This window comes from Streptomyces sp. NPDC029836 (assembly GCF_055574495.1).
This window is the reverse complement of the sequence record NZ_JBVHZI010000006.1, coordinates 395,343-452,715: the sequence shown is the minus strand read 5'-3', so window position 1 is coordinate 452,715 and position 57,373 is coordinate 395,343. Positions and strand designations below refer to the sequence as shown.

Below are 57,373 nucleotides of genomic sequence, written 5' to 3'. Positions count from 1 at the left end.
GACCACCGATCCGGAGCTGGCCCAGACCTGGTACGAAACCCTGCCGGCCAGCGGCATCGAGGGCCTGGTCGTCAAACGGCTGGACCAGGCGTACCCCGCCGGCCGACGCGCCTGGCGCAAGCTCCGGCACACCGACGTACGGGACGCGGCGGCCGTCGGCTACACCGGCACCCCGGCCCGCCCGGTGGCCCTGGTACTGGTCCTGCCGGGGGAGGAGGACGGGGCGCCGCTGGTGTCGAGCCCGCTGGCGGCCGGACCGCGTACGGAACTGGCGGCCGCGATCGCCGCCCGCGCCCGGACCGCGCCGGCCGGGGGCACGGTCACCGCCATCGGGCTCGGCGAGGTGCCGTACCGCCCGCTCGACCCGCCGCTGGCCGCCGAGGTCCGCCACAGCTCGGCCCGCCACCCGCCCCCCGAGGTGCTCCGGCTCCGGACGGACCTCTGACCCGCGCGGGAGGCGCGGGTCAGAGGGCGGGGCGTCGGGGGTCGGGACGGACGGGGAGGACGGGGCGGGGTCGGGACGTCGGGCGCGGGACGTCGGACTTGCGACGTCAGGCGTGTGACGTCAGGCGTGCGACATCGGGCGTGCGGACGTCAGGCGTGTGCGCCGCGTCCGGAGTCCGGCGGGGCGCCGGGCTGGACGTGCGGGTGGGGACCCTCGACGTGCCCGTACCCGGACTCCCGCTCGGCGCGGGCCTCGTCCTGGTGGCTGTGGGTGGTGGAGCCGAAGTTGCCGTAGCCCTGCATTTCGTGCGGTCGCAGGCCGCCTTCCGGGATCTCCACGGACTCCCGTTCCTCACGGACCTCGTAGACCGCCCCGCCCTCGGGCAGGTGCGGCTGGCTCTCGGCGCTGGGGGGTGCCGGTTCCTGGTTCCGGACCCGCTTGCCCAGGATGAAACCGCCGAGCAGGAAGCCGACCACGATGATCCCGACGAGCAGGAACCATGCGATGTCGCTCAGCGCCGTGTTCAGCGCGAGGGTGTTCAGGCTCGTGTTCATACATCCTATTTTCCCCGCATTTGTTCCGAATTCACGCGGGTGGTGCGAGCAATCCGCGAACGTCTCCGCCGACCCGACGCCCCGCAACACCCCCGACGGCGTACGGACCGCCCCGCCGGACCCCCTGCCCCGCCCGCGCGGGCAGCATGGGCCGTACGGGTGACGCGTCCCCCGCCGCCCACAGCCCAGGCCCCCGCGGCGGGCAGGCTCCGCCCCTCAGGCCAACCAACTCCGCCGAGCGGAGCAGCCCCGTCCCGCCCGCCCGCAGCCCCCGCCCCGCACGCCCGCGGCAGGCGCCCGGCACCCCCACCGCCACCCGCCGGCAGGCCCCGGCGGCCGGTCAGCGCAGCGGGCCGTCGGAGTCCCGCAGCCCCCGCGCGCCGCGCCCACCCAGCACGCCGAGGATCTCGGCACAGATGGCCAGGGCCGTCTCGGCCGGGGTCTTGGCGCCGAGGTCCAGACCGATCGGGCCGTGCACCAGCGCCAGCCCCTCCTCACCGACCCCCGCCGCGATCAGCCCCTCCCGCCGCCGGGCGGTCGTCCGCCGCGAGCCGAGGGCGCCCACGTACGGGATCCCGAGCGTCAGGGCCGTCTTCAGGGTCGGCACGTCGAAGTCCGGCTCGTGACTGAGCAGCACCAGACAGGCGGCGTCCCGGTGGTCGCCGAGCACCTTCGCCGCCTCGGCGGCGGTGTGCACGGTCACCGACTCCCAGCCCAGCAGCGCCGCCTGCTTCCCGATGACCTCGGCGAGCTCCCCGCCCCCGCCGATCACCACGTGCGGCGCGGACGGGTACGCCTCGACGAGCACCAGCCCCGACCCCCCGTACAGCGCGTCACGCCCCGGCCGCCGGGTCCCCAGCAGCTCCCCGGCCCGCCGCTCGGCATCGTCGGCCGGCGTCCCGCCCACCCGTACGACCCGGCTCACCGCGTTCTCCGCGCTCTCGTCCAGCCGCGTCACGAGGGCCACGCCGGCGCCCGTCCCGAGCAGCTCCCACCACTCGGCCGGGATCTCCGTCAGCGGCTGGAGCAGCACCTCGGCCTGCCCGCCGCACGTCAACCGGGCCTCCACGGCCTCGCCCGCGCCCACCGACACCTCGCACACCCGGGCGCTGCGCCCCGGCGCCATCGCCCCCGCCTCGGCGACGAGTTCGGCGTCGAACACCCCGCGGTACAGCGCCCCGACGCACTCCCCGCGCGCGTCCACGAGCACCGCCCCGGACGGATCCCGAGGCCCGAACCCCTGCTCGGTCACCGGCCGCGCCAGGAACCCGGCCCGCCCCTCGGACACCCACTGCCGCGCCGTCTCCGCCAGCTCACGCATGCTCGTCGCCCCATCCTCTACGCGCTCCGTACCCGCAAAGTGCCAGGTCAACGACACAAGGCGGCCTCGCCGACCACCCTACGCACGCCCCCACCCGCACCCCACCCCCCGAATCCCACAGACCCCACCCCACCCCCTCGTACGGACCACCGGAACCCCGCCCCCGGCCCGTACCGCTTGAACGGTGGCGACGAAACACGCACACGCGCAGGGCACTTCGGGAACACGGCGGCCACGCCCGCACGTCTCCTACGGAACGGGCCGCCGCCGGTCCCGGGTTGTCCGGCCCGCGAGCAGGGCATCTTGTGGGGGCGCGGTCCGACTGTTCCCATGGACGGGGCGGCGCGACGGGTCAGGGGGCGGTGTGGGGCGACTGAAGGTGTCTCGGTGGCGCAGGTCCGGTCACGACCGGCTGTACGTGAACCTGCCGGACGGCGCCGCCGTCGCCTGGGCCGACTGCCGGACGGGCCGGGTGACGGTCCTCGCCGAGGAACACCGCGAGGAGGCACTCGCCCTGCTCGGACGGCACCTGGCGGAGCTCCCGGAGCCGCCCGCACCGCAGCCCGCGGCCGATCCCCGCCGCCCCGAGCCCGCCCCGCCGCCCCTGGCCCCGCCGGCCCGCACCCCGCCGGCCCCCGCCCCGCAGCCCCCCGCCCGACCCGCGCCCGCCTCCCGCGGCGGTCGCACCGGTACCCGGAGCCTGCCGCCGCTGAGGGCGCCCGACGACCTCGCGCTCAACCGGCCGGGCTCCGGCATACAGGAGATGCTCCGCTCGAAGGGCCCGAGCCGTTTCCGACGCACCCTGGACCGGCTCCTGCGGCGCGAGACCGAATGGGACCCCTGGTTCAAGGGACTGGCCGGCGAGCGCATCGCCGGGGCCGAACTCGACCGCCTCAGGTCCCAGGGCTGGAAGGTCCTGCACTCGATCCCCCTCACCCGGGGCGGGGACATCGACCACCTGCTCGTCGGACCGGGAGGGGTCTTCACCGTCAACACCAAGAACTTCGGCGGAAAGTCGATCTGGGTGGGCGACGACGTGGTCAAGGTCGACCACGGGCCGGCGCACCCCTACCCGGCCCGGAGCCGGGCCGAGGCGGCGCTCGCCCGTGGCGTCCTGGAGCGGCACTGCCCGTTCCCCGTGGAGGTGGAGCCGGTCCTCGTCTTCGTGGGGGCGCGGGAGATCCCGAGGGCGGCCGGCCGGTCCCGGGTCCGGGTGTACCGGGAAAGGGAGGTCGCCGCCCTCGGTCCCCTCACCGGACGGCTCGCCCCTGAACAGGTCGACCTCGTGTACGCGGTCGCCCGCCACCGAAGGGCCTGGCTCGCCGCCTGACCCGGGGCCCCGCCACCCCCGGCGTACGGACCCGGCGGGGCGGACGGCCGGGCCTGCCGGCCCCGCCCCCGAGGTGCGCGGGCGCGCGAGGCGTGCGCAGCATGGGCGTACGCGCACCGCCGGCCGATGGCGGGGAGCCGCTGCGCACCGAGAAAGCAGGCGAGCCATGGGCCCGGCCGTTCCCCAGGACCCTGAGGGACTGAAGCAGCTCATCGCCGGCGAGGTGGCATCCCTACGGACCGCGGCGGCCCGGCGCGCCGGAGTACGCCGCGAGCCCCCCGCCCCGGACCCCCGGGCGCCGACCGCCGACCGGGAGTGCCCGTGCGGCGGCAGCGACGCACGCGGCCACGGCTGCGGCGACGCGGCGCAGGGGCACGACCCCTGGGCCTGCGTCTGCGCCACCCTGCCCGCGATCCCGGTGTCGGCCGCCCTGCTCGCGCCCGTCACCGACGACCGCGGCCGCACCGTCGACTTCCGCGTCCGCGCGGGCAACCACGTCCGTTCCTCCGCCTGGCTCGACGCCCCCGACCGGCTCGTCGGCGAACGCCTCGGCGACGTACGACCAGGCGCCGAGGGCGCGGGCCTGCTCGACGCCCTGCGCGAGGTCCTGCGTACGGGTCGCGCCCTCAAGGCCCACCCCGTCGACTACACCGAATGGCGCCCCGACGGGCTCCACCGCACGAAGCTGCTCTACGACGCCGCCTCCTGCTGCGGCCAGGTCCTCGCCACGTGGCGCCCCGCGCACCAGCCCACCGAAGTGCTGTCCCTGGAGGCGCAGCACATCGCCGGCATGGGCTGGGCCTACTTCGACCTGCTGTCCGGCGCCGCGACCTGGTCCGACGGCCTCGCGGCGATCTTCCGTACCGAACCCGGCCGCCCGATGACGCTCACCGACCTGTGCGACACCGTGCCGCCCGGTGACGTCCCCGCGTTCGGACGACTGCTGCGGGCCCTGTTCGACGGCGAGGAGCCACCGGGCCAGGACATCCGCTTCAACGTGCGCGGCGACATCCGTACGCTGCACGTCCTCGGCCGGCCGGTGATCGACGAGGACTCCGTGCCCTGGGCGTTCCACCTCATCGCACGCGACCTCACCACGCAGGTCCGCTCCCGCACCCGGCTCGCGCAGACCCGCCGCGAAGGCGAACGGCTCCGCCAGCAGGTCGCCGCCGAACGCCGCGTGGCCTCCGCCTTGCGGGAGGCGCTCCTGCCGACCCACTCGACGGAGCTCGCCGGCCTGGGGTACGCGGTGGCCGCGGCCTACCTGCCCGCGGAACCGCACGCCGCGATCGGCGGCGACTGGTACAAGTGCCGGGCCCTGCCGGACGGCCGGATCCTGCTCGCCGTCGGCGACGCCTGCGGCCACGGCCTGGGAGCCGTCGCCCGGATGGCGCAGCAGCGCCACGCCCTCGCCGGCCTCGCCCACGCGCCGGGCACGGACGCCGCGGACCTGACCACCTGGCTCAACGAACTGCTCTGCGCCGACCCGTCGGCGCAGACGGCGACCGCCGTCATCGGACACATCGACGCCGAGCGCCGCCTCACCTGGGCCTGCGCCGGCCACCCCCCGCCCCTCCTGCTCCGTGGCACCGAAGCCACCGTGCTGGACACCTCGCACCGCGGCCCGCTCCTGGGCATGCTGCCGGGGGGCCGCTACGAGACCGCCGACCTGCCGCTGACCACGGGCGACCTCGTCCTCCTCTACACGGACGGCCTCGTCGAGCGCCGGGGCGAGGACATCACGGACAGCATCGCGCAACTCCGCCACCGCCTGTCCACCTGCGCGGGCCTCGGCGCCCGCGCCACCCTGGACTCCCTGATGACCTGGTACGAGGAAGACCAACTGGCGGACGACACCTGCCTGCTAGCGGTGGAGGTCCTGCCCCCCACCTGACCCCGTACCAGCGGCCCCAGCAAGCGAGTTGACCCCCACAAACACGAAGACCCCGTCTCAGCGTGACCGCTGATGGCGGGGTCTTGGGCACTTCCTGCGAAGTGCCTGCGCACACGGCTCCGGAGGCCGGACCACGCCGAGGTGTTTGCCCAGGTCAGATGTGTACCTGATGAGTTGCAGGTCTGTCGTCCCGCGTATATCCCACGACTCGGAAATATCTGAATATCGCTGAATGTGCATGGTGTGGGCCGCAGTGGGTTGAGGCGCCGGCGCACGGATCCTTCCCCTCCGCCTCGGCGGGGCTGCCGGTGAGAGCGCCAGAAGCGAGCTAGGGTCTAAGTAAGATTCAATCTACGTAATATCGAACCTACGTTTGCTGAATGCCAGGAATGGGCGCTGATGGAGTTCAAGGGCAGGTCTGCCGACCTGGATCAGCTGGCTCGGCAGCTGGGCCTGGTGGTCAGCGGTACGGGCGCCACGCGTGGTCAGGCCGTGACCGTGACGGGCCGGCGCCGGGTGGGCAAGTCTCGTCTGGTCCAGGAGTTCTGCGACCGTTCCGGGCTTCCGTACGTGGTCTTCCAGGCGACCGGGGGACGCAACGCGGTGGCCGAGCGGGCGGACTTCGCCTCGACGCTGGCGCATTCCCCTCTTCCCGGGGCCGAGCTGGTGGCCGGGCTGCAGGCCTCCGACTGGAACCAGGCGCTGCGTTCCCTGGCGGTCGCGATTCCGGACGATGTCCCGAGCATTGCGGTGCTCGACGAGGTGCCGTGGCTGGTGGAGCAGGACGGGGAGTTCGAGGGGGCGCTGCAGACGGTCTGGGACCGGCACCTGTCCGCCAAGCCCGTCCTGCTGATCCTGGTCGGCAGTGACATGTCGGTGATGGAGGCGCTGCAGTCCTATGGCCGCCCGTTCTTCGGCCGGGCGTCCAAGATGACCGTACGGCCGCTGCATCTGGCCGATGTGCAGGCGATGACCGGTCTGGACGCGGCGGAAGCGGTGGACGCGCTGCTGATCACCGGAGGGTTCCCGGAAATCGTTCAGTCCTGGCGGCCGGGGATGGGCCGCCGAGACTTTCTGCGCGAGACCGTGTCCAACCCGCTTGCCCCGCTGTTGGTGGCGGGCGAGCTGTCGCTGCTGGGGGAGTTTCCCGAGGCGTCCCACTCGCGCGCGATCCTGGAAGCGGTCGGCAGTGGCGAGCGGACCTTCTCCACCATTGCCGCGCAAGCCGGTGGTGCCGGCGCACTGCCCTCGGGCACGTTGTCTCCGCTGCTGAACACGCTGCTTGCCAAGCGAGTCCTGGCCGCTGACCTGCCGCTCTCGATCAAGGCGGACAGCAAGAACAAGCGCTATCGCATCGCTGATCCGTACCTGCGGTTCTGGCTTGCTTTCCTGCAACGCGGGATCCCGCTCATCGAGCGCGGTCGTGGTGATCTGGCGCTGGAGCGCATCGAGCGGTCGTGGACGACATGGCGGGGCCGGGCCGTGGAGCCGGTCGTCCGCGAGTCGCTGCTGCGGCTGCTGCCCGACGAGATGTGGCCGCAGACGGAGGCGGTCGGGGGCTGGTGGAACCGGCAGAACAACCCGGAGATCGACCTGATCGGAGCCGACCGCGAACCCGTGGCAGGGCAGGTCCATTTCATCGGCTCGGTGAAGTGGCTGGAGTCGCAGCCGTTCGGCCGACGTGAGTACGACGCCCTGGTACGAGACGTGCTCGCTGTGCCCGGCGCCGAGCGGGACACGGCGCTGGTGGCAGTGTCCCGCTGTGGCGTTGAGGACGATCTGCCCCTTGCGGCGCATTGGGGTCCGGAGGACCTTGTTCGCGCCTGGCAGTAGTCAGGGAAACCGCGAGGTGGTGACGGCGGCCGGTTCACCCCCGCGGGGTGACCGGACGGCGCTAGCCTGGCCGGGTGAATGCGCGTACCGCCCTCGCGAAATGGCTGGGCACCCTGGATCCCGAGCGGCTGACCGCATTGCTGGAGGAGCGGGATCTGCCGCTCGCCGCCGGGTACCGACGGATCACCACCGTCCGCGAGCTCGCCGAACACTTGCTCACCGACGAGTCGGTGGGCCAGGGCCTGCTGGCGGGCACCGCCGGAGAACTGGAATTGCTCGCTTCCATCGCCGCCCTTGCTCTGGAGCGGCACGGCCCCGCAGCCGGTGGGGAGGACGAGGATGGGCCCCGATACCCCTGGCAACAGCGGAAGCCCGTGCCCCCGGTGGAACCCGCGGACCGATTGGTGCCCGAGCGGGACGTACTGTCCTGGTTCGAGCCGGGGGAGAAGCGGCAGCGGGCGGAACACACACTCACCCAACTGCGGGAGCGCGCGTTGTTGCTCCCCGCGCCCAAGGGCCGACTGGCGCTCCCACCACTGCTGCACGTCCGCGCCGCCGGGTTCGACGGTTACGGGCGTACAGCCGACCGGCTGCTGACCACCGCTTACAACGCCCCCGAGGTCAAGCGGATCGCCGCAAACCTCCTCGGCGAGGGCGCAGCACGTACCCGCGACCAGGCCCAGGAGCTGATCACCGCCCTGCTCGCCGACCCCGCCCGGGTGCGGGCACTGGTGGCGGATGCCCCTGCCCGGGCGCTGGAGCTGCTGGACCACCTGGTACCCGGCCCGCCGCTGCTGCGTACCCACTGCTTCGCCGGCCGGTACGGGGAGCAGCACGCGGGACCGGACTCCAAGTACGTCTTCCGGGAGGGCGGCAGCGGTGACGAGGGCACCGACTGGCTGGCCGCGCGCGGACTACTGGTTCCCGTCGGTCTCGACCTGGTGGAGCTTCCCTACGAGGTCGCCCGTGCGCTCCGCGATGGGGGCGCGGCACCCAGCCCCCGACTGGAACCAGAGCCGTTCACCGCCACCGCGCCGCTGCCGTCCGGCTGGGAGGGCGAGGGTGGCACGGCCGCCGCGGCGGCCGCCTGGCGGGCCGAACTGGTACTGCGGGCGCTGGCCGCCGAGCCGGTCGCGATTCGCAAGGCGGGCGGGATCGCCGTACGGGACACCCGGCGGCTGGCCAAGGCGGCCGGGGCCGATGAGGCCGGCACCCGGCTGTGGCTGGACCTCGCGGTGAACGCCGGACTGGCCGCGCCCCGGGACGACGAACCGGCCCCCGCTTTCCGCGGCCGCCGGAACCCGAAGGCCCCCAAACCCTGCGCCCGGCTGTTGCCGAGCGACCGCTACGATGCCTGGGCCGCCGCTCCGCCCGCGGGCAAACTGCTGCCGCTCCTGGCAGCCTGGGCCGTGGTCCCCGCAGTTCTCAGCCACTGGCCGGACCCCGACGAGACCCCGGTCGCGCTCATCAGCCCGCAGGACGAGGACGCCGTGACCCTCCGCGCGGGGGTCCTACGAGCGCTCGCCCTCCTCCCCGACGGACACGGGCTGACCGCGAACGCGCGCGGATACACCGAACTGCTCGCCCTGGCCGCATGGTTCCAGCCCGCCCTGCGCACTCACCTGGCCGCAGACGCCACGGGGGAGCTGACCGGCCTGGACGGAGTCCTCGACCGCATGGCGGCCACCCTGACAGAGGCGGCCCTGCTCGGCGTGGTCGCCCACGGCGCGCTCACCCCCGTCGGCCGGTCCCTGTGCCGCCTGCTGGAGGCGGGCGCCGCACACCACTACCCGGCAGTGCCTGGCGCGGGCGCCGACCCGTCCGCCCGCGGCTCGGAGGGCTTGGACGAGGGTCTTTCCCTCCGTCCCGCCCTGGCGAAGGCGGTGACCACCCTCCGCGAGGAGCTGTACGCAGCGCTGCCCGAGCCCAGCGACAAAGCCCGGTTCCAGAGCGACCTGACCGCCACCGTCACCGGGGCGCCCGCACCCGCCCTCGCCGACCTGCTCTCCACCGTCGGGGACATCGAGTCCGAGGGCCACGCGGTGGTCTGGCGCATCACGGCAACCTCCGTCCGCCGGGCCCTGGACGCCGGCTGGAGCGCGGACGAACTCCTCGACCGCCTCACGGCGGCAAGCGAGCGCGACATCCCCCTCCCCCAACCACTGGCCTACACGATCAAGGACACCGCCCGCACCCACGGACAACTCAAGGTGGTCCGCGCGGCCTGCTGCATTCGCTCCGACGACATCGCCCTGATCGCCGAGGTGGACCAGGCCCGCGGCCTGGCCAAACTCCGACTCCGCCGGATCGCCCCCACGGTCCTGATCTCCACAGCCCCGCCGGAGGAGACGCTGTCAGCCCTCCGCACGGCCGGCTACGCCCCCACCCAGGAAGCCGAAACGGGCACCACACTCCTCGACCGCGCCCCTACCGACCGCGCCCCGACCCTCATGCCGACCCTGGACCACGCTCACGCTGCCTACGGTGAACCGGGTCGCGGCGCCCCCGCGAGCGCCCGCCTACTGGCCGCCACCCTTACTGCGGCCGGCTAGGAGGCGCGCGTCAGACGTCGCCTTCGGTGCCCACGTCTGGCGCACAAGGCACCGGGGCGACAAGGGTGGGGACGGGTGCGATCAGTGCTGACCATGGCCGTTCAGGGGGCTCGCCGCGTCCGTTGTCCCAGCTGGGGCAGCCGGTACTCAGGAGGCTGGGGGCGTGTCGCGTACCCGGCCCATTGCTCTCCGGGTTGTGGAGACCTGGGCGCCCAGGTGCGCGGTGCGGGCAGAGCGAGCGCTGCCCGCACGTGCTTACCCATCGCGGGAGTGGGGTCCAGTTCCAAAGCGTTCAGAAGGAGCGGCATGGCTGATGAATGGAATTGCGGTGACGAAGTTCGGTACGTCACCTGGCAGAAGCCGTCAGCTTCGAATACGACACTCCGACAGTTGTCCGGCCCCTCCCGATCCGACAGCCACACCAGCCGGTCTCCAGCGACCAGGCGCTCTCGACCCATGAGTAGGCGGTTGTGGGCGGTTCCCTCGCGGTCGAGGAACGGTAGGGCATCATGATCGCCGGCCCGCAGCCGGTGGACGGCGGGCAGCGACCCCCACGTGCCAATACCGGTCACGACTTGCTGGCAATGGTGGATCGCTCTCTTGGCAACATCCGGGGAGACGCGGAAGAACTCCCGGTTGGCGGAGACCCTGTGACCCGCCAGGAGGCGGTGCACTGCGCGCTCGACCTCGGGGGCCTGGGCGGTCGTGACCCTGAAGAGCACCTGGAATGGGTAGGGAACCGACGTGTCCGAGAGGGCTCTCGCCCGGTCTTGCCTGCTCCAGTGACATGTAGGAGGGAGTCCCGATGCCGACGCCGGTCTTGGTGAGGGCTCCGTTGCTGTCCCGGTCGGTCAGGACTGGCGCGCGGCGGGGGACGGGGCGGATGTCAGAGCGCTTGCCGACGAGATCGGGTCCTCGTTGGTTCGGGCGATCAAGGAAGCCGCCGCTGATGACTTCGGCCGGGTGAGGAATGAGCGCGCTCTGGCCCTCAGCTGGTACGCCTTCTCGCTCGAATATCTGGAGGCGCGGTGGGTACAGGTCGCGGCGAAGACCCGGAGCGAGACCAACGATGCTCTGTGCTCGATCACCGAGGCCATGTTCCGAAGGACGCGAGGCCGGCCGGATGACGAGTTGGTGCGGCGGGCAGTCGCGGCTGCCGCGACGCAGCGGCGCAAGCGGATGACGTTCGTGAACGCGGTGGGGTACGCGATCGAGCTAGGTCAGCTCCGTGCCGATCCGCTGGCCAACATCAGCTGGCGCATCACCGAAACCGTTCAGCAGGTCGATCCCCCGGGTGGTCGTCAATCCCGTGCAGGCCCGGAACCCGCTCTGTGCGGTCTCCTACGTCGGTGGTTACAGGCGGGCGCGGGGGCGGAGGCTGGTCGGCCTCTTCGCCGGGATGTACTACGGGGGGCTGCGGCCGGCCGAAGCTGTGGCGGTTACGTTGCCGGACTGCGAACTGTCGACAGAGGGGTGGGGCAGCGTGGTCCTTCAGGCCACCCGCCCCTCCGTCGGCAAGAGGTGGACCGACAGCGGACAGAATCACGACCTGCGCGGCTTGAAGAGCCGACCGCCGGGAGGCACGCGTACGGTGCCACTCCCGCACGAACTCGTCAGCCTGTGGCGGGAGAGCGTCGACACCCTCGGCACCGCGGACGACGGTCGGCTGTTCTTGAACGAGGAGGGCGGCATCGTGGGATCCCCCACCTACGACCGTGCCTGGCACGAGGCCCGCGAACTCGCGCTTTCGCCGGGCCTGGTGGCATCCACCTTCGCCGCCCGCCCCTACGACCTGCGGCACTCGGCCCTGTCCACCCGGCTGAACGCCGGCGTCGATCTCACCGAAGTCGCCGAACGGGTTGGGAACAGCGTAGAGGTCCTCATAACCCGGTATGCGAAGTGCCTTTAGGGGCGCCAGGCCCTCGCGAACAAACGCATCGACGCGCTTCTGGACGAGTACAACTGAAGGTCCGTCATGATTCTCACGGAGAATCAAGCGGTCCGCGTAGGCCTTTTGCGTCCCACGCATCTCCCGCGCGAGCCGGTTTCACGAGGTCGGGCACGCCCGATCCCGTCGACGTGTCGAGGTGAAAGCGCAGGTCGGGGACGCGTGAGGGGCAAGGTGCTGAAAGGTGCAACGGTCACACAGGCCGTGTGTCTTTTGGCATGAACAAGAAAGCCTCTGACTTGCATTTCTGCAGGTCAGAGGCTTCTTTAGCACTCCTTGCGAAGTGCCCCCGGCAGGATTCGAACCTGCGCACACGGCTCCGGAGGCCGTTGCTCTATCCCCTGAGCTACGGGGGCGTGTCGTTCGCTTTGCGGCGACGGGTTGAACACTACCAGCATCCCCGGGGTGATCAGGAACGGTTTCGGGTGGGAGGGGGAGGTCCGTTGTCCGGAGGGGGTGGAAGTGGCGAAAACCCGGACGCGGGGGCTTAGGGCAACCTACTCTCGAGTTGTGCCAGGCGCCTCGGGCCGGGTGCTTGTTGTCGACGACAACAAGGTCATCCGGCAGCTGATCAAGGTCAATCTCGAGCTGGAGGGCTTCGAGGTCGTGACCGCGAACGATGGTGTCGAGTGCCTGGACATCGTCCACCGGGTGAACCCCGACGCGATCACCCTCGATGTGGTCATGCCCCGCCTGGACGGGTTCGGCGCCGCCGCGCAGTTGCGGGCCGATCCGCGGACACGGCATCTGCCCGTCGCCATCGTGAGCGCCTGCACGCAGTACGAGGTCGAGGCCGGGATCGCCGCCGGGGTCGACGCGTTCGTCGCCAAGCCCTTCGAGCCCGCCGAGCTGGTCCGCGTCGTACGGCGGCTCGTCGAGCGCCGGGACCGGCGCGAGCGGAAGGAGACTCCGGCCGGGAGAGGGCGGGGCTGAGACCCCTGCTCGGCTCATCGTCCACTCGTCCTCCACTCGTCCTCCGCCCCGCCGTCCCGTCGCCGTTCCCGGCCCCCTGTTCACATGCCGAAACCCGATGCATGCCCCTCGGGCTTCTCCCCTAGGCTGGGTGTCGTGATCCCCGCCGACCTCTCTCATGCCGTCGTACGCGCCGTGCGCCGTGCCGTCGAGGACGGGGAGCTGGGCGGGACCGTGCCCGCGCGGGTCGTCGTCGAGCGGACCCGGCCCGGGGGTGTGGGGGACTACGCCTCGCCCGTCGCCTTCCAGGTCGCCAAGGGCGCCGGCGCCGCTCCGGCCCACGTCGCACGCGTCCTCGCCGGCCGGCTCGCCGCCGAGCCCGGCATCGAGAACGTCGAGGTCACCGGCGCCGGGTTCCTCAACTTCACCCTCGCCACCCGCTCCGCCGCCGCCCTCGTACGGGACGTCAGGGCGCGCGGCACCCGGTACGGGTACGCCCCCGACGGCGAGCTGCGCGCCCGCGTCGTCGGCGACGCCGTCGCCCGGATCCGCCGGAGCCAGGCGGCCGCCCCCGACGGCGCCCCGAGCACGGCGGGGAACCGGACCGCCCCCGTCGCCCGCCGCGACGGCGACGTCGTCGCCGGGTACGGGACGGACGCCGCCGCCTGGGCCATGCTCGGCGTCCCGGCGCGCGAGACCCCCTCGTTCACCGCCGGACTCCTCGTACAGGACGAGTCCAGCGAGCTCTTCCGCGTCCGGTACGCCCACGCCCGCGCCCGCGCGCTCCACCGCAACGCCGCCGACCTCGGATACCGGTCCGAGCCGGGCGACGTCGACGCGCCCGCCCTGCTGGCCGCCCTCGCCGAATACCCCCTCGTCCTCGAAGCCGCCGCGCACCACCGGGCGCCCGAGCGACTCGTGCGGCACCTCGTCACCGTCGCCGACGCGCTGCTCGACTTCCAGTACGACGTCCTGCCCCGGGGAGACGAGAAACCCTCGGCCGCCCACCGTGCCCGGCTGGCACTCGCCGAAGCCGCCGGGACGGTGCTGGCCGGTGGCCTCGCCCTGCTCGGCCTGGACGCCCCCGACTTCCTGTGACCCGCGAAGAGAGATTCCGATGAGCCGTTCCGCGCACCCCGCCGGGCCCCGCCACGCCGACGTCCTGCCCGAAGGGCACTACGCGCCGCCGCCCGCCGACCTGAACAAGCTGGACGAGAAGGTCTGGGCCCGCACCGTCACCCGCGACGACCACGGCGTCGCCCGCGTCGGCGGCATCGAAGTGACCCGGCTCGCCGAGGAGTTCGGCACCCCCGCCTACTTCCTCGACGAGGAGGACTTCCGTGCCCGCTGCCGCGCCTGGGCGAACGCCTTCGGCAAGGACGCCGACGTCTTCTACGCGGGCAAGGCGTTCCTGTCCAAGGCCGTCGTGAAGTGGCTGCGCGAAGAGGGCCTGAACCTGGACGTCTGCTCCGGCGGCGAACTGTCCACGGCGCTGGCCGGCGGGATGCCCGCCGAGCGGATCGCCTACCACGGCAACAACAAGTCCGAGGCGGAGATCCGCCGGGCCGTCGAGGTCGGGGTCGGGCGCATCGTCCTCGACTCCTTCCAGGAGATCGCCCGCGTCGCGCACGTCGCCCGTGAGCTGGGCGTACGCCAGCCCGTGCAGATCCGCGTCACCGTCGGCGTCGAGGCGCACACCCACGAGTTCATCGCGACCGCCCACGAGGACCAGAAGTTCGGCATCGCCGTCGCCGACGGCAGCGCCGCCGAGGCCGTCCGCCGGGCGCTGGGCCACGACAGCCTCGACCTGCTCGGCGTGCACTCCCACATCGGCTCGCAGATCTTCGACATGGCCGGCTTCGAGGTCTCCGCCAAGCGGGTGATCCGGTTGCTGGCCGCCGTACGCGACGAGCACGGCGTCGAGCTCCCCGAGATCGACCTCGGTGGCGGCCTGGGCATCGCCTACACCTCCGCCGACGACCCGTGCGAGCCGCAGGAGATCGCCAAGGCGCTCACCGAGATCGTCGCCCGCGAATGCGAGAGCGCGGGCCTGCGGGCGCCGCGGATCTCCGTCGAGCCGGGCCGGGCCATCGTCGGCCCCACCGCTTTCACCCTTTACGAGGTCGGCACCATCAAGCCCCTCGAAGGGCTGCGGACGTACGTCAGCGTCGACGGTGGCATGTCCGACAACATCCGCACCGCGCTCTACGACGCCGAATACTCGGTCAATCTCGTCTCCCGCGTATCGGACGCCGAGCCCATGCTCGTCCGTGTCGTCGGCAAGCACTGCGAGAGCGGTGACATCGTGGTCAAGGACGCGTTCCTGCCGGCCGACCTGGCGCCGGGCGACCTGCTCGCCGTGCCGGCCACCGGTGCCTACTGCAGGTCCATGGCCAGCAACTACAACCACGCGCTCCGCCCGCCGGTCGTCGCCGTGCGCGACGGGCAGGCGCGGGTGATCGTCCGCCGCGAGACGGAGGAAGATCTCCTGCGTCTCGACCTCGGATGACCCTCATGTTTCTGGGGGAAGCCCTCAGATCCTGAAAATGGGTGTCTCACTCAATGGACCGAGGATGGAAACTGATGTCCATTGAGTGAGACTGGTTCACACCTGGCGCGCAAACCGCTCGCCGGGAATGCAGGAAGATCGAAAGGCGTAGGTCGAATGATGCGTACGCGTCCGCTGAAGGTGGCGCTGCTGGGCTGTGGAGTGGTCGGCTCAGAGGTGGCGCGCATCATGACGACGCACGCCGACGACCTGACGGCCAGGATCGGCGCGCCGGTCGAGCTCGCCGGTGTCGCCGTGCGCCGCCCCTCCAAGGTCCGTGAGGGGATCGACCCCGCTCTCGTCACCACCGACGCGACCGCCCTGCTCAAACGGGGCGACATCGACGTGGTCATCGAGGTCATCGGTGGCATCGAGCCCGCCCGCACCCTGATCACCACCGCCTTCGAGAACGGCGCGTCCGTCGTGTCGGCGAACAAGGCGCTGCTCGCCCAGGACGGCGCCGCGCTGCACGCCGCAGCCGACGCGGCCGGGCTGGACCTCTACTACGAGGCCGCCGTCGCCGGCGCCATCCCGCTGGTCCGCCCGATGCGCGAGTCGCTCGCCGGCGACAAGATCAACCGGGTGATGGGCATCGTGAACGGCACGACGAACTTCATCCTCGACAAGATGGACTCGACGGGCGCCGGCTACCAGGAAGCGCTGGACGAGGCCACCGCCCTCGGATACGCGGAAGCCGATCCCACCGCCGACGTCGAAGGCTTCGACGCCGCCGCCAAGGCGGCGATCCTGGCCGGCATCGCCTTCCACACCCGGGTCCGTCTCGACGACGTGTACCGCGAGGGCATGACCGAGGTCAGCGCCGCGGACTTCGCCTCCGCCAAGCGCATGGGCTGCACCATCAAGCTCCTCGCCATCCTGGAGCGCGCCGCCGACGGCCTGTCGGTCACGGCCCGCGTGCACCCGGCGATGATCCCGCTGACCCACCCGCTGGCTTCCGTCCGCGAGGCGTACAACGCCGTCTTCGTCGAGGCGGAGGCCGCCGGGCGGCTCATGTTCTACGGTCCGGGCGCCGGTGGCGCGCCGACCGCGTCCGCGGTCCTCGGCGACCTCGTCGCGGTCTGCCGCAACAAGCTCACGGAAGCGACGGGGCCCGGCGAGTCGGCGTACACCCAGCTGCCGGTCAGCACCATGGGCGACGTCGTCACCCGCTACCACATCAGCCTCGACGTGGCGGACAAGCCGGGCGTCCTCGCCCAGGTGGCGACGACCTTCGCGGAGCACGGCGTGTCGATCGACACGGTACGACAGCAAGGACGTCCGGACGGGGTCGGCAACGAAGCCTCCCTCGTGGTCGTCACCCACCGCGCGCACGACGCCGCCCTCTCGGGGACCGTCGAGGCGCTGCGGAAGCTGGACACCGTACGAGGTGTCGCCAGCATCATGCGCGTTGAAGGGGAGTAAGGACCCATGAGCAGCAACCGAACCCACCAGTGGCGCGGAATCATCGAGGAGTACCGGGACCGCCTGCCGGTCACGGCCACGACCCCCGTGGTCACCCTCCGCGAGGGCGGCACGCCCCTCGTCCCCGCCCAGCTGCTGTCCGAGCGCACGGGTTGTGAGGTCCACCTGAAGGTGGAGGGTGCGAACCCCACCGGGTCCTTCAAGGACCGCGGCATGACCATGGCGATCACCAGGGCGAAGGAAGAGGGCGCCAAGGCCGTCATCTGCGCCTCCACGGGCAACACCTCCGCCTCGGCCGCCGCGTACGCGGTGCGCGCCGGCATGGTGTCCGCGGTGCTCGTGCCCCGCGGCAAGATCGCGCTGGGGAAGATGGGTCAGGCCCTGGTGCACGGCGCCAAGATCCTGCAGGTCGACGGCAACTTCGACGACTGCCTGGACCTGGCCCGCGCGCTGTCCGACAACTACCCGGTGGCGCTGGTCAATTCCGTCAACCCGGTGCGCATCGAGGGCCAGAAGACGGCCGCGTTCGAGATCGTGGACGCGCTCGGCGACGCCCCCGACATCCACGTGCTGCCCGTCGGCAACGCCGGCAACATCACCGCGTACTGGAAGGGCTTCAAGGAGTACAAGGCCGACGGCCCGGCCTCCCGTACGCCCCGCGTGTGGGGTTTCCAGGCCTCGGGCTCCGCGCCGATCGTGCGCGGCGAGGTCGTCAAGGAGCCGCACACCATCGCCACCGCGATCCGGATCGGCAACCCGGCTTCCTGGGACTACGCGCTCGCCGCGCGGGACGAGTCCGGCGGGTTCATCGACGAGGTGACGGACCGCCAGATCCTGGCCGCCTACCGGCTGTTGGCCGCGCAGGAGGGGGTCTTTGTCGAGCCCGCGTCGGCCGCGTCCGTGGCGGGCCTGCTCAAGGCCGTCGACGCCGGTCTGGTCGACCCGGGCCAGAAGATCGTGTGCACCGTCACCGGCAACGGCCTGAAGGACCCCGACTGGGCGGTTGCCGGCGCCCCGCAGCCGGTCACCATTCCGGTGGACGCGGAGGCCGCGGCCGTCCGTCTCGGCCTGATCTGACCCGAGCTCCCGCTCGACGCCCCGTTGCCGGATTCCGGAAAGCTTCCGGAATCCGGCAACTCGGCCCGTACGGCACCAAAAGTCAACGGAATTCAGCGGAAGAACGCGACACGCATCGTGCGCCTCCTGTGCGCCCTATGTCGCGGGAGAACCTTCCTTCGATACGCTGTACTTACATCCGCCACCGCGCATATGACGCGGTGCTGCCCCAAGGGCCTTCGGGTGTCGTACGTTCTCCAGTACATTCGCAGCGAAGATCCCGCACCGTCACCAGATCTCGCACAGTCACAAGGAGTGTCATCGACCGATGGCAGGTCCAGCGTTCCGCGCCGCCGCCGTACGAGTGCGCGTCCCCGCCAGTAGTGCCAACCTCGGCCCCGGCTTCGATGCCCTCGGCCTGGCTCTGGGGCTCTACGACGACGTGGTCGTCCGCGTCGCCGACTCCGGCCTGAACATCGACATCGCCGGTGAGGGCGCCGACACCCTCCCGCGGGACGAGAGCCACCTCCTCGTACGTTCCATGCGCACCGCCTTCGACCTGCTGGGCGGCCAGCCGCGCGGCCTCGAGGTCGTCTGCGCCAACCGCATCCCGCACGGTCGCGGCCTCGGTTCCTCCTCCGCCGCGATCTGCGCCGGCATCGTCGCCGCCCGCGCCGTGACCATAGGCGGCGAGACGCGGCTCGACGACGCGGCGCTGCTGGAGCTCGCCACGGAGATCGAGGGACACCCCGACAACGTCGCCGCCTGTCTGCTCGGCGGCTTCACCCTGGCCTGGATGGACGGGGGCAGCGCCAAGGCGATCCGTATGGACCCTGCGGATTCCATCGTTCCGGTGGTCTTCGTCCCGTCCAAGCCGGTCCTGACCGAGACCGCGCGAGGACTGCTGCCGCGCAGCGTCCCGCACGTGGACGCGGCGGCGAACGCGGGCCGCGCGGGCCTGCTCGTGGAGGCCCTGACCAGGCGTCCCGAGTTCCTGCTGCCCGCCACCGAGGACCGGCTGCACCAGGAGTACCGGGCTCCGGCGATGCCCGAGAGCGTGGCACTCGTGAACCGGCTGCGGGCGGACGGCATCCCCGCGGTCATCTCCGGCGCGGGCCCCACGGTCCTCGCGCTGGTCGACAACGACGCGGCCGACAAGGTCGCGCGGCTCGCCGGCGAGGGGTGGGCGGCCAACCGGCTCGCACTCGACGCCGCGGGCGCGAGCGTCCTTCCGCTGGGCCCCCAGGGAGTCCAGTCCGTGTCCCGGTGACACGGCCCTCCGGGGCGGGCGGCCAGGGCAGGCCGGCCGCTCCGGACGGGGTGACAGCCGGTGATTGAGAGGGGGAATATCTGTTGGATCCGGTAGTGTTAGTCTCGAGTGCGCATCCGAAGCCGCCATGGCTCGGTGCTCAGTGTCCCCGTTCGGGACCACCTTTCTTCCGGGAGCCTCCCCGACTGCTTTGATCGCTGCCAGCAGTTTCGAGCACGCTCCGGAATCGGAATCGGCGTGACATTCCCACGCTTCCAGCTCGGGGGCTTCTCGCCGGAACCACCCATGCACGTTTCTCTCCGCCGTATCTCTATCGGCGGACCACCGCCCCGGCCGCGGCCCATGACCCATCAGGTCCTGGTCCGTTGTCGGACAGCACAACCGGTCGCCGAGCCAGACAGGCCGACGTCCGCTCCAGGGAAGGACCCTTCGTGAGCGACACCACCGATCTGATGGGCGCTGCCGACACCAACGTCGACACCAGTGCCCCCGCCGCGGGCGCCGCGGCTGCTCCGGGACGGCGACGCCGCTCCGGCACCGGCCTGGACGGCATGGTCCTGGCCGAGCTTCAGCAGGTCGCGTCGGGCCTCGGCATCAGGGGCACCGCGCGGATGCGCAAGAGCCAGCTGATCGAGGTCATCAAGGAAACCCAGGGCGGCGGCAGCGCCCCCAAGGCCGCGGCCCCCGCCGCCGACGCCGCCGAGGCCAAGCCGAAGCGCCGCGCCACCAGCAAGGCCCGTACGGGTGAGACCGCCGTGCAGGCGCCCGCCGAGAAGGCGGCCGACCAGCCCGCCGTCCAGGCGCAGATCGACATCCCCGGCCAGCCCGCGGGGGCCCCCTCCCGCGCGAGCGAGGCGGAGGACGCACCGGCCGGCGAGCGCCGTCGGCGTCGCGCCACCGCGCCCTCCGGCAGCCCGGAGGTGACGGCCCCGGCCGTCGTGCAGGTCGAGCAGAAGATCGAGACGGCTCCGGCCGCGCAGTCGGAGACCAAGGCCGAGGCGGCCACCGTCGCCGCCCAGGGCCAGTCCCCGGAGGCCGGCGAGGGCCGTACCCGCCGCGACCGTCGTGACCGCGGCGAGCGGGGCGAGCGTGCCGAGCGCGGCGACCGCCAGCAGGGCCGTCGCGAGCGCGGCGCCAAGGCCGACGACCAGGGCCAGGCCCAGAGCCAGGGCCAGGGCGGTCAGGGTCAGGGCGGTGGTCGTCAGGACCGCGCCGAGCGCCAGGACCGTACGGACCGCGCCGACCGTCAGCAGCAGGGCGGCCGCGGCCAGGGCCAGGGCCAGGGCCAGCAGCAGGGCCGGCAGGACCGTCAGGACAACGGTCCGCAGGACGACTTCGACGGTGAGGACGGTCGTCGCGGCCGTCGTGGCCGCTACCGCGACCGCCGGGGCCGTCGTGGCCGCGACGAGTTCGCGCCGGCCGAGCCGCAGGTAGCCGACGACGACGTCCTGATCCCCGTCGCGGGCATCCTCGACATCCTCGACAACTACGCGTTCATCCGGACCTCGGGCTACCTGCCCGGCCCCAACGACGTGTACGTCTCCCTCGCCCAGGTCCGCAAGGCCGGTCTGCGCAAGGGTGACCACACCACCGGTGCCGTGCGCCAGCCCAAGGACGGCGAGCGCCGCGAGAAGTTCAACGCGCTGGTGCGCCTGGACTCCGTCAACGGCATGGCGCCCGAATCCGGCCGCGGCCGGCCGGAGTTCCAGAAGCTGACGCCGCTGTACCCGCAGGACCGGCTCCGTCTGGAGACCGACCCGGGCGTGCTGACCACCCGCATCATCGACCTCGTGTCGCCGATCGGTAAGGGCCAGCGAGGCCTGATCGTGGCCCCGCCGAAGACCGGCAAGACCATGATCATGCAGGCGATCGCCAACGCGATCACCGTCAACAACCCCGAGTGCCACCTGATGGTCGTCCTGGTCGACGAGCGTCCGGAAGAGGTCACCGACATGCAGCGGTCGGTCAAGGGCGAGGTCATCTCCTCGACCTTCGACCGTCCGGCCGAGGACCACACCACCGTCGCCGAGCTGGCCATCGAGCGCGCGAAGCGCCTCGTCGAGCTGGGTCACGACGTGGTCGTCCTGCTGGACTCCATCACCCGTCTGGGCCGCGCGTACAACCTCGCCGCCCCCGCCTCCGGCCGCATCCTGTCCGGTGGTGTCGACTCGACCGCGCTGTACCCGCCGAAGCGCTTCTTCGGTGCCGCGCGCAACATCGAGGACGGCGGCTCGCTGACCATCCTGGCCACCGCGCTGGTCGACACCGGCTCGCGCATGGACGAGGTGATCTTCGAGGAGTTCAAGGGCACCGGCAACATGGAGCTCAAGCTCGACCGCAAGCTCGCCGACAAGCGCATCTTCCCGGCCGTCGACGTCGACCCGTCGGGCACCCGCAAGGAGGAGATCCTCCTCAACGCGGAGGAGCTCGCCATCGTCTGGAAGCTGCGCCGAGTGCTGCACGCGCTCGACTCGCAGCAGGCGATCGAGCTGCTGCTCGACAAGATGAAGCAGACGAAGTCGAACGCCGAGTTCCTGATGCAGATCGCGAAGACCACGCCGGCGGGCAAGAACGACGACTGACCGCCGCCTTCGGGCTCCGCACCAACGGGACCGCCCCCACCGCGACAGCGGCGGGGGCGGTCCCGCGTTCGTGGTGCGGGAGCGCGTGGTCCCGTGCGTGACCCGTACGTCACCCCGTGCGACCTTCGCCACATTCGTGCCGTCCGGCGGGCGATCGGACCGGCCCCGCGGACCCCGGGGAAACCGCAGGTAAGGGGTACGTCACATCCCGTTCGTCCGGAGATGTCCCCACGACCCCCGGGCGGCCGGGGCGGTTCGGCGCCGGCGCCGGCCGTGGAACCCTGGGGGCCGCTCCGCCGTCTGAGTGAAGGGACAGCGGGAAGGCGCGCCGTACGGAGCGCGTACCGCAGCCAGGGGACTGAGGAGAGCATGAGCGAGGACAGCAGGGGTCGCGGCCGTCCGGCCGGGACCCGGCGGCGCAAACCGCCGCGGCGCAAGGGCCTCACCGTGGCCGCGTGGACCGCCGCCGGCGTGGTCCTGCTCGGCGGCACCGGCCTCGGATACGTCTACTTCAAGTTCAACGGCAACCTGAAGAGCGTCGACATCGACCAGGCCCTCGGCACGGACCGGCCGGTCAACGTCGACAACGGCTCGATGGACATCCTCGTCCTCGGCTCCGACTCCCGCGGCGGCGCCAACGCCGAGTACGGCAAGGACGACGGCGGATCCGCGCGCTCCGACACAGCGATGATCGTCCACCTCTACGAGGGCCACCAGAAGGCGAGCGTCATATCGATCCCGCGCGACACCATGGCCCCGCGCCCCAGCTGCGCCACCGCCAAGGGGAAGACCGACCCGGGTAGTTCGCGCTCGCAGTTCAACGAGGCGTTCACCATCGGCGGGGCCGCCTGCGCGGTGAAGACCGTCGAGAAGATGTCGGGGATCCGCATGGACCACTACATCGAGGTCGACTTCACCGGCTTCAAGAAGATCGTCGACAACCTCGGCGGCGTCGAGGTGACGACGACGAAGCCCATCAAGGACGACTACAGCCACCTCGACCTCCCGCCCGGCACCAACAAGCTCAACGGGGAGCAGGCCCTCGGGCTGGTCCGCACCCGCAAGAGCGTCGGCGACGGCGGCGACCTCGGTCGAATACAGCTCCAGCAGGCCTTCATGAAGGCGCTGATCAAGCAGGTCAAGGGCATCGGGGTGTTCGACAACCCCAAGCGGCTGCTCGGCCTCGCCGACTCCGCGACCAAGGCGATCACCACCGACCGGGCACTCGGCGACGTGAAGTCCCTCATGGGCTTCGCCCAGGGACTCCAGGGCATCGACTCCGAGGACATGAACATGATCACCCTGCCGGTGACCACGGACCCGCGGGACGTGAACCGGGTCGTGCCGCTCACCAAGGAGTCCAAGATGGTCTGGGACGCGCTGCTCGCGGACCGGCCGATACCGGCCGAGGCCACCGCCGAGTCCGTGGGGGACAAGGGCGGCGCGGCCGGGATCGTGCGCTAGCGGGGCGGTAGCGGGAGGCGCGTGCGGTCGGTTGGCGAGCGGCCGGGAGGCTGTCCGGAGCCGACCCGGAGTCGGCCGGAATAGATGCCGGCCCCGTGCCGTTGAGGGGAGCGTCCTCAGAATTTTGACAGGCGGCCCGGTCCTGGCAGACTGGTCTGTCGGCCCCGGTTCACGCAGTGCGCAATTCGGCTCCTGCGACCCGGCGCCCTCCCGAAACTAGGAGACACCTTGAAGCGCGAAGTTCACCCCGAGTATGTCGAGACCCAGGTCAGCTGCACCTGTGGCGCGTCGTTCACCACCCGTAGCACCCTCACCGAGGGCACCATCCGTGCCGAGGTCTGCTCCGAGTGCCACCCGTTCTACACGGGCAAGCAGAAGATCCTCGACACCGGTGGCCGTGTGGCCCGCTTCGAGGCCCGCTTCGGCAACAAGGGTGCGGCCAAGAAGTAGCGCGACCCAGGCGCCGGTCTCCGGCCGCCCCCTGTCCACGCGGGGGCGGCCGGACCGGCGCCTTTGTCGTCGCCCACCCACGCCAGCCCTTTTTTTTGACTTTCACCACAGGAGCCCCCGATGTTCGAGGCGGTCGAGGAACTGATCGGCGAGCACGCCGACCTTGAGGAGAAGCTCGCCGACCCGTCGGTCCACTCCGATCAGGCCAACGCGCGCAAGCTGAACAAGCGCTACGCGGAGCTGACCCCGATCGTGGCCACCTTCCGCGCCTGGAAGCAGTCGAACGAGGACATCGAGGCGGCCAAGGAGTTCGCGGCCGACGACCCCGACTTCCACGCCGAGGTCAAGGAACTGAGCGCCCAGCGCGAGGAGCTCACCGAGAAGCTCCGCCTGCTGCTCGTTCCGCGCGACCCCAGTGACGACAAGGACGTGCTCCTGGAGGTCAAGGCCGGAGCCGGCGGCGACGAGTCCGCCCTCTTCGCCGGCGACCTGCTGCGCATGTACCTGCGCTACGCCGAGCGCGTGGGCTGGAAGACCGAGATCATCGACGCCACCGAGTCCGAGCTCGGCGGCTACAAGGACGTCCAGGTCTCCGTCCGGACCAAGGGCGGCAACGGGGCGACCGAGCCCGGCCAGGGCGTGTGGGCCCGGCTGAAGTACGAGGGCGGCGTGCACCGCGTCCAGCGCGTGCCGGCCACCGAATCCCAGGGCCGCATCCACACCTCCGCCGCCGGCGTGCTCGTCACCCCGGAGGCCGAGGAGGTCGAGGTCGAGGTCAACATGAGCGACCTGCGCATCGACGTGTACCGCTCCTCCGGCCCCGGCGGCCAGTCCGTCAACACCACCGACTCGGCCGTGCGCATCACGCACCTGCCGACCGGTGTGGTCGCCTCCTGCCAGAACGAGAAGAGCCAGCTCCAGAACAAGGAGCAGGCCATGCGCATCCTGCGGTCGCGCCTGCTGGCCGCCGCCCAGGAAGCCGCCGAACAGGAAGCGTCCGACGTGCGCCGCAGCCAGGTGCGCAGCGTGGACCGGTCCGAGAAGATCCGTACGTACAACTATCCGGAAAACCGGATCTCGGACCACCGGACCGGGTTCAAGGCGTACAACTTGGACCAGGTGCTCGACGGCGACCTCGACTCGGTCATCCAGGCCTGTGTCGACACGGATTCCGCCGCCAAGCTCGCCGCCGCGCACTGATCACCGCCTGATTCCCGCACCACCCCCCGTACGACAGCAGCCCGGAGGACCAGCGTGAACTTGCTGCTTGCCGAGGTGGCCCAGGCCACCCAGCGGCTGGCCGCCGCCGGCGTGCCCTCACCGCGCTTCGACGCGGAGGAACTCGCGGCCTTCGTGCACGGCGTCAAGCGGGGGGAACTGCACCACGTCAAGGACACGGACTTCGACGCCCGCTACTGGGAGGCCGTCGCCCGCCGCGAGGCCCGTGAGCCGCTCCAGCACATCACCGGCCGCGCCTTCTTCCGCTACCTGGAGCTCCAGGTCGGACCCGGGGTGTTCGTGCCCCGGCCCGAGACCGAGTCGGTCGTGGACTGGGCCATACAGGCCGTCCGGGCGATGGACGTCGTCGAGCCGCTGATCGTGGACCTGTGCACCGGCTCCGGAGCCATCGCGCTGGCCATGGCCCAGGAGGTGCCGCGCTCGCGCGTGCACGCCGTCGAGCTGTCCGAGGACGCCCTGCGCTGGACCCGCAAGAACGCCGAGGGCTCCCGGGTCAGCGTCCACCAGGGCGACGCGCTGAGCGCGCTGCCCGAGCTGGACGGGCAGGTCGACCTGGTCATCTCCAACCCGCCGTACATCCCGCTCACCGAGTGGGAGTACGTCGCCCCCGAGGCCCGGGACCACGATCCCGAGATGGCGCTGTTCTCCGGGGAGGACGGTCTCGACACCATCCGCGGCATCGAGCGCACCGCCCACCGGCTGCTGCGGCCCGGCGGGATCGTGGTGATCGAGCACGCCGACACCCAGGGCGGCCAGGTGCCGTGGATCTTCGCCGACGAGCGCGGCTGGGCCGACTCGGCCGACCACCCCGACCTGAACAACCGGCCGCGCTTCGCGACCGCCCGCAAGGCCCTGCCGTGACCCGCACCACCCCCACCCCCGACACCACCCCGCTGCACGAGGAGGCCCGCTGATGGCCCGGCGATACGACTGCAACGACGCGACGGACCGCAAGACGGGCCTGCGCGAAGCCGCATCCGCCGTGCGCCGCGGCGAGCTCGTCGTGCTGCCCACCGACACCCTGTACGGGATCGGTGCGGACGCCTTCAGCGCGGAGGCCGTCGGTGACCTGCTCGCCGCCAAGGGCCGGGGCCGCAACATGCCCACGCCCGTGCTCATCGGCTCGCCGAACACCCTGCACGGGCTGGTCACCGACTTCTCCGAGCAGGCGTGGGAGCTCGTCGACGCCTTCTGGCCGGGCGGGCTGACCCTGGTCGCCAAGCACCAGCCGTCGCTGGCGTGGGACCTCGGCGAGACCCGCGGCACGGTCGCCGTACGCATGCCGCTGCACCCCGTCGCGATCGAGCTGCTGACCGAGGTCGGTCCGATGGCGGTGTCCTCGGCGAACCTGTCCGGGCACCCGGCGCCCGAGGACTGCGACGCGGCGCGCGAGATGCTCGGCGACTCCGTGTCCGTGTACCTGGACGGCGGACCGACCCCGAGCACGCTGCCCTCGTCGATCGTCGACGTCACCGGGAAGGTTCCCGTCCTGCTGCGCGAGGGCGCCCTGACCGCCGAGCAGCTCCGGGAGGTCGTACCCGACCTTGAGGTAGCTCCGTGAGCCCTCAGGGGCGTGGCATAGCAAGCGGGCCCTTTCCGGCGGCGGCTTCGGGCTCGGCCTTCCGCATACTCCACGTCAGCACGGGCAACGTGTGCCGCTCGCCCATCACCGAGCGGCTGACGCGGCACGCCCTGTCGCACCGGCTGGGCGGCATCCCGGCCGGTGACCTCATCGTGGAGAGCGCCGGTACGTGGGGCCACGAGGGTGCGCCGATGGAGGCCAACGCCGCCGCCGTCCTCGCGGACTTCGGGGCGGACGCCTCCGGTTTCACCGGGCGCGAGCTGCTGGACGAGCACGTCATACGCGCCGACCTGGTGCTGACCGCCACCCGGGACCACCGGGCCCAGGTCATCTCGATGGGGCACTCGGCGGGGCTGCGGACCTTCACGCTGAAGGAGTTCACCCGGCTGGTGCGGGCCATAGACCCGGCCACGCTGCCCCCGCTGGACGACGGCATGGCGGAGCGGGCCCGGGCCCTGGTACGGGCGGCCGCCGCGCTGCGCGGCTGGCTGCTGGCCCCTTCCCCCGACGCGGACGAGGTCTACGACCCGTACGGCGCCCCCATCACCTTCTTCCGCTCGATCGGCGACGAGATCAACCAGGCGCTGGACCCCGTGGTCACGGCCCTGACGGGCGTCACCGCCGCCCGTTAGGCGGGTGAGGGCCGGCGACTCCGCGCGGTGAACGGGTGGGCGCGGGGCTCGGGCGGGGCGGGGGCGCGCGAGGGGCGAGGTCGGCCGGGCGCGCCTACAGTGGCTGTACCCCGGTACCCCTGGAGTCCTGCCATGAGCGTCATCACGCAGCCGACGGACCTGCTCCGGCAGCAGGACCCGCAGATGGCCGACGTCCTCGCGGGGGAGGCCCGGCGCCAGGCCGAGACGCTCCAGCTGAGCGCCGCCGAGAACTTCACCTCCGACGCGGTGCTCGCCGCGCTCGGCTCCGCGCTCGCCAACAAGTACGCCGAGGGTTATCCCGGCGCCCGCCACCACGGGGGCTGCGAGTACGCGGACCTGGCCGAAGGCATCGCGGTGGACCGGGCCAAGGCCCTGTTCGGCGTCGAGCACGCGAACGTGCAACCGCACTCCGGATCCTCCGCCGTGCTGGCCGCCTACGCCGCGCTGCTGCGACCCGGCGACACGGTGCTGGCCATGGGATTGGCGTACGGCGGGCACCTGACGCACGGTTCGGCCGCCAACTTCTCCGGCCGCTGGTTCGACTTCGTCGGGTACGGCGTGGACGGCGAAACCGGGCTCATCGACTACGAGCAGGTGCAGGAGCTGGCTCGAACCCATCGCCCCAAGGCCATCGTGTGCGGCTCGATCTCCTACCCCCGCCACCCCGAGTACTCGGCCTTCCGCGAGATCGCCGACGAGGTGGGCGCCTTCCTCATCGCCGACGCCGCGCACCCGATCGGGCTCGTCGCGGGCGGCGCGGCGCCCAGCCCCGTCCCGTACGCCGACCTCGTCTGCGCCACCACGCACAAGGTGCTCCGGGGGCCGCGCGGCGGGATGATCCTGTGCGGGGCCGAGTTCGCCGAGCGCGTCGACCGGGCGGTGTTCCCCTTCACCCAGGGCGGCGCCCAGATGCACACCATCGCCGCGAAGGCGGTGGCGTTCGGGGAGGCGGCCGACCCGGCCTACGTCGGCTACGCGCACCGGGTCGTCGCCAACGCCCGCACCCTCGCCCGGGCCCTGGAGGACCACGGCTTCGCCGTCACCACCGGCGGCACCGACACCCACCTGATCACCGCCGACCCGGCGCCGCTCGCCGCCGACGGGCCGACCGCGCGGGGCCGGCTCGCCGCCGCCGGGATCGTCCTCGACACCTGCGCCCTTCCGTACGGGGACCGGCGCGGGATCCGCCTCGGTACCGCCGCGGTCACCACGCAGGGCATGGGGGAGTCCGAGATGACCCGGATCGCGGACCTGTTCGCCGCCGCGCTGCGCGGGGACGGCGCGGGGATCCGGGCGGAGGTCGCCGACCTGACCCGAGGATTTCCCCCGTACGGGGCGTAACCGGGAGAAGAAGGGCGTAGCGCAACCGGGGAGGGTCCTTGCCGCGTCCTCTTCACCGGTGACATCGAGGCTAATGTGTGGGGCTGAGATGGCCGGCGATACATCTGGGGCAGCCCGTGCGTGAATACCTGCTGACGCTTTGCGTCACGGTCGCGGTGACCTACCTGCTGACCGGGCCCGTGCGGAAGTTCGCGATCGCGGCCGGGGCCATGCCGGAGATCCGCGCCCGCGACGTGCACCGCGAGCCCACACCACGGCTCGGCGGCATCGCCATGTTCGGTGGCCTGTGCGCCGGCCTGCTCGTCGCCGACCACCTGCGCAACCTCAACGGCGTCTTCGAGCTGTCGAACGAACCGCGGGCGCTGCTCTCGGGAGCGGCGTTGATCTGGCTGGTCGGCGTCCTGGACGACAAGTTCGAGATCGACGCCCTGATCAAGCTCGGCGCGCAGATGATCGCCGCGGGCGTGATGGTCATCCAGGGTCTGACGATCCTGTGGATCCCCGTCCCCGGCATCGGCACGGTCGCCCTCACCCAGTGGCAGGGCAACCTGCTGACCGTGGCCCTCGTGGTGATCACCATCAACGCGGTGAACTTCGTGGACGGCCTCGACGGCCTGGCCGCCGGCATGGTCTGCATCGCGGCGACGGCGTTCTTCCTCTACGGCTACCGCATCTGGTTCGGCTACGGCATCGAGGCGGCCGCCCCGGCGACGCTGTTCGCGGCGATCCTGATGGGCATGTGCATCGGCTTCCTACCGCACAACATGCATCCGGCCCGGATCTTCATGGGCGACTCCGGCTCGATGCTCATCGGCCTGGTGCTGGCCGCCGCGGCCATCTCCATGACGGGTCAGGTCGACCCGGACGCCATGGCCCTCTTCGCGGGCGGCGAGCGCAACGCGACGCACGCGATGCTCCCGGTCTTCATGCCGCTGCTGCTGCCGCTGACGATCATCGCGATCCCGATGGCGGACCTGGTCCTGGCCATCGTCCGGCGCACCTGGAACGGCCAGTCGCCGTTCGCCGCCGACCGCGGGCACCTGCACCACAGGCTGCTGGAACTCGGGCATTCCCACAGCCGCGCCGTACTCATCATGTACTTCTGGTCGGGCCTGATCGCCTTCGGCGCCGTGGCCTACTCGGTGCACTCGACCTCGATGTGGATCGTCCTGGCCATCGCGGCGCTGAGCGCCCTGGGACTCGTCCTGCTCCTGCTGCCGCGGTTCACGCCGCGCGCCCCGCGCTGGGCGGAGGGCCTGGTCCCGCCGCGCTACCGGCACGCGGCCCGGGCCGCCGAGGCCGCGGCGGAGGCCGCCGTACGGGAGGACGAGGGCGCGGAGCCGCCGGCTCCGCGGCCCGTCGCCGTGGGGGTCTCGGGCGTCAACGGGGCGACTGCCGTAGGCCCCCGTTCGCGCCTTCCCGACCGGCGTAAGGCCGGATCCGCGCGCTGACCCGTCGGGCACATGTCCGACATGGAACCCCTTTACCAGACAACCTGCCGTCATGTCCTGCACACACGCGCAGGGTCACTCTCATGTGTGACAGTCAGCACACCGAACAGGTAAAGCTCTCATCAAATAGTTTGTGATACCGTTCACTAAACCCGGCGACAGAGCCGAAGGACCGTAGTGCGACGGTCCATCGGCCCGAGGCTCTCACTCGGCCCGGGCTTACGCTCGTCCCGTACGAGTCCCGTTACCCCCACCATCACGCGGAGCCATGCGCCATGCTGTCCGATGACGCCCGATCCCTTCTGCAAACCGTTGTGCCCACCGCTGCCGTCGGCGTCATCGCCGCAGTTGTCAGTGGCGTGGTCGCGGGCGGCAAGGGGGCGATCGGCGCGATCGCGGCCACGATCGTCGTGATGTTGTTCATGGGTATCGGATTCGTCATCCTGCAGCGGACGGCACGATCGCTGCCGCATCTCTTCCAGATGATGGGTCTGGCGCTCTACACGACCCAGATCCTGCTGCTCTTCGTCTTCGTCGCCGTGTTCCAGAACACGACGCTGTTCAATCCCAGGGCATTCGCGATCACCATCGTCGTGGCGACCCTTGCTTGGATCGCCGCGCAGACGCGCGCGCACATGAAGGCCAAGATCCTTTACGTCGAGCCCGAGTCCGCGAAGCGTGACAAGGGTGAGAAGCCCAAGAACACGGGGTCCTCGTCGTGAACGGTAGGGGCGGAATAAGTGCGCGTTCGAGATGCTGCTATCGTCCGGTGCCAACTGCGGCAACGCGGGCGCGGGCAGCCGAGCTGACGCCCGCTCAATCGCGAGGCTCACTGCCTGCAAGCCGCCCCCACATCCGTAAGACCAGTCCCGTGCCGAACCGCGGCTGTGCGCCGCGCCGACACAACGAGGTTGCCGTACCTATGCGCCACGCTGAAGGAGCCCGCGGTGAGTGCTGACCCGACGCAGGTGCTCGCCTTCGAGACCGATTGCCACATCTTCGACGGCTGTGGCTTCCCGGCTCCCGGCCTGCACTCGTTCCTGTTCGAGCCGATCTTCGGCGACATGGACGGAGCCGTCTACTTCAACAAGACGATGCTCCTGGCCCTGATCGGAACCGTCGTCATCGTCGGATTCTTCTGGGCCGCCTTCGCCAAGCCGAAGGTCGTTCCCGGGAAGCTCCAGATGGTCGCCGAAGCCGGCTACGACTTCGTGCGCCGCGGCATCGTCTACGAAACGATGGGCAAGAAGGAGGGCGAGAAGTACGTCCCCTTCATGGTCGCGACGTTCTTCTTCGTCTGGATCCTGAACCTCTGGTCGATCATTCCGCTCGCCCAGTTCCCGGTGACCTCGGTCATCGCGTACCCGGCCGGTCTGGCCCTGGTCATCTACGTCATGTGGATGTCGGTCACCTTCAAGCGCCACGGCTTCGTCGGCGGTCTGAAGAACCTCACGGGCTACGACAAGTCGCTCGGCGGGATCCTGCCGCTGGTCATGCTGATCGAGTTCTTCTCGAACGTGATCGTCCGCCCCTTCACGCACGCGGTCCGTCTCTTCGCGAACATGTTCGCGGGTCACACCCTGCTGCTGCTCTTCACGATCGCCAGCTGGTACCTGCTGAACGGGATCGGCATCGCCTACGCCGGCGTGTCCTTCGTGATGGTCATCGTGATGACCGCGTTCGAGCTCTTCATCCAGGCTGTCCAGGCCTACGTCTTCGTGCTGCTGGCCTGCAGCTTCCTCCAGGGCGCCGTCGCCGAGCACCACTGACCGCCGCCCCACCCCCAAACCATCAGTCGTCCGGTGGCCAACCCCCACCGGTCCATGAAAGAGAAGGAAGAACCGGCATGTCCGCTCTCCAGACCCTCGCTGCTGGCGTCGAAATCAAGGGCAACCTCGGCTCCATCGGCTACGGCCTCGCGGCCATCGGCCCCGGCGTCGGCGTCGGCATCATCTTCGGTAACGGCACCCAGGCGCTGGCCCGCCAGCCCGAGGCCGCCGGCCTGATCCGCGCCAACCAGATCCTCGGCTTCGCCTTCTGTGAGGCGCTCGCCCTCATCGGTCTGGTCATGCCGTTCGTCTACCCGACCTCCTGATCCCGGTAGCGAACAGACCCCTTAGACGGAAGGCACTGATGTGAACCCTCTGGTTCAGCTCGCGGCCACCGAGGCGGAAAACCCCCTCATCCCGCCGATCCCCGAGCTTGTCATCGGCCTGATCGCCTTTGTCATCGTCTTCGGTTTCCTCGCGAAGAAGCTGCTCCCGAACATCAACAAGGTTCTGGACGAGCGTCGCGCGGCCATCGAGGGTGGCATCGAGACGGCCGAAGCGCTTCAGGCCGAGGCTCAGAGCGCGCTGGAGCAGTACAAGGCCCAGCTCGCCGAAGCCCGGCACGAGGCCGCTCGCCTGCGCCAGGACGCGCTGGAGCAGGGCACTGCGCTCAAGGAAGAACTGCGCGCAGAGGGCCAGCGGCAGCGTGAGGAGATCATCGCTGCCGGTCACGCCCAGATCGCCGCGGACCGCAAGGCCGCGTCGCAGGCACTGCGTCAGGACGTGGGCAAGCTCGCCACGGACCTGGCCGGAAAGCTCGTCGGCGAGTCCCTCGAGGACCACGCCCGGCAGAGCCGCACCATCGACCGTTTCCTCAGCGAGCTTGAGGAGAAGGCCGCGTCGACTGGGGCTGCCCGATGAACGGAGCGAGCCGCGAGGCACTGGCCTCCGCGCGCGAGCGTCTCGACGCGCTGACGGACAACACGTCCGTCGACGCGACGAAGCTTGCCGGTGAGCTGGCTGCCGTCACCGCGCTGCTCGACCGTGAGGTCTCGCTGCGTCGGGTCATCACGGACCCGGCGCAGCCCGGCGAGGCCAAGGCCGAGCTGGTCGGGCGTCTGCTGGCCGGCCAGGTGGGCGGGGAAACCCTCGACCTGGTGTCCGGTATGGCGCGGTCGCGCTGGTCGCAGTCCCGTGACCTGGTGGACGCGCTGGAGGGGCTGGCGGCTTCCGCCGACCTCACCGCGGCCCAGCAGGGCGGCGCGCTCGACAACGTCGAGGACGAGGTCTTCCGCTTCGGCCGGATCGTCTCCTCGAACACCGAGCTGCGTGCGGCACTGACCGACCGTGCGGCCTCCGCCTCCGCCAAGAGCGAGCTGCTGCGCAGCCTGCTCGGCGGCAAGGCGAACGCCGTCACCGAGCGTCTGGTCGCCCGACTCGTCACGCACCCGCGTGGACGTAGCCTGGAAGCGGGACTCGAATCCCTTTCCACGCTCGCCGCCGAGCGCCGCAACCGCATGGTCGCCACCGTGACCAGCGCGGTTCCGCTCAGCGACGTGCAGAAGCAGCGTCTCGGCGCGGTGCTGGCCGAGCTCTACGGCCGCCAGATGCACCTCAACCTCGACGTGGACCCCACGGTCCTCGGCGGGATCACGGTGCGGGTCGCGGACGAGGTCATCGACGGCACCATCGCGGAGCGTCTCGCAGAGGCGTCCCGCCGCATGGCCGGCTGACCAGCCACCAATAGAACAACGCATTCCTAGCGGCCCGGTTGGGCCGTGCAGAACTTGCAGAAGATTCCTGGGGGTCGCCCCCAGACCCCTAAGAAGCTTCAGGCCCAACAAGGAGAGCAGGGAACCCAGATGGCGGAGCTCACGATCCGGCCGGAGGAGATCCGGGACGCACTGGAGAACTTTGTCCAGTCGTACCAGCCGGACGCGGCCTCGCGCGAGGAGGTCGGAACGGTCAGCGTTGCCGGCGACGGCATCGCGAAGGTGGAGGGTCTTCCCTCCGCCATGGCGAACGAGCTGCTGAAGTTCGAGGACGGCACCCTCGGTCTCGCCCTCAACCTCGACGAGCGCGAGATCGGCGCCGTCGTCCTCGGCGAGTTCAGCGGTATCGAGGAGGGCCAGCCGGTGCAGCGCACCGGTGAGGTGCTCTCCGTCGGCGTGGGCGAGGGTTACCTCGGCCGCGTCGTCGACCCGCTCGGCAACCCGATCGACGGTCTCGGCGAGATCGCGACCGAAGGCCGTCGCGCCCTGGAGCTGCAGGCCCCGGGCGTCATGGTCCGTAAGTCGGTGCACGAGCCGATGCAGACCGGCTACAAGGCCATCGACGCCATGGTGCCCGTCGGCCGTGGTCAGCGTCAGCTGATCATCGGTGACCGTCAGACCGGCAAGACCGCTCTGGCAGTCGACACGATCATCAACCAGCGCGACAACTGGCGCTCGGGCGACGTGAACAAGCAGGTTCGCTGCATCTACGTCGCCATCGGCCAGAAGGGCTCGACCATCGCGTCCGTTCGCGGCGCCCTGGAAGACGCCGGCGCGCTCGAGTACACGACGATCGTCGCCGCCCCGGCGTCCGACCCGGCCGGCTTCAAGTACCTGGCGCCGTACACCGGTTCGGCCATCGGCCAGCACTGGATGTACGCCGGCAAGCACGTCCTGATCATCTTCGACGACCTGTCGAAGCAGGCCGACGCCTACCGCGCCGTGTCGCTGCTGCTGCGCCGCCCGCCGGGCCGTGAGGCCTACCCGGGCGACGTCTTCTACTTGCACTCCCGTCTGCTGGAGCGCTGCGCGAAGCTCTCCGACGACATGGGTGCCGGTTCGATGACCGGTCTGCCGATCGTCGAGACCAAGGCGAACGACGTGTCGGCGTTCATCCCGACCAACGTCATCTCCATCACCGACGGCCAGTGCTTCCTGGAGTCCGACCTGTTCAACGCGGGCCAGCGCCCGGCGCTGAACGTCGGCATCTCGGTCTCCCGCGTCGGTGGCTCGGCCCAGCACAAGGCCATGAAGCAGGTTTCCGGCCGTCTGCGCCTGGACCTCGCCCAGTACCGCGAGCTGGAGGCGTTCGCCGCCTTCGGTTCCGACCTGGACGCCGCTTCGAAGGCTTCGCTGGAGCGCGGCAAGCGCCTGGTCGAGCTGCTGAAGCAGGGCCAGTACCAGCCGATGCCCGTCGAGGAGCAGGTCGTCTCCGTCTGGGCCGGTACCACCGGCAAGATGGACGACGTCCCGGTCGCCGACATCCGTCGCTTCGAGTCGGAGCTGCTGGAGCACCTGCGCCGCGAGCGCAAGGACCTCCTCACCTCCATCGCCGACGGCGGCAAGATGTCGGACGACACCCTGACGTCCATCGCCGACGCCATCGCCGGCTTCAAGCAGCAGTTCGAGACCTCGGACGGCAAGCTCCTGGGCGAGGACGCGCCGGCCGTCAACGTCTCCAAGTGACGACGGAAGGGACCTGACTCATGGGAGCGCAGCTCCGGGTCTACAAGCGTCGCATCCGTGCCGTCACGGCGACCAAGAAGATCACCAAGGCGATGGAAATGATCGCCGCCTCGCGCATCGTCAAGGCGCAGCGCAAGGTGGCGGCATCGATGCCGTACGCGACCGAGCTCACCCGTGCGGTGACCGCGGTGGCCACCGGCTCGAACACCAAGCACGCCCTGACCACCGAGGTCGAGGCGCCGGCGCGTGCCGCGGTCCTGCTCATCACGAGCGACCGCGGTCTGGCCGGCGGCTACTCCTCCAACGCCATCAAGCAGGCGGAGCGGCTCACCGAGCGGCTGCGCGGCGAGGGCAAGGAGGTCGACACGTTCATCGTCGGCCGTAAGGGTCTGGCCTACTTCGGCTTCCGCGAGCGCAAGGTCGCGGAGTCGTGGACCGGCTTCACCGACAGCCCGGCCTACTCCGACGCCAAGCGCGTCGCGGGGCCGCTGATCGAGGCCATCCAGAAGGAAACGGCCGAGGGTGGCGTCGACGAGCTGCACATCGTCTACACGGAATTCGTGTCGATGATGACGCAGAACGCGGTCGACGGCCGGATGCTGCCGCTCAGCCTCGACAAGGTCGAAGAAGAGTCCGGTGCGAAGGGCGAGATCCTTCCGCTGTTCGACTTCGAGCCGTCGGCGGAGGACGTCCTCGACGCCCTCCTGCCGCGCTACGTCGAGAGCCGCATCTACAACGCACTGCTGCAGTCGGCCGCTTCCGAGCACGCCGCCCGCCGCCGCGCGATGAAGTCGGCGACCGACAACGCCGGGGATCTCATCAAGAGCCTTTCCCGGCTTGCCAACGCGGCCCGCCAGGCCGAAATCACCCAGGAAATCAGCGAGATCGTCGGTGGCGCCAGCGCCATGGCCGACGCGACCGCGGGGAGTGACAAGTAATGACGACCTCTGTTGAGACGGCCGCCGCCACGGGCCGCGTCGCCCGGGTCATCGGCCCGGTCGTCGACGTGGAGTTCCCCGTCGACGCGATGCCCGAGATCTACAACGCGCTGAAGGTCCAGGTCGCCGACCCGGCCCAGGACGGCGAGCTCAAGACGCTGACCCTCGAAGTCGCCCAGCACCTGGGTGACGGCGTGGTCCGCGCGATCTCGATGCAGCCCACCGACGGTCTGGTCCGCCAGGCCCCGGTGACCGACACGGGCGAGGGCATCACCGTCCCCGTCGGTGACTTCACCAAGGGCAAGGTGTTCAACACCCTCGGTGAGGTGCTGAACTACCCGGAGGAGAACGCCAACGTCACCGAGCGTTGGCCGATCCACCGCAAGGCGCCCCGCTTCGACGAGCTCGAGTCGAAGACCGAGATGTTCGAGACCGGCGTCAAGGTCATCGACCTTCTCACCCCGTACGTCAAGGGTGGAAAGATCGGTCTGTTCGGTGGTGCCGGTGTCGGCAAGACCGTTCTGATCCAGGAAATGATCTACCGCGTCGCCAACAACCACGACGGTGTGTCGGTCTTCGCGGGCGTCGGTGAGCGTACCCGTGAGGGCAACGACCTCATCGAGGAGATGGCCGAGTCCGGCGTCATCGACAAGACGGCGCTCGTCTTCGGCCAGATGGACGAGCCGCCGGGCACGCGTCTGCGCGTCGCCCTGGCCGGTCTGACCATGGCGGAGTACTTCCGCGATGTGCAGAAGCAGGACGTGCTGTTCTTCATCGACAACATCTTCCGGTACACCCAGGCGGGTTCCGAGGTGTCGACGCTGCTCGGCCGCATGCCCTCCGCGGTGGGTTACCAGCCGAACCTGGCCGACGAGATGGGTCTCCTCCAGGAGCGCATCACCTCGACCCGTGGTCACTCGATCACCTCGATGCAGGCGATCTACGTCCCCGCGGACGACCTGACCGACCCGGCGCCGGCGACCACCTTCGCCCACCTCGACGCGACGACGGTTCTTTCCCGTCCGATCTCCGAGAAGGGCATCTACCCGGCCGTGGACCCGCTGGACTCGACGTCCCGCATCCTCGACCCGCGGTACATCGCGGCGGACCACTACGCCACGGCGATGCGCGTCAAGGGGATCCTGCAGAAGTACAAGGACCTCCAGGACATCATCGCGATCCTCGGTATCGACGAGCTGGGCGAGGAGGACAAGCTCGTTGTCCACCGTGCCCGTCGCGTCGAGCGCTTCCTGTCGCAGAACACCCACGTCGCCAAGCAGTTCACCGGTGTCGACGGTTCGGACGTTCCGCTGGAGGAGTCGATCACCGCGTTCAACGCGATCTGCGACGGTGACTACGACCACTTCCCCGAGCAGGCGTTCTTCCTGTGCGGTGGCATCGAGGACCTGAAGGCGAACGCCAAGGAGCTGGGCGTCTCCTAGTCGGCCGCGTTCTGCGGAACGCGCGTCTTCGAAGAACGAAAGGAGAGGGGCGGGGTACGTCCCGTCCCTCTCCCCACGCCCATTAGAATTTGACCAACACCCGGCTGACCCGCCGGGTGGTGACCCGAGGAGCCACCTTGGCTGCTGAGCTGCACGTCGAGCTGGTCGCGGCGGACCGCAATGTCTGGTCCGGCGAGGCCACCCTTGTTGTCGCCCGCACCACGTCCGGCGACATCGGCGTCATGCCCGGTCACCAGCCGCTTCTCGGTGTGCTGGAATCGGGCCCTGTGACCATTCGTACCAGCGAGGGCGGCACTGTCGTCGCCGCGGTGCACGGCGGTTTCATCTCGTTCGCGGACAACAAGCTGTCCCTGCTGGCCGAGATCGCCGAGCTCGCGGACGAGATCGACGTCCAGCGGGCGGAGCGGGCACTGGAGCGCGCGAAGTCGGAGGCCGACGCGGCCGCCGAACGTCGCGCCGATGTCCGGTTGCGCGCCGTAACGGGCTGACAGCCCGTCGGAGTTCGAACCGTCGGACCCGGAGGGTGACCTCCGGGCGCCGGCAGACCTCAGCCGCGGTCCGTTCTGGAATTTTCCAGACCGGGTCGCGGCTGAGGCGATGTACGTCCGTCTCGGACCGGTCCGTGACGGGCTCGGTCGTGTGACGTGTTTCGATGAGCGAGGAGGTCGGTGAAGATGCTCCTCGCTCTGCTTGTGAGCGGCCTGGTCGTAGCCCTGGTGGTGATCGGGCTGATTGTGTTCGGACTGCGCCGCAGATTGATCCAGCGGTCCGGCGGGACCTTCGACTGCAGCATGCGCTGGGACGTGGCCGACGAGTCGGACGTGTCCGGCAAGGGCTGGGTCTACGGGGTCGCCCGCTACAGCGGTGACCGGATCGAGTGGTTCCGGGTGTTCTCGTACTCTCCGCGCCCGCGTCGGCTGCTGGAGCGCTCCTCCATCGAGGTGCTCGCCCGCCGCGCGCCCGAGGGCGAGGAGGAGCTTGCCCTGCTGTCGGACGCGGTCGTGCTCGGCTGTTCCCACCGGGGAACCCGCCTGGAGCTGGCGATGAGCGACGACGCGCTGACCGGATTCCTGGCCTGGCTGGAGGCGGCGCCTCCCGGCCAGCGGGTGAACGTGGCGTGATGCCCGCCCGCTGGTAGGGGGTCCCCACGGACGGGGTCCGGGGGGAGGGTGAACGTGGCCCGAGGCCGCGGCCGGCCGGCGCCACGGTCCGCCGTGGGGTCCGGGCCGCATCGGATGTGGAGAAGCCGGGGAGGCGGGGGACGGACCCGACTCCCCGGCTTCGTCTGTCACCGGGTTCGTTCAGTGGGGGTTACTGGAGCCCGGTGTGGATCGCGTTGGCGAGTTCGCCGTTGGTGGTGTCGCCGCTGAACTCCCAGAAGAAGGCGCCGCGGAGTCCCTGCTGCTTGGTCCAGTTCATCTTCGTGGCGACCGTGGCGGGGGTGTCGTAGCTCCACCAGTTGCTGCCGCACTTGGCGTAGGCCGTGCCGGCGATGGTGCCGGTGCTCGGGCAGGTGACCTTGAGGACCTTGTAGTCCTCGTTGCCCGGCTCGTACGTGCCCGGGGCCGGGCCGGTGGCGGTGCCGCCGGGCGTGGCCTGGGTGACGCCGGTCCAGCCGCGGCCGTAGAAGCCGATGCCGAGGTTGAGCTTCGAGCCGGGGATGCCCTTGCCCTTGAGCTTGGTGATCGCGGCCTCGGAGTTGAAGCCGTCCTGCGGGATGCCCGGGTAGGCGGTGAGCGGGGAGTGCGGGGCGGTCGGGCCCTGGGCGGCCCAGGAGCCGAAGAAGTCGTACGTCATGACGTTGTAGAAGTCGACGTACTGGGCCGCGCCGCCGTAGTCGGCCGCGTCGAGCTTGCCGCCGTTGGCGCCGTCGGCGGAGATGGCCGCGGTGACCAGGTTGTTCGCGCCGAACTTGGCCCGCATGGCCTGCATCATGTTCTTGAGTGAGGCGGCGCCGCTGGTGTCGCAGGTCAGGCCGCAGGCGTTCGGGTACTCCCAGTCGAGGTCGATGCCGTCGAAGACGTCGGCCCAGCGCGGGTCCTCCACGAGGTCGTAGCAGGACTGGGCGAAGGCGGTCGGGTTGGACACCGCCTGGCCGAAGCCGCCGGACCAGGTCCAGCCGCCGAAGGACCACAGGATCTTGATGTGGGGGTACTGGGCCTTCAGCTTGCGGAGCTGGTTGAAGTTGCCGCGCAGCGGCTGGTCCCAGGTGTCGGCCTTGCCGTCGACGCTCTGGTCGGCGGTGTAGGCCTTGTCGTAGTCCGCGTAGGCGTCACCGATGGTGCACTTGCCGCCCTGCACGTTGCCGAAGGCGTAGTTGATGTGCGTGATCTTCGACGCGGAGCCGGAGGTGACCAGGTTCTTCACGTGGTAGTTGCGCCCGTAGACGCCCCAGTTGGTGAAGTAGCCCAGCTTGACCTTGGTGCCGGCGCCCGGGTCCGTGCCGCCGCCGCCCGGGGTGGTGAGGGCGAGCTCGCCGGAGGAGGGGCCGGTCTGGTCCGCGGTGTCGCGGGCGACGACCGAGTACGTGTACGAGGTGCCCTTGGTCAGGCCCGAGTCGCCGTAGCTGGTGCCGGTGACCGTGGTGACCTTGGCGCCGTTGCGGTAGACGTCGTAGTTCTTGATGCCCTTGTCGTCGGTGGCCGCCGACCAGGACAGGGTCAGGGCGGTTTCGGTGACCCCGGAGGCCGTGGGGGTGCCGGGGGCCGAGGGGGCGGCGTCGCCGGGCTGGCTTCCGCCGTCACAGGCGCCGCCGTTGATCTTGCAGCCGGAGGGGGCGCCGGTGCCGGAGCCGTTGAACCCGAAGGTGATGCTCTGGCCCGGGGTGAGGGAGCCGTTCCAGCCGAGGTTCTTGGCGGTCCAGTGGTTGCCCGAGCTGGTGACGGTGGCGTCCCAGGCGGAGGTGACCCTGGTGCCGGCGGGGTAGTCCCACTCCACGGTCCAGCTGGACAGCGTGGTGGTGCCGGTGTTCTTGACCGTCCACCTGCCCTCGAAGCCGGAGCCCCAGTCGGAGGCCTTGGTGTAGGTCGCCGTCGCGGAGGTGGCCGCCTGTGCGGGTCCGGCCAGGCCGACGAGGCCGGCGATGGGCAGGGCGAAGACGGCCACCGTGGCGGCCAACCTTCTGTACAGACGGGTACGTAGTGGGGGTGCTGTGCTCAAGGGTGTTCCCCTCCGTAGGTCCGTGCCGGTCGTGGGGCCGACCGGGCACATGGGGGTGGGACCTGCGCCGCCCGTGAGCACGCCTCGTCATGACGGTCGTCATGGCACGCTCACCACAGTGTTTCGGTGAGACTAGAAAGGTCTGGACCAACCGTCAAGAGGTCCAGACCTTACCTCCAGCGCTCGTCCAGATCCCCCAACTCCTGGGCCAGTACCGCCGCTTGGAGCCGACTGCGCAGCTCCAACTTCCCCAGCAGACGGCTGACGTGCGTCTTCACCGTTGCCTCCGCCATGTCCAGACGGGCGGCGATCTCCGCGTTCGACAGCCCCCCGCCCAGGGCGCCGAGCACCTCCCGTTCGCGCCGCGTCAGCGATTCCACGGCCGCGGCCGTCTCCGGCGCCACGGAGGGCCGCCGCGCGCGGGGCGCCGCGAACTCGGCGATCAGGCGCCGGGTCACCGCGGGCGCGATCAGCCCCTCGCCGCGCGCCACCGTACGGACGGCCGCGATCAACTCCGCGGCGTCGGCGTCCTTCAGCAGGAACCCGCAGGCGCCCGCCCGCAGGGCGCCGAAGACGTACTCGTCGAGGTCGAAGGTGGTCAGGACGAGGACGTCCGCCAGCGACTCGGCGACCACCTGCCGGGTGGCCGCCACCCCGTCCAGGCGCGGCATCTGCACGTCCATGAGGACCAGATCCGGCCGAAGATCGCGGGCGAGGCGCACCGCCTCCTCCCCGTCGGTGGCCTCGCCCACCACCTCGATGTCCCCGGCGCTGCGCAGGATCAGTACGAGGCCCGCGCGCACCGCGCTCTGGTCCTCGGCGACCAGCACCCGGATGTTCCGCTGGTTCATGCCGGTACGGCTCCTTCGTCGGCGGGCAGCGTCGCCCGCACCTGCCAGACGGGCCCGGCCGGGCCCGCGGTGAACGTTCCGCCGAGCAGGTCCGTCCGCTCGCGCATGCCGATCAGCCCCGCCCCGGAGCCGGGCGCCCGGGGGTCGTGCCGGCCGCCGCGGGGGGAGTCGACCGCCACCGAAAGCACGCCGTCCGCGCAGGCCACCCGGACGGTGACGGTGCCCGGGCCGGCGTGCTTGAGGGCGTTGGTCAGCGACTCCTGCACGATCCGGTACGCCGCCAGTTCCACCGGGGTCGGCAGCGGCGGCCCGGCCTCGGGGCGGCCGTCGTCCAGGGCGAACTCCAGCCCGCTCGCGGCTCCGTTCGTCCGGGCCTGGGCCAGCAGCGCCTCCAGCCCGTCGAGGGTGGGCACCGCCACGGCGTCCGTCCCGGCGCCCGCGTCGCGCAGCAGCCCGATGAGCCGACGCATTTCGGCCAGCCCCTGCACGCTGTTCTCACGGATCACCCCGAGGGCCTCGCGGCTCGTCGCGGGGGAGTCGATGGACAGCGCGGCGGTCGAGTGGATGGCGATCGCCGAGAGGTGGTTGGCCACCATGTCGTGGAGCTCGCGGGCCATCCGGGCCCGCTCCGCGGCCACCGCCTGGGACCGGTCCATTTCGGCCAACAGGGCCGTCTGCTCGGCGCGCAGCCGAGCGGCGTTCGCGGCGTCGCGGTGGTTGCGCAGGGTGGCGCCGGTCATGGCCGGGCCGAAGGTGACGATGCCCGCGATGACCCCGATCAGCAGCGCCTGCGGGGTGCGCAGCCAGGCCACGGAGGCGATGGTGACGGCGACGGTGAGGAGCCCGGTGGCGACCGGGAGCCGGCGGGCCGTGGCGGGTTTTCCGTAGAGGGCGGCCGCGTACATCAGGTCCGTGTACATGAGGACCGTGGCCAGGTTTCCCACCGTGAACTGGTCGACGACCAGGGCGACCGTCCCGACGGGCAGGGTCACCAGGGGGTGGGTGCGGCGCAGCAGTTCCAGGCCACCCATGACCAACAGCGGTACCAGGGCCGCCCAGGCGGGGGCGAAGTGCGGGCGGGTGTTGCTGTGCACGCCGAGGGACCAGAGGAGCAGTCCCGCGAGCACGCTGACCAGTGCGATCAGGACATCGTCGCGGTGGGGGCGGGGCGGCTGCGGGGTCACGTTCCCATCCAACACGCCGGCACGGCCGCGCACGTCGACACCGGGACGGAACCCGCACTACATCGAAGGATGCAGTGCGCTTTCGTCACCTGAGACGACGAAACGGGCCGCCGCGGGAGCCAGCCTGGAGGAGAACCGGACAACCCGGAGGACGAGCGGAACGGAGAGAGCCGTGATCGTCGCGATGATCATCGCGTGTGAGGTCGGTTTCTGGGTGCTGCTGGCGGCGGGGCTGGGCCTGCGCTACCTGGCGAGGATGCCCCGACTGGGGGCCGCGGTCCTGTTGTGCGAGCCCCTGCTGGAACTCGTCCTGCTGGTCGTGACCACCCTCGACCTGAAGAACGGCGCCACCCCCGACTGGAAGCACGGGGTGGCCGCCCTCTACCTCGGCTACACCGTCGCCTACGGCCACTACACGGTGAAGTGGCTCGACGGCCACGCGGCCCACCGGCTGGCCGGCGGCCCGAAGCCGGCCGGCGCCGGTTACGGCAGGGCGCGGGCCGTCCACGAGTGGAAGCTGTGGGGCCGCACCGTCGTCGCCGCGGTCGTCGCGATCGTCCTGCTCCAGGCCGCCGTTTGGTACGTCGGTGACGCGGGTGACGTCAGCTCGCTCACGAGCTACCAGGGCGCGGCCCTTCGCGTCGTCGGCATCCACGGCGTCATCGCCGTCTGCTACACGATCTGGCCGAAGAAGGCCCCGGCCGCAACCGAACCCGACCGCGTGAAGACCGGCCCCCTCGCCTGACCGGCAGGACCCGGGAGGGCGGACCTACCGCTCGCCACCGGGCACCCACAGCACGTCCCCGACCTCCTTGTTGGCCACCCGGGCCAGGATGAACAGGAGGTCGGAGAGGCGGTTGAGGTAGGTGGCGGTCAGCGGGTTCATCACCTCGCCGTGCACCTCCAGCGCCGCCCACGTGGAGCGCTCGGCGCGCCGGACCACCGTGCAGGCCTGGTGCAACAGGGCCGCGCCGGGGGTGCCGCCGGGCAGGATGAAGCTGCGCAGCTTCTCGACCCGCTCCAGGAACAGGTCGCAGTCCGCCTCCAGCTTGTCGACGTAGAACTGCTCGACGCGCAGCGGCGGGCCCGTTTCTTCCGAAAGAGCGGACGCCTCCACGACCGGGGTGCACAGGTCCGCGCCCACGTCGAACAGGTCGTTCTGCACGCGGACCAGGACCTTCACCACCTCGTCCGGGAGCGCGCCCAGCGCGATCGCCGTCCCGATGGCCGCGTTGGCCTCGTTCGCGTCGGCGTACGCCGAGATCCGCAGGTCGGTCTTCCGCGTCCGGCTCATGTCGCCCAGGGCGGTCGTGCCCTTGTCGCCGGTACGGGTGTAGATGCGCGTGAGGTTCACCATGCGGCCAGGGTAGACCGGCCCGGTGGAGCCGGCGAAGCGCTGCTTCCGGGGGCGGGCCGGGTGAACTGGAGGGCTGTGCAGGGGTGCTGGGCCGTACCGGTGTGATGTCCGTCATCTGAGACGTGACGCGTGTTACTTCGCGGTCACACCGCCCTCCACGGACGCTAGTCTCCGCCGAAGAGGCTACGAGACTGGGCCGCGTGAAGAACTAAGGGGTGTGCAGTGGCTGGGAAGCTCGCCGTCATCGGTGCCGGACTGATGGGTTCCGGGATCGCGCAGGTCTCCGCTCAGGCGGGTTGGGACGTGGTCCTGCGAGACGTCACGGACGCCGCGCTGACCCGCGGTACGGACGGGATCAAGGCCTCGTACGACCGGTTCGTCGCCAAGGGCAAGCTGACGGCGCAGGACGCCGAGGCGGCCCTGGGCCGGATCACCACGACCACCGATCTCGGCGCGGTCGCCGACGCCGACATCGTCGTCGAGGCCGTCTTCGAGAAGCTGGAGGTCAAGCACGAGATCTTCCGCGCGCTCGACGAGCTGGTGCGCGACGACGCGGTCCTCGCCTCCAACACCTCCGCCATCCCGATCACCAAGATCGCGGCCGTGACGAAGCGTCCGGAGCGGGTCGTCGGCGCGCACTTCTTCTCGCCCGTCCCGATGATGCAGCTGTGCGAGCTGGTGCGCGGCTACAAGACCAGCGACGAGACCCTCGCCACGACCCGGGCGTTCGCCGAATCCGTCGGCAAGACCTGCATCGTCGTCAACCGCGACGTCGCCGGCTTCGTGACGACCCGTCTGATCTCCGCGCTGGTCGTCGAGGCCGCCAAGCTGTACGAGTCGGGCGTCGCCTCCGCCGAGGACATCGACATCGCCTGCAAGCTGGGCTTCGGCCACGCCATGGGCCCCCTCGCCACCGCCGACCTCACGGGCGTCGACATCCTGCTGCACGCCACCAGCAACATCTACACCGAGTCGCAGGACGAGAAGTTCGCGCCGCCGGAGCTGATGCGCCGGATGGTCGACGCGGGCGACATCGGCCGCAAGAGCGGCCAGGGGTTCTACAAGCACTGAGCACCACCGGAGCATTGAGCATCACCGTTCGAATGGCTTCACCCTCCGGGGTGAATTAGGTATCGGTTCGCTCACGGTCGGCAACTTCCCTGCCCGCGAGGCAGTCAGTTGCAGTGAGAGTTGCCGACCACGGGAGTCGGACCACACGCACGCGGTACAGCCGGGGAGTACACATGCACATCAGGGGCGACCACGCCGAACTCGCGGTCGGGGGTCGCCTCGACGTGCGCAGCGCGGCGGACGCCCGTACGGTCCTGCACAGTGCCCTGGACGACGGGCACGGCGACCTCGTGCTCGACCTGACCGGACTCGACTCCTGGGACGCGACCGGACTCGGCGTGATCATGGGAGCCCACCGGCGGGCCGGCCGGACCGGGCGGCGACTCGTCCTGCGCGGGGTCCCCGCCCAGATGCAACGCCTCCTCGTGGCGACCCGACTGCACCGCATCCTCGCGATCGAGGGCGGGCTGGAAGCGGAGTCCCTGCCCCGGGTCTGACCCGGGGCGCGGACGGGGCCGGGCGTCCGCCGCACGGAGGAATAATGGGCTGCGCCCCGCGCCCCCCCTCCGCTTTCATGGCCGCATGGTGTCCACCGACCGGGCGTTGGCCTTCGCGGCCATGGCGTTCCTCCTGATCGTGATCCCCGGCCCCAGTGTGCTCTTCGTCATCGGACGGGCCCTGGCCCAGGGCCGCCGCGCCGCGCTCACCACGGTCCTCGGCAACACGATGGGCTCCTGCGTCCTCGTCGTGGCCGTCGCCCTCGGCGTCGGGGCCGTCGTCGAACGCTCGGTGCTCGTCTTCACGGCGCTCAAGCTGATCGGCGCCAGCTACCTCGTGTACCTCGGCGTCACGGCGTGGCGCCGGCGCGGCGACCTGCACGCCGCCGTCACCGGCGGCGCACCGCCGGCGCGCGGCGGCCTGCGAACCCTGGGGGAGGGGTTCGTCGTCGGCGTCGCCAACCCCAAGACGATGGTGTTCTTCGCCGCCGTGCTGCCCCAGTTCGTGGACCGCGCCGCAGGTCACCCGACGGCGCAGATGCTGTTCCTGGGTCTGCTCTTCAACCTGATCGCGATCGTCCTCGACAGCGCCTGGGGGCTGGTCGCGGCCGGCGCCCGCGGCTGGTTCGCGGGCTCGCCGCGGCGGCTCTCCCTGGTGGGCGGCGCCGGCGGACTCACCATGATCGGCCTCGGCGTCACCGTGGCCCTGACCGGCCGGAAGGACTGACGGACGGGCCCCGGCGGCCCCGCCGGGAAACATAACGGTCCGGTGGTGAAGGCACCCCGGCGGTTCCCGCGCGGCGGGCCACGGTCTAGGGTTCGGGCGGAAACCGGACCAGTAGCGACAGCGGCGAGCGAAGGCCGGGCGTGGACACGACGGCGACGGCGCGCGCGACGCGATCGGGGGACTTGGTCATGGACCGTACTCAGGGGCAGCCCGATCGGGACGGCCGGGCGGCGGCCCCGGCCGAAGAGCCGGCCGCGGAACCCACCCGTCAGGCCCCCGACGGCCGCGGCACCGGCGCGGCCGTCGTGCCGGCCGCCACACCGGCCGCGCGGGTCGTCACCCTGACCGCCGGGACCTTCTCCCTCACCGTCAACCCCGTCGACGGCAGCGAGATCGAGCCCCTGCGCCCCGGCACGGCCAAGGGCCGCCCCGCGAAGCGCGACGCCGCCGACCGGGCCGCCCGCGACACCGCCGGGCGCCCGCCCGCGCTGCCGGGACCGCTCCCGCCCGCCCGGCCGCTCCTGGAGCGCGCCGAGGAACGGGAGCGCCTCGTACGACTGCTGGGCCGCGGCCGCTCCGTACGCCTGACCGGGCCCGCCGGGTCGGGCCGTACCGCGCTCCTCGACTCCGTCGCCACCGCCTGCGCGGGCCTCGCCCCGGACGGGGTCGTCCGGCTCAGCGGCCACGGCCACCACCAGCCCGGCGAACTGCTGCACGCCCTGTACGGGGCCGTCCACGACTCCGGCGACGAACGGCCCGACCGTACGGAACTCCTCGCGCGGGTCGGGGAGATCGGCGCCATCGTGCTCCTCGACGACCTGGAACTGGGCGGCGCCGCCCTCGACGAACTGCTGCGCGCCACCCCCGAATGCGCCTACCTGCTCGCCGCGACCCCCGACACCAAGGCCCCCTCCGACGACTCGCACCTGGAGGAGGTCTTCCTCGGCGGGCTCGGCAAGGCCGACTGCGTCCTGCTGCTGGAGGCCGCCACCGGACGGGCCCTGACGGAGGAGGAGACCACCTGGGCCGGGGACCTGCGCTTCGCCTCCGAAGGGCTCCCGCTGCGCTTCGTCCAGGCGGCCGCCCTGCTGCGCCAGCGCGACGAACTGAACCGGGCCACCACCGAGGACGACGACGAGGAACCCGGCGTCTTCGAGGAACGCCCCCGCGACCCCGCCCACGTACCGCTGCCCACCCTCGCCGAGGCCGCCGCCCCCGCCGAACTGTTGGCCTCCCGGGTCAGCGAGTCCGCCCGGGCCGCCCTGCGGATGGCCTGCGCGCTCGGCGGCGAGCTGCCGCACCACGCCCACCTCCCCGCCCTGGTCGGGGACACCCACGCGGACTCCGCCGTGGCGGAACTCCTCGGCTGCGGGCTGATCACCCCGGTCGGGCCCCGGTACCGGCTCGCCGAGGGCGTCGCCCGACAGCTGGAGGAGGCCGGGTACGGGGAGAGCGCCGGCGAGGAGGCGCGGACCGCCGCCCGGCACTACGCATGGTGGACCGGGCACGCCTCGGTGACCCCGGAGCGCGTCGCCGCCGAGGCCGACGCCGTGCTCGCCGCCTTGGCGGGCGCCGACGTGGTGGCCGCCGTACTCCTGGCCCGTACGGCCGCCCCGGCCCTCGCCGCCTCCCTGCACTGGGAGGCCTGGGAACGGGCGCTGCGCGCGGGCGCCGAGGCCGCCCGCAAGGCGGGAGAGGTCGCCGAGCAGGCGTACTTCCACCACGAGTTGGGCGTGCTCGCGCTGTGCGAGGGTCGCCTCGACCGGGCGCGAGCCGAGCTGGAGGCCTCCATCGGGCTGCGCGGGGCGCTGGCCGACAAGCGCGGAACGGTGGCCGGACGCCGGGCCCTGGCCCTGGTCACCGACCGAGAGGCGGCCGTGGCGCAGGCCTCGCCGCCGCTGCGACTGGAGCCGCCGGCGGCTACGCCGCCCGTCGCGGCCGGCGTCGCCCTGCCCGGGGCCGGGTCGGCCCCGAAGCCGAGCCCGTTCGCCGCACCGACGCCGAAGGCGGTGTCGGCGCCGGCTCCCCGCGCGGCCCTGACCTCCGGAGCCGCCGCCACGGCTGCCGCACTGCCCGCTGCCGCGCTGCCCGCCGCCGTACTGCCTGCTGCCGCGCTGCCTGCTGCCGCGCTGCCCGCCGCCGCGCAGGCCGCTGCCGCGAAGGCTGTCGCGCGGCCCGTCGCGCCGGCCCGGGGGGAGGCGAGCACGCAGGTCATCCCCGTCATCCGTGGGTCGGCCCCCGCCACCGGACCGGCCCCGGCGATCCTGTCCGACGGCTTCCGGGACGCGTTCCCGCCGCTCACCGAGCCCGCTCCCGCCACCGTCCCCGTACCCGTGCCCGCCCCGGGGGCCGAACCGGGATCCCGGCGCAGGACCGCGCTGCTGGCCGCCGCGGGGGTGCTGACGGTGGCCGCGCTCGGCACGGCGATCGGGCTGGCCCTGACCTCGGGGGAGGCGCAGGCACCGGCCAAGCCCGCGGTGTCCTCGACCCCGACCACCGCGGCCACGGATCCGCCGACCGTCCCGGGCACGATCGGAACCGACCCCGCGCCCGAGCCGGGTACGACGCCCCCGCCCTCGGAGTCGTCCGGCCCCGAGGAGGCCCCCGACGGCGCCGGGGACGACGCCCCGAACACCGGCCCGGCGCCCCGCACGACCGCGCCGCAGCGCCCCGGGATGCCCCCGGCCACCCCGCGCCCGCCGGTCAAGCCGACGCCCACCCCGACGCCCCCCGCCTCCCCGGGCCCGGACCCCGAGCCCGGACCGGGCAGCCCGACGCCCACCGTCACCCCGACGGTCCCCGAGACGCCGACGGGGACCGCCACCGCCCCGGCGACGAACCCCGCGAGCGTCAGCGCCCCGGCCGTCGACCGGTCCCCGACGGCCACCACGACGTAGCGTCCGCGCCAGGACGGAGCGTCCCCGCCGCGAGGCGGCCGTCCCGGCCCCGGACACGGCGAAGGCCCCCGGAACGGATCCGGGGGCCTTCGCCGCGTCCGACGTACGGCCGCGCGCCAAAATCAGGGGGGTCAGAACAGGCGGAGCTTGTCGTCCTCGATGCCGCGCATGGCGTTGTAGTCGAGCACCACGCAGTTCATGCCGCGGTCGTTCGCGAGCACGCGCGCCTGCGGCTTGATCTCCTGCGCCGCGAACACGCCCCGGACGGGTGCCAGATGTGGGTCGCGGTTCAGCAGCTCCAGGTAGCGGGTGAGCTGTTCGACGCCGTCGATCTCGCCGCGGCGCTTGATCTCCACCGCCACCGTCGCGCCGGAGGCGTCCCGGCACAGGATGTCGACGGGGCCGATCGCGGTCATGTACTCGCGCCGGATCAGCGTCCAGCCCTCGCCCAACGTGTCGATCCGGTCGGCGAGCAGCTCCTGGAGGTGCGCCTCGACGCCGTCCTTGATGAGACCGGGGTCGGTGCCCAGCTCGTGGGAGGAGTCGTGGAGGACTTCCTCCATGGTGATGATGAGCTTCTCGCCCGCCTTGTTGACGACGGTCCAGACGCCCGCGTCGTCGCCGCTCCCCTCCTTGAGGGTGCACGGGGGCGACATCCAGTTGAGCGGTTTGTACGCCCGGTCGTCCGCGTGGATCGAGACACTGCCGTCGGCCTTCACGAGGATCAGACGGGGTGCCGAGGGCAGATGGGCGGTGAGCCGGCCCGCGTAGTCGACGGAGCAGCGGGCAATGACGAGACGCATGGTCGGCAACGCTACTCGACGGATGCGCCTCCACGCGATTCGCCCCTGAAAGCCCCGTTCGCCGATGGCGCGTTGTATGCGCATTCTCCTGGTGCGGTACCCGGAGGGCGCCTACCGTGGTGAGCGGGAGGTCGTCGAACGTGCACTCTGCGTCGCGATCTCCTTCCCTGCCCGTAAGGCTCCGGCAACCCAACGGCCGGGGTCACGAGAGGAGAACCCATGTCGCTCGACGTCTCACCGGCCCTACTCGAACAGGCCGAGCGAGGCGAGGTCGACGAAGCCGCCTTCGTCGACTGCGTCCGGACCTCCCTGCCCTACGCATGGGAGATGATCAGCTCGTTGACGGCCCAGCTGGAGGTTGAGGGCGGAGAGTTCGCCGACAACCAGACGCCGCCGCCGGACGAGCAGGCGCGCGGACAACTGCTGCGCGCGCTGGCGAGTGACGCGATACGTGGTGCGCTGCAGCGGCACTTCGGGGTGCGCCTGGCCTTCCAGAACTGCCACCGCGTGGCGGTCTTCCCGTTGGATTCCTCGTCGGACGAGAGGCACGCCCGGTTCACCTCGATCCGTGGCCAGCTGCTCAACCAGTCGCCGGAGATGCGGGACTGCTAGCGGGACCGGTACTGCGCTGCCGCTCCGTGTCGCGGGAGGTGCGACTGACACCGGAGCGGCAGCCCAGGCCCGGTCCACCGGCGCTCAGGCCCCGGCCGCGTCCAGACGCGGCAGCACCTCGGAGCCGAGGCGCCGTACGTTCTCCTCCGTCGCGGCGAGGTCGCCGGAGCCCTCCGTGAGCAGGGCGAAGCGCGTGATCCCGGTGCGTTCCGAGGTCGCCGCGAGCCGGTCCGCCGCCACCCTCGGGGTGCCGACCGGATGCAGGGCGCACAGCAGTTCCGTGTAGGCGACGGGGTCGCGCATCGCGCGCCGCCGGCCGTCGACCGTGACGTGCGCGTCCAACCCCTGACGGAACCAACCCGGCATCGCCTTGACCAGGGTCTCGCGGGCGTCCGCCGTCCGGTCCGCCAGCTGGCAGACGCCCGCCGAGACGTGGCCGGCGGCCCGCACCGCGTCGGGCGGGTGCCCGGCCGCCAGCGCGGTCCGCCGCCACAGGGCGACCATCGCGGCCTTGTCCTCGTCACCGCAGTGCATGCCCAACAGCATCGGCAGTCCGCGCTGCGCGGCCGTGCGGACCGACGCCGGGGACGTGCACGCGACGATCACTTCCGGCCCCGTCCCGTCGCCGTCCAGCGCCTCGTCCGGGCGGGGTACGACGGCCACCTCGCGGAAGGAGTGCCGGGCGCCGGCCGCCCCCACGCGCGACTCGGTCAGCCAGCGCCGCAGCAGGTCGAGGTCCTCGCAGAAGCCGCTCTCGTACGCCTCCAGGCCGCCCCCGAACACCTCCAGGTCCACCCAGGGCCCGCCCCGACCCACCCCGAGGGTGAACCGGCCCCCCGAGGTGACGTGTAGCAGGGCCGCCTGTTCCCCGAGGGCCACCGGATGTGTGCTCGGCAGCACGCTCACCGCGGTCCCCACCCGCAGCCGCCGGGTCCGCCCCAGCAGCAGCGCCGCGAGGGTCACCGCCGACGGGCAGACCCCGTACGGCACGAAGTGGTGCTCGGCCAGCCAGACCGAGTCCAGTCCGGCCTCCTCGGCCACCTCGGCGGTCCGCACCGCCCGGTGCAGTGCCTCCCCCTGCCCCTGACCCGGAAACTGGGCCGCCAGTACAAACGCTCCTACGCGCATCGCCCTTATCCTCCTCGCGGCTGACGCGGCCTCCCCCAGGTGGACCGACCCGCTGATGACATCAACGTCTGATGGCAACAACGTCTGACACGTGCCAAAGGCACGGCCTCACCGGAAAGTTATTGAGATTGTCGGGCCGGTCCGCCGGCGCCGTCCGGCCATCTCCGGCAACCCTGCGGGTACCCCGGCTCGCTGCGCGTAGTCTGGGAGAAAGTCACTGCCCGCCGCCCTCCCGTGAGGTATACGTGTCACCGCGCCACAACCGCCCCAGGGGCGGCGAGACCCCGGACGAACGACCCGCCACCGGCCTCGACCGGTTCGGGCTGGAGCGGACCGAGGAGTACCTGGGCGAGGAGTGGAAGGTCCGGCACGTGGCGGGCGCGGCCGCGGCGGGCAAGCGCTACCGCTGCCCCGGCTGCGACCAGGAGATCCCCTCCGGCACCCCGCACCTGGTGGCCTGGCCCGAGTACGGCGGCGTGGACGACCGGCGGCACTGGCACAAGGCCTGCTGGAACGCGAAGGACCGTCGCACCACGAAGGTGCAACGGTCCCGCAACGCGCCCAGATACTGACGGACCGGCCGACCGGCCGCGCCTCAGACGTCCCGGCGCCGGACCACGACGTACGAGGCGGCCATCGCGGCCCCCGTCACCGTGAGGAGCAGCAGCAACTGGGCCCCGTTCCCGGGGACCGGTGATCCCTCTACCGTCGCCTCGTCCTGGAGCCCGAAGAACTGGACCAACGCGAGCGGGGCGTTGTAGCGCAGGACGGCCGCCCCGATCCCCGACGTCGAGGGCCAGGCGGTCAGGATGGAGCCGAGCACGGGCGGCAGGGTCACCACGCCCAGCATCACGGCGATGCCGCCCGCGGAATGCCGTACGAGCGCGCCGACGGCCAGCGCGAGGACCCCGAGCAGGGTGACGTAGAAGCAGCCGCCCAGCGCGCCCGCCCATGCCGAGACCCATCGGGATCCGTCGGGCGACGCCTTGTGCACCAGGGCGGCGGACAGGCCGACGACCGCCACCGAGCCCACGATGACGGCGAAGGAGACGGCCCCGAAGACGAGGTACTTGGCGGTGAGCACCCGCGTCCGCTCGGGGGCCGCGGTGAAGGTGGTGCGGATCAGTCCGGTGCCGTACTCGGAGCAGATCGTCAGCACGCCGAGGACGATCACGGCGACCTGGCCGACCATGAGGCCGAAGAGGGCCGGCCCCGTGTAGGGCGTCTTCATGTAGTCCGCGCCCCGGGTCTGGACGATGGCCAACAGGCCGACGCCGACGACCAGGACCACCAGGGAGCCGAGCGTCCACAGGGTGGAGCGCACGGAGGTCAGCTTGGTCCACTCCGAGGCCAGCGCGTGGCCCAGGTGCGGCCGCGGGGTGGGCATCGGCGAGGTGTAGCTCGCGGTCGGGGCGGGGCGGGCGGTCATCTGTGGTCCTCGGAGGTGCTCTGGGCGTTCTCGGGCGTCCGCGCCGGGTCGCCCTGCCGTACGGCGGGGGCGAGGTCGGCGGCGCTGCCGGGCATCAGGAAGGGCTGTCCACCCGCCGCGGGGGGTGGGGGAGCGAAGAAGCTCGCCGCGGTCTCCGTCGGGACCTCCGCGACGGGCGCCTCCTCCTCCCACTCGGGGACGCTCAGCGGTTCGGGCTCCCACAGCTCGGCGCGGGGGTCCTCGGTGGAGGTGTACTCCAGGGAGGACTGGGTCATCCGCATGTACGCCTCCTCCAACGAGGCCCGGTGCGGGGACAGCTCCCACAGCCGCACCCCGCTCTCGTGGGCGACGTCGCTGATGCGGGGGAGGTCCAGTCCGGTGACGCGCAGCGCTCCGTCCGTCTCCTGGAGGACGCGGGCGCCCGCCTTGACGAGCGCCGTGCCGAGCGCGGACCGGCCGTCGGGACGGTCCGCGGCGGGACGGACCCGTGCGAATCCGGCCGAGTTGTGCGTGATGAAGTCGTGGGCGCTCATGTCGGCGAGCAGTCGGCCCCGGCCGATCACGATCAGGTGGTCGGCGGTCAGTGCCATCTCGCTCATCAGGTGCGAGGAGACGAAGACGGTGCGGCCCTCGGAGGCGAGCTGACGCATCAGGTTGCGCACCCAGAGGATGCCCTCGGGGTCGAGTCCGTTGACCGGCTCGTCGAAGAGGAGGACCTGCGGGTCACCGAGGAGGGCGGTCGCGATGCCGAGGCGCTGGCCCATGCCGAGGGAGAAGCCCTTGGTGCGCTGCCGGGCGGCGTCCTGGAGGCCGACCACGCCCAGTACCTCGTCCACCCGCTTCTCGGGGATCCCGGAGAGCTGGGCGATCGACAGCAGGTGGGTACGGGCCTTGCGGCCGCCGTGCATGGCCTTGGCGTCGAGGAGGGCGCCGACGTGGCGCTGGGCGTTCGGCAGGTCCCGGAAGGGGGAGCCGTTGATCGTGACGTGACCGGCGGTGGGCCGGTCCAGGCCGAGGATCATGCGCATGGTGGTGGATTTGCCGGAGCCGTTCGGCCCCAGGAAACCGGTGACGTGACCCGGCCTGACCTGGAACGACAGCTGCTCGACGGCGGTCTTCGCGCCGAAGCGCTTGGTCAGGCCGACTGCCTCGATCATCGTGCTGCCCCTTGCCAGGCCCGGAGGGCTCTCGTCCGTATGACCCTTAAGAGGGTATCGAGCCTACGTCGGTTCCCACCCGGACCGAACCCCTGAGCTGCCCCTGAGATCCGGATCCGGGATGACCCGTAGTACCCGGGGTGTCCGTCGCACGACGGACACCCCGGGTCAGGCGTCGCACTGCCCGCCCCGGGCAGGCGTCACGCCTCACGACCGCGTCAGGCGTCGCGCTTCTTCAGGACGAGGTAGCCGCCGAGAACGGCCGCGAGCGTCCACAGCACCATGATCCCGAGGCCGCCCCACGGCCCGTACGGCGTCTCGCCGCTGTCCATCGCGCCGGGCACCACCTGCATGATCTTGGAGCCGGCCTGGTCCGGGAAGTACTGAGCCACCTTCCGGGTCGTCTCGACGGCTCCGAGGATGGTCGAGACCAGGAAGAAGAACGGCATCAGGATGCCGAGCGCCAGCATCTGACTGCGCAGGATGGCCGTCACGCCCATCGAGAACAGCGAGATCAGCGCCATGTAGAGGCCGGCGCCGATCACCGCGCGCAGGACGTTGTCCTCGCCGATGCCGATGCTGCGGTCGCCCAGGATGGCCTGGCCCAGGAAGAAGGAGATGAAGCTGGTCAGCAGGCCCACGACGAGCGCGAGCGCCGTCGCGACGGTGAGCTTGCCGAACAGGAAGCTCGCCCGGCCCGGCACGGCGGCCAGCGAGGTGCGGATCATGCCCGAGTTGTACTCGCTGCCGACCACCAGGACACCGAAGACGATCATCGCGAGCTGCCCGAGGGTCATGCCCGCGAAGCTCGCGAGGGTGGGGTCGAAGGTGACCTGCTGTTCCTTCGGCATGTCGTCGAAGGTCGAGTTGAACAGCGCGCACAGCGCGGCGCTGATGCCGACGGTGACGACGAGCGCGGAAGCCAGCGTCCACGTGGTGGAGGCGACGGTGCGGATCTTGGTCCACTCGGACCGGAGGACTGCGGAGAAAGCCATGATCACTCGCCGTCCTTGCGCGTCGCGTCGAAGCCGGCGCCCCAGGCGGGGGCGTCCACCGGACCCGGGGCGGACCCCACCGGTGGGCCGGACGCGCCCGGCGCGTGGGCGTGGTACTCGACGGAGTCCGCCGTCATGCGCATGAACGCTTCTTCCAGTGAAGCCCGTTGCGGGCTGAGTTCGTGCAGGACGATCTGGTGTTGGGCGGCGAGCTCGCCGAGCTGCTCCGACCCCACGCCGTCGATCTCCAGCGCGCCGGTGGCCGGCACGCTGACCGCGGCGATCCCGGCCTGGTGCAGGACGTCCTTGAGTCGTTCCTGCTGCGGTGAGCGCAGCCGTACGAAACTCCGCGAGTTCTGCTGGATGAAATCGGCCATCGACAGGTCGGCGAGCAACCTGCCCTGCCCGATGACCACCAAATGGTCCGCGGTCAGAGCCATTTCGCTCATCAAGTGGGAGGAGACGAAGATCGTCCTTCCTTCCGAGGCCAGGCCCTTCATGAGATTGCGGATCCAGAGAATTCCCTCCGGGTCCAGACCATTGACGGGTTCGTCGAACATGAGGATCTCCGGATCCCCGAGTAGCGCGGCGGCGATTCCCAGCCGCTGCCCCATCCCGAGCGAAAATCCTTTCGACTTCTTCTTGGCCACGGCCGTCAACCCGACCAGGTCCAGTACCTCGGACACCCGGCTCTCGGGGATCCGGTTCGACTGGGCGAGGCAGAGAAGGTTGTTGTACGCACTGCGCGCGCCGTTCATGGCTTTCGCGTCGAGCAGCGCTCCGATGTACTTCAAAGGCTCCGGCAGGTCCCGGTAGTGCTTGCCGTCGATCCTGACCGTCCCACTGGTGGGGTTGTCGAGGTCGAGCATCATGCGCATGGTCGTGGACTTCCCGGCCCCGTTGGGGCCGAGGAAGCCGGTGACCACCCCCGGTTTGACCTGGAAGCTGAGGTGGTCCACGGCGGTCTTCGCGCCGAATCGTTTGGTAAGGCCCTCAAGCTCGATCATGCCGACACGCTAGAACGCCGAAGGGCCGTACGCCACCTCAAACGGGTGACATACGGCCCACGAACCACTGTTTCGCCACCGGCGTGCGGCAACTGCCTTCGGGAGTAAGCCCTAGCGGCTCTGCTGAGCCGGAACACCACGGGTCACCGGCTCGTCGTCGATCGGGGAACCCGCGGCCGCGACGGCCGCACCCGTCAGCGTCGCCAGCATCTCGCGGACGTTGGTCAGCTGCGCGTTGATGGAGTCGCGACGGTTGGTGAGCGCCGCCAGCTCGCGCTCGGACTCGCTGCGGATCCGGTCGGCCTTGGCGTTGGCGTCGGCCACGATGTCCTCGGCCTGGCGCTGCGCGGTCTCCACGGTCTGACGGGCGCGACGCTCGGCGTCCGTACGGAGCTTCTCGGCCTCCAGGCGGAGCTGCTCGGCGCGGTGCTCGATCTCCGCCAGGCGCTTCTCGGCCTTCTGCTGGCGCGAGGCCAGGTCGCGCTCCGACTGCTCGCGGCGCTTGGCCAGGTTGGTCTCGAAGTCCGCGGCGGCCTGGGCGGCCTTGGCGCGGGTCTCCTCGAACAGCGCGTCGGCCTCCTCGCGCTTGGAGGCCGCGTCCTTCTGCGCCTCCGCACGCAGGGTGGACGCGTCACCCTTGGCCTTCTCGACGATGCGGACGCCCTCGTCCTCCGCCTTCGTCTTGCGGTCCGACGCGAACGACTCGGCGTCGTTGCGCACCTGCTGGGCCGCCGACTCGGCCAGCTCCCGGTGCTGCTCGGCCGCGCGACGGGCCTCCTCGCGCAGGTCCTTCGCCTCCTCCTCGGCCAGCCGCAGGATCTTCTCGACCCGGGCACCGAGACCGGCGTACGACGGCTCGGCGTCGCTCACCTGGGCCTGGGCGTTCTGCGTTTCGAGGTGCAGCTCCTCGATCCGCTTTTCCAGAGAGTTGATTCGTCCTAGGGCGCTGTCGCGGTCGGAGACCAGCTTGGTAATGCGGTCGTCCACCTGACCGCGGTCGTAACCACGCCGCACGAGCTCGAAG

General features: G+C 71.3%; 51 protein-coding genes, 1 tRNA gene and 1 pseudogene (2 of these 53 only partly in view). 38 read left to right on the top strand and 15 right to left on the bottom strand.

Going from position 1 to position 57,373, the window contains the following annotated elements; genetic code table 11:
* Positions 1-445 carry the 3' portion of an ATP-dependent DNA ligase gene (locus ACZ4XJ_RS20710; protein WP_468496961.1) on the top strand. Its footprint begins 467 nt before the window's first position, so the window shows 445 of its 912 coding nt (coding positions 468-912); its start codon lies beyond the left edge, outside the window; the stop codon is at positions 443-445.
* A 149-nt stretch (positions 446-594) separates the two neighbouring features.
* On the opposite strand, the gene ACZ4XJ_RS20705 is transcribed toward ACZ4XJ_RS20710, so the two are convergent.
* Positions 595-999, bottom strand: coding sequence for a DUF6479 family protein (locus tag ACZ4XJ_RS20705; protein WP_362876974.1), 405 nt, complete (start codon positions 997-999; stop codon positions 595-597).
* Between the two features lie 340 nt (positions 1,000-1,339).
* Complete coding sequence (locus tag ACZ4XJ_RS20700; protein WP_468496960.1) at positions 1,340-2,320, bottom strand: XdhC family protein; 981 nt, start codon at positions 2,318-2,320, stop codon at positions 1,340-1,342.
* Between the two features lie 364 nt (positions 2,321-2,684).
* Here ACZ4XJ_RS20700 and ACZ4XJ_RS20695 point away from each other — a divergent pair, with 364 nt between their 5' ends.
* The 4 genes from ACZ4XJ_RS20695 to ACZ4XJ_RS20680 all read left to right on the top strand — a co-directional run bounded on the left by ACZ4XJ_RS20695 (position 2,685) and on the right by ACZ4XJ_RS20680 (position 9,929).
* Positions 2,685-3,650 carry a nuclease-related domain-containing protein gene (locus ACZ4XJ_RS20695; RefSeq protein ID WP_468496959.1) on the top strand — a complete coding sequence of 322 codons (966 nt, stop codon included), beginning with the start codon at positions 2,685-2,687 and terminating at the stop codon, positions 3,648-3,650.
* Positions 3,651-3,816: 166 nt separating this feature from the next.
* On the top strand, positions 3,817-5,544 hold the full coding sequence (locus ACZ4XJ_RS20690) for a PP2C family protein-serine/threonine phosphatase (RefSeq protein WP_468496958.1): 1,728 nt from the start codon (positions 3,817-3,819) through the stop codon (positions 5,542-5,544).
* A 399-nt stretch (positions 5,545-5,943) separates the two neighbouring features.
* Entirely contained in the window at positions 5,944-7,377 is a 1,434-nt protein-coding gene (locus tag ACZ4XJ_RS20685; RefSeq protein ID WP_468496957.1) for an ATP-binding protein, read from the top strand.
* Between the two features lie 74 nt (positions 7,378-7,451).
* Positions 7,452-9,929: a helicase-associated domain-containing protein gene (locus ACZ4XJ_RS20680; RefSeq protein ID WP_468496956.1), complete on the top strand. Its 2,478-nt coding sequence runs from the start codon at positions 7,452-7,454 to the stop codon at positions 9,927-9,929.
* A 101-nt stretch (positions 9,930-10,030) separates the two neighbouring features.
* On the opposite strand, the pseudogene ACZ4XJ_RS20675 reads toward ACZ4XJ_RS20680, so the two are convergent.
* Positions 10,031-10,690, bottom strand: a pseudogene (locus ACZ4XJ_RS20675) (GIY-YIG nuclease family protein); the annotation flags it as partial.
* Positions 10,691-11,223: 533 nt separating this feature from the next.
* Here ACZ4XJ_RS20675 and ACZ4XJ_RS20670 point away from each other — a divergent pair.
* Entirely contained in the window at positions 11,224-11,838 is a 615-nt protein-coding gene (locus ACZ4XJ_RS20670) for a hypothetical protein (protein ID WP_468496955.1), read from the top strand.
* A 323-nt stretch (positions 11,839-12,161) separates the two neighbouring features.
* On the opposite strand, the gene ACZ4XJ_RS20665 is transcribed toward ACZ4XJ_RS20670, so the two are convergent.
* Positions 12,162-12,233 (bottom strand) — tRNA-Arg (locus ACZ4XJ_RS20665).
* Positions 12,234-12,339: 106 nt separating this feature from the next.
* Between ACZ4XJ_RS20665 and ACZ4XJ_RS20660 the strand changes: the two genes are divergently transcribed.
* The 25 genes from ACZ4XJ_RS20660 (at position 12,340) to ACZ4XJ_RS20540 (ending at position 38,596) form a co-directional block, all read left to right on the top strand.
* Entirely contained in the window at positions 12,340-12,810 is a 471-nt protein-coding gene (locus ACZ4XJ_RS20660) for a response regulator (RefSeq protein WP_362876965.1), read from the top strand.
* A gap of 135 nt (positions 12,811-12,945) precedes the next feature.
* Entirely contained in the window at positions 12,946-13,887 is a 942-nt protein-coding gene (nrtL, locus tag ACZ4XJ_RS20655; RefSeq protein WP_468496954.1) for an ArgS-related anticodon-binding protein NrtL, read from the top strand.
* Between the two features lie 19 nt (positions 13,888-13,906).
* On the top strand, positions 13,907-15,298 hold the full coding sequence (lysA, locus tag ACZ4XJ_RS20650) for a diaminopimelate decarboxylase (protein ID WP_362876963.1): 1,392 nt from the start codon (positions 13,907-13,909) through the stop codon (positions 15,296-15,298).
* A gap of 156 nt (positions 15,299-15,454) precedes the next feature.
* Entirely contained in the window at positions 15,455-16,759 is a 1,305-nt protein-coding gene (locus tag ACZ4XJ_RS20645) for a homoserine dehydrogenase (protein WP_362876962.1), read from the top strand.
* A gap of 6 nt (positions 16,760-16,765) precedes the next feature.
* Positions 16,766-17,836 carry a threonine synthase gene (gene thrC, locus ACZ4XJ_RS20640; RefSeq protein WP_362876961.1) on the top strand — a complete coding sequence of 357 codons (1,071 nt, stop codon included), beginning with the start codon at positions 16,766-16,768 and terminating at the stop codon, positions 17,834-17,836.
* A 307-nt stretch (positions 17,837-18,143) separates the two neighbouring features.
* Positions 18,144-19,085, top strand: coding sequence for a homoserine kinase (gene thrB / locus ACZ4XJ_RS20635; RefSeq protein WP_468496953.1), 942 nt, complete (start codon positions 18,144-18,146; stop codon positions 19,083-19,085).
* Positions 19,086-19,516: 431 nt separating this feature from the next.
* Positions 19,517-21,667 (top strand): transcription termination factor Rho, encoded by a 2,151-nt coding sequence (rho, locus tag ACZ4XJ_RS20630; protein WP_468496952.1) that lies wholly within the window; start codon positions 19,517-19,519, stop codon positions 21,665-21,667.
* Between the two features lie 369 nt (positions 21,668-22,036).
* Positions 22,037-23,131 carry an LCP family protein gene (locus tag ACZ4XJ_RS20625; protein ID WP_362876958.1) on the top strand — a complete coding sequence of 365 codons (1,095 nt, stop codon included), beginning with the start codon at positions 22,037-22,039 and terminating at the stop codon, positions 23,129-23,131.
* A 228-nt stretch (positions 23,132-23,359) separates the two neighbouring features.
* Positions 23,360-23,581 (top strand): 50S ribosomal protein L31, encoded by a 222-nt coding sequence (rpmE, locus tag ACZ4XJ_RS20620; RefSeq protein ID WP_362876957.1) that lies wholly within the window; start codon positions 23,360-23,362, stop codon positions 23,579-23,581.
* 120 nt (positions 23,582-23,701) lie between these two features.
* Positions 23,702-24,781: a peptide chain release factor 1 gene (prfA, locus tag ACZ4XJ_RS20615; protein ID WP_362876956.1), complete on the top strand. Its 1,080-nt coding sequence runs from the start codon at positions 23,702-23,704 to the stop codon at positions 24,779-24,781.
* Positions 24,782-24,835: 54 nt separating this feature from the next.
* Positions 24,836-25,681: a peptide chain release factor N(5)-glutamine methyltransferase gene (prmC, locus tag ACZ4XJ_RS20610; protein ID WP_468496951.1), complete on the top strand. Its 846-nt coding sequence runs from the start codon at positions 24,836-24,838 to the stop codon at positions 25,679-25,681.
* Between the two features lie 52 nt (positions 25,682-25,733).
* Entirely contained in the window at positions 25,734-26,381 is a 648-nt protein-coding gene (locus ACZ4XJ_RS20605) for an L-threonylcarbamoyladenylate synthase (RefSeq protein ID WP_356875577.1), read from the top strand.
* A complete protein-coding gene (locus ACZ4XJ_RS20600; RefSeq protein WP_383986763.1) occupies positions 26,378-27,034 on the top strand; it encodes an arsenate reductase/protein-tyrosine-phosphatase family protein in 657 nt (218 codons plus the stop codon). The genes ACZ4XJ_RS20605 and ACZ4XJ_RS20600 overlap by 4 nt, the downstream gene beginning before the upstream one ends.
* A 132-nt stretch (positions 27,035-27,166) precedes the next feature.
* Positions 27,167-28,396 carry a serine hydroxymethyltransferase gene (locus ACZ4XJ_RS20595; protein WP_468496950.1) on the top strand — a complete coding sequence of 410 codons (1,230 nt, stop codon included), beginning with the start codon at positions 27,167-27,169 and terminating at the stop codon, positions 28,394-28,396.
* Positions 28,397-28,500: 104 nt separating this feature from the next.
* On the top strand, positions 28,501-29,847 hold the full coding sequence (locus tag ACZ4XJ_RS20590; protein ID WP_383987088.1) for an MraY family glycosyltransferase: 1,347 nt from the start codon (positions 28,501-28,503) through the stop codon (positions 29,845-29,847).
* Positions 29,848-30,122: 275 nt separating this feature from the next.
* The gene (locus tag ACZ4XJ_RS20585; protein ID WP_362876953.1) at positions 30,123-30,569 is read left to right on the top strand and encodes a hypothetical protein; all 447 of its coding nucleotides are present in this window, start codon (positions 30,123-30,125) and stop codon (positions 30,567-30,569) included.
* A 210-nt stretch (positions 30,570-30,779) separates the two neighbouring features.
* On the top strand, positions 30,780-31,616 hold the full coding sequence (gene atpB / locus ACZ4XJ_RS20580; protein WP_362877009.1) for a F0F1 ATP synthase subunit A: 837 nt from the start codon (positions 30,780-30,782) through the stop codon (positions 31,614-31,616).
* Positions 31,617-31,693: 77 nt separating this feature from the next.
* On the top strand, positions 31,694-31,942 hold the full coding sequence (locus ACZ4XJ_RS20575; protein WP_030008695.1) for an ATP synthase subunit c family protein: 249 nt from the start codon (positions 31,694-31,696) through the stop codon (positions 31,940-31,942).
* Between the two features lie 40 nt (positions 31,943-31,982).
* Entirely contained in the window at positions 31,983-32,537 is a 555-nt protein-coding gene (locus tag ACZ4XJ_RS20570) for a F0F1 ATP synthase subunit B (RefSeq protein WP_362876952.1), read from the top strand.
* Positions 32,534-33,349 carry a F0F1 ATP synthase subunit delta gene (locus ACZ4XJ_RS20565; protein WP_468496949.1) on the top strand — a complete coding sequence of 272 codons (816 nt, stop codon included), beginning with the start codon at positions 32,534-32,536 and terminating at the stop codon, positions 33,347-33,349. Before ACZ4XJ_RS20570 ends, ACZ4XJ_RS20565 begins: the two co-directional genes overlap by 4 nt.
* A gap of 129 nt (positions 33,350-33,478) precedes the next feature.
* Entirely contained in the window at positions 33,479-35,074 is a 1,596-nt protein-coding gene (gene atpA / locus ACZ4XJ_RS20560; RefSeq protein WP_362876950.1) for a F0F1 ATP synthase subunit alpha, read from the top strand.
* Positions 35,075-35,094: 20 nt separating this feature from the next.
* Positions 35,095-36,012, top strand: coding sequence for a F0F1 ATP synthase subunit gamma (locus ACZ4XJ_RS20555; RefSeq protein ID WP_362876949.1), 918 nt, complete (start codon positions 35,095-35,097; stop codon positions 36,010-36,012).
* On the top strand, positions 36,012-37,454 hold the full coding sequence (gene atpD / locus ACZ4XJ_RS20550) for a F0F1 ATP synthase subunit beta (RefSeq protein WP_362876948.1): 1,443 nt from the start codon (positions 36,012-36,014) through the stop codon (positions 37,452-37,454). The genes ACZ4XJ_RS20555 and atpD overlap by 1 nt, the downstream gene beginning before the upstream one ends.
* 137 nt (positions 37,455-37,591) lie before the next feature.
* On the top strand, positions 37,592-37,963 hold the full coding sequence (locus ACZ4XJ_RS20545) for a F0F1 ATP synthase subunit epsilon (protein ID WP_281209075.1): 372 nt from the start codon (positions 37,592-37,594) through the stop codon (positions 37,961-37,963).
* 186 nt (positions 37,964-38,149) lie between these two features.
* Positions 38,150-38,596, top strand: a complete 447-nt coding sequence (locus ACZ4XJ_RS20540) for a DUF2550 domain-containing protein (RefSeq protein WP_468496948.1) — start codon at positions 38,150-38,152, stop codon at positions 38,594-38,596.
* Between the two features lie 190 nt (positions 38,597-38,786).
* Here ACZ4XJ_RS20540 and ACZ4XJ_RS20535 read toward each other — a convergent pair whose 3' ends face one another.
* The 3 genes from ACZ4XJ_RS20535 to ACZ4XJ_RS20525 all read right to left on the bottom strand — a co-directional run bounded on the left by ACZ4XJ_RS20535 (position 38,787) and on the right by ACZ4XJ_RS20525 (position 42,669).
* Positions 38,787-40,685, bottom strand: a complete 1,899-nt coding sequence (locus ACZ4XJ_RS20535) for a glycosyl hydrolase family 18 protein (RefSeq protein ID WP_468496947.1) — start codon at positions 40,683-40,685, stop codon at positions 38,787-38,789.
* Positions 40,686-40,804: 119 nt separating this feature from the next.
* A complete protein-coding gene (locus tag ACZ4XJ_RS20530) occupies positions 40,805-41,485 on the bottom strand; it encodes a response regulator (RefSeq protein ID WP_468496946.1) in 681 nt (226 codons plus the stop codon).
* On the bottom strand, positions 41,482-42,669 hold the full coding sequence (locus tag ACZ4XJ_RS20525) for a sensor histidine kinase (protein ID WP_362876944.1): 1,188 nt from the start codon (positions 42,667-42,669) through the stop codon (positions 41,482-41,484). Before ACZ4XJ_RS20525 ends, ACZ4XJ_RS20530 begins: the two co-directional genes overlap by 4 nt.
* Before the next feature lie 172 nt (positions 42,670-42,841).
* Here ACZ4XJ_RS20525 and ACZ4XJ_RS20520 point away from each other — a divergent pair, with 172 nt between their 5' ends.
* On the top strand, positions 42,842-43,414 hold the full coding sequence (locus ACZ4XJ_RS20520) for a hypothetical protein (RefSeq protein ID WP_468496945.1): 573 nt from the start codon (positions 42,842-42,844) through the stop codon (positions 43,412-43,414).
* A gap of 24 nt (positions 43,415-43,438) precedes the next feature.
* On the opposite strand, the gene ACZ4XJ_RS20515 is transcribed toward ACZ4XJ_RS20520, so the two are convergent.
* Positions 43,439-44,026 (bottom strand): cob(I)yrinic acid a,c-diamide adenosyltransferase, encoded by a 588-nt coding sequence (locus ACZ4XJ_RS20515; RefSeq protein WP_468496944.1) that lies wholly within the window; start codon positions 44,024-44,026, stop codon positions 43,439-43,441.
* A gap of 222 nt (positions 44,027-44,248) precedes the next feature.
* Between ACZ4XJ_RS20515 and ACZ4XJ_RS20510 the strand changes: the two genes are divergently transcribed.
* From ACZ4XJ_RS20510 to ACZ4XJ_RS20495, 4 genes are all read left to right on the top strand, one after another.
* Positions 44,249-45,097 carry a 3-hydroxyacyl-CoA dehydrogenase family protein gene (locus tag ACZ4XJ_RS20510; RefSeq protein ID WP_362876941.1) on the top strand — a complete coding sequence of 283 codons (849 nt, stop codon included), beginning with the start codon at positions 44,249-44,251 and terminating at the stop codon, positions 45,095-45,097.
* A 173-nt stretch (positions 45,098-45,270) separates the two neighbouring features.
* A complete protein-coding gene (locus tag ACZ4XJ_RS20505) occupies positions 45,271-45,594 on the top strand; it encodes an STAS domain-containing protein (RefSeq protein ID WP_362876940.1) in 324 nt (107 codons plus the stop codon).
* A gap of 85 nt (positions 45,595-45,679) precedes the next feature.
* The gene (locus tag ACZ4XJ_RS20500; RefSeq protein WP_468496943.1) at positions 45,680-46,321 is read left to right on the top strand and encodes a LysE family translocator; all 642 of its coding nucleotides are present in this window, start codon (positions 45,680-45,682) and stop codon (positions 46,319-46,321) included.
* A 188-nt stretch (positions 46,322-46,509) separates the two neighbouring features.
* A complete protein-coding gene (locus tag ACZ4XJ_RS20495) occupies positions 46,510-49,218 on the top strand; it encodes an ATP-binding protein (protein ID WP_468496942.1) in 2,709 nt (902 codons plus the stop codon).
* A gap of 131 nt (positions 49,219-49,349) precedes the next feature.
* On the opposite strand, the gene nucS is transcribed toward ACZ4XJ_RS20495, so the two are convergent.
* Positions 49,350-50,021 (bottom strand): endonuclease NucS, encoded by a 672-nt coding sequence (gene nucS / locus ACZ4XJ_RS20490; protein ID WP_362876937.1) that lies wholly within the window; start codon positions 50,019-50,021, stop codon positions 49,350-49,352.
* 219 nt (positions 50,022-50,240) lie between these two features.
* Between nucS and ACZ4XJ_RS20485 the strand changes: the two genes are divergently transcribed.
* Positions 50,241-50,633 carry an SCO5389 family protein gene (locus ACZ4XJ_RS20485; protein WP_281209691.1) on the top strand — a complete coding sequence of 131 codons (393 nt, stop codon included), beginning with the start codon at positions 50,241-50,243 and terminating at the stop codon, positions 50,631-50,633.
* 84 nt (positions 50,634-50,717) lie between these two features.
* Here the strand turns inward: ACZ4XJ_RS20485 and ACZ4XJ_RS20480 are convergent, their stop codons facing one another.
* Complete coding sequence (locus ACZ4XJ_RS20480; RefSeq protein ID WP_468496941.1) at positions 50,718-51,761, bottom strand: LLM class flavin-dependent oxidoreductase; 1,044 nt, start codon at positions 51,759-51,761, stop codon at positions 50,718-50,720.
* Between the two features lie 245 nt (positions 51,762-52,006).
* Here ACZ4XJ_RS20480 and ACZ4XJ_RS20475 point away from each other — a divergent pair, with 245 nt between their 5' ends.
* Positions 52,007-52,333: an ATP/GTP-binding protein gene (locus ACZ4XJ_RS20475; protein ID WP_468496940.1), complete on the top strand. Its 327-nt coding sequence runs from the start codon at positions 52,007-52,009 to the stop codon at positions 52,331-52,333.
* A gap of 23 nt (positions 52,334-52,356) precedes the next feature.
* On the opposite strand, the gene ACZ4XJ_RS20470 is transcribed toward ACZ4XJ_RS20475, so the two are convergent.
* The 5 genes from ACZ4XJ_RS20470 to ACZ4XJ_RS20450 all read right to left on the bottom strand — a co-directional run.
* On the bottom strand, positions 52,357-53,190 hold the full coding sequence (locus tag ACZ4XJ_RS20470) for an ABC transporter permease (RefSeq protein WP_362876934.1): 834 nt from the start codon (positions 53,188-53,190) through the stop codon (positions 52,357-52,359).
* On the bottom strand, positions 53,187-54,347 hold the full coding sequence (locus ACZ4XJ_RS20465) for an ABC transporter ATP-binding protein (protein ID WP_468496939.1): 1,161 nt from the start codon (positions 54,345-54,347) through the stop codon (positions 53,187-53,189). The genes ACZ4XJ_RS20470 and ACZ4XJ_RS20465 overlap by 4 nt, the downstream gene beginning before the upstream one ends.
* A gap of 218 nt (positions 54,348-54,565) precedes the next feature.
* Positions 54,566-55,342: an ABC transporter permease gene (locus ACZ4XJ_RS20460; protein ID WP_468496938.1), complete on the bottom strand. Its 777-nt coding sequence runs from the start codon at positions 55,340-55,342 to the stop codon at positions 54,566-54,568.
* Positions 55,343-55,344: 2 nt separating this feature from the next.
* Positions 55,345-56,349: an ABC transporter ATP-binding protein gene (locus tag ACZ4XJ_RS20455; protein ID WP_362876932.1), complete on the bottom strand. Its 1,005-nt coding sequence runs from the start codon at positions 56,347-56,349 to the stop codon at positions 55,345-55,347.
* A 111-nt stretch (positions 56,350-56,460) separates the two neighbouring features.
* On the bottom strand, positions 56,461-57,373 hold the 3' portion of the coding sequence (locus tag ACZ4XJ_RS20450) for a coiled-coil domain-containing protein (RefSeq protein WP_362876931.1). The gene runs 26 nt beyond the window's last position; 913 of the gene's 939 nt are visible here — the last part of the coding sequence; its start codon lies off the right edge, out of view; it ends in the stop codon at positions 56,461-56,463.

Coding starts and splice junctions, on each gene's coding strand:
- atpD (WP_362876948.1), top strand. CDS start 36,012: ATGACGACCTCTGTTGAGACGGCCGCCGCCACGGGCCGCGTCGCCCGG.
- ACZ4XJ_RS20470 (WP_362876934.1), bottom strand. CDS start 53,190: ATGACCGCCCGCCCCGCCCCGACCGCGAGCTACACCTCGCCGATGCCC.
- atpA (WP_362876950.1), top strand. CDS start 33,479: ATGGCGGAGCTCACGATCCGGCCGGAGGAGATCCGGGACGCACTGGAG.
- ACZ4XJ_RS20575 (WP_030008695.1), top strand. CDS start 31,694: ATGTCCGCTCTCCAGACCCTCGCTGCTGGCGTCGAAATCAAGGGCAAC.
- ACZ4XJ_RS20460 (WP_468496938.1), bottom strand. CDS start 55,342: ATGGCTTTCTCCGCAGTCCTCCGGTCCGAGTGGACCAAGATCCGCACC.
- ACZ4XJ_RS20705 (WP_362876974.1), bottom strand. CDS start 999: ATGAACACGAGCCTGAACACCCTCGCGCTGAACACGGCGCTGAGCGAC.
- ACZ4XJ_RS20605 (WP_356875577.1), top strand. CDS start 25,734: ATGGCCCGGCGATACGACTGCAACGACGCGACGGACCGCAAGACGGGC.
- ACZ4XJ_RS20700 (WP_468496960.1), bottom strand. CDS start 2,320: ATGCGTGAGCTGGCGGAGACGGCGCGGCAGTGGGTGTCCGAGGGGCGG.
- nucS (WP_362876937.1), bottom strand. CDS start 50,021: ATGCGTCTCGTCATTGCCCGCTGCTCCGTCGACTACGCGGGCCGGCTC.
- ACZ4XJ_RS20625 (WP_362876958.1), top strand. CDS start 22,037: ATGAGCGAGGACAGCAGGGGTCGCGGCCGTCCGGCCGGGACCCGGCGG.
- ACZ4XJ_RS20595 (WP_468496950.1), top strand. CDS start 27,167: ATGAGCGTCATCACGCAGCCGACGGACCTGCTCCGGCAGCAGGACCCG.
- ACZ4XJ_RS20480 (WP_468496941.1), bottom strand. CDS start 51,761: ATGCGCGTAGGAGCGTTTGTACTGGCGGCCCAGTTTCCGGGTCAGGGG.
- ACZ4XJ_RS20455 (WP_362876932.1), bottom strand. CDS start 56,349: ATGATCGAGCTTGAGGGCCTTACCAAACGATTCGGCGCGAAGACCGCC.
- ACZ4XJ_RS20585 (WP_362876953.1), top strand. CDS start 30,123: ATGCTGTCCGATGACGCCCGATCCCTTCTGCAAACCGTTGTGCCCACC.
- ACZ4XJ_RS20465 (WP_468496939.1), bottom strand. CDS start 54,347: ATGATCGAGGCAGTCGGCCTGACCAAGCGCTTCGGCGCGAAGACCGCC.
- thrB (WP_468496953.1), top strand. CDS start 18,144: ATGGCAGGTCCAGCGTTCCGCGCCGCCGCCGTACGAGTGCGCGTCCCC.
- ACZ4XJ_RS20690 (WP_468496958.1), top strand. CDS start 3,817: ATGGGCCCGGCCGTTCCCCAGGACCCTGAGGGACTGAAGCAGCTCATC.
- ACZ4XJ_RS20645 (WP_362876962.1), top strand. CDS start 15,455: ATGATGCGTACGCGTCCGCTGAAGGTGGCGCTGCTGGGCTGTGGAGTG.
- ACZ4XJ_RS20565 (WP_468496949.1), top strand. CDS start 32,534: ATGAACGGAGCGAGCCGCGAGGCACTGGCCTCCGCGCGCGAGCGTCTC.
- ACZ4XJ_RS20535 (WP_468496947.1), bottom strand. CDS start 40,685: ATGTGCCCGGTCGGCCCCACGACCGGCACGGACCTACGGAGGGGAACA.
- prfA (WP_362876956.1), top strand. CDS start 23,702: ATGTTCGAGGCGGTCGAGGAACTGATCGGCGAGCACGCCGACCTTGAG.
- ACZ4XJ_RS20555 (WP_362876949.1), top strand. CDS start 35,095: ATGGGAGCGCAGCTCCGGGTCTACAAGCGTCGCATCCGTGCCGTCACG.
- ACZ4XJ_RS20505 (WP_362876940.1), top strand. CDS start 45,271: ATGCACATCAGGGGCGACCACGCCGAACTCGCGGTCGGGGGTCGCCTC.
- thrC (WP_362876961.1), top strand. CDS start 16,766: ATGAGCAGCAACCGAACCCACCAGTGGCGCGGAATCATCGAGGAGTAC.
- ACZ4XJ_RS20500 (WP_468496943.1), top strand. CDS start 45,680: ATGGTGTCCACCGACCGGGCGTTGGCCTTCGCGGCCATGGCGTTCCTC.
- ACZ4XJ_RS20540 (WP_468496948.1), top strand. CDS start 38,150: ATGCTCCTCGCTCTGCTTGTGAGCGGCCTGGTCGTAGCCCTGGTGGTG.
- lysA (WP_362876963.1), top strand. CDS start 13,907: ATGAGCCGTTCCGCGCACCCCGCCGGGCCCCGCCACGCCGACGTCCTG.
- ACZ4XJ_RS20530 (WP_468496946.1), bottom strand. CDS start 41,485: ATGAACCAGCGGAACATCCGGGTGCTGGTCGCCGAGGACCAGAGCGCG.
- ACZ4XJ_RS20485 (WP_281209691.1), top strand. CDS start 50,241: ATGTCGCTCGACGTCTCACCGGCCCTACTCGAACAGGCCGAGCGAGGC.
- ACZ4XJ_RS20495 (WP_468496942.1), top strand. CDS start 46,510: ATGGACCGTACTCAGGGGCAGCCCGATCGGGACGGCCGGGCGGCGGCC.
- ACZ4XJ_RS20515 (WP_468496944.1), bottom strand. CDS start 44,026: ATGGTGAACCTCACGCGCATCTACACCCGTACCGGCGACAAGGGCACG.
- ACZ4XJ_RS20685 (WP_468496957.1), top strand. CDS start 5,944: ATGGAGTTCAAGGGCAGGTCTGCCGACCTGGATCAGCTGGCTCGGCAG.